Below are 55717 nucleotides of genomic sequence, written 5' to 3'. Positions count from 1 at the left end.
CGGAGCGTGCCGCCGGGCTGCGGCTGCGGCTGGACGGGCCGCAGCGCGATTTCTAGGCTTCCCCGGTTGCAGAAGACCACGCCACTTCGCCCAAAGCGAAGGCATGACCACCTTGCGTTAGTCGTAGCCTAATTCCAGCTTCCGAAGGCGATTATTTACCCGAAGCCCCCTGACGGGTTCTGCTGCGGCAACCCCGCGTCCCATCGACGCCCCTTCCCGCCCCTCTCAAGACGGAGCCCGGAGCCTTGCGCGATCCCCGCTACGACATCCTGTTTCAGCCCATGGCCATTGGCCCGCTGACCGCGAAGAACCGTTTCTATCAGGTGCCGCATTGCAATGGCGGCGGCTACCGCGATCCATCCGCCGCTGCGGCGATGCGTGGCATCAAGGCCGAAGGCGGCTGGGGCGTGATCTTCACCGAACAGACCGAGATGCACCAGACCTCGGAAATCACGCCCTTCATCGAGCTGCGGCTGTGGGAGGACAAGGATATTCCCGGCCTGCGCAAGATGTCGGAGGCGATGAAGACGCATGGCGCGCTGGCGGGTATTCAGCTTGCTTACAGCGGTATCAACGGGCCGAATTTCTACACCAAGGAGGTGCCGCTGGCGCCGACCGCCCTGCCGATCCGCACCTTCACCAATGATCCGGTGCAGGCCCGCGCGATGGATAAAAGCGACATCCGCAATCTGCGCCGCTGGTTCGTGAACGCGGCGAAACGCTCGAAACTGGCGGGGTTCGATCTGATCTGCCTTTACGGCGCGCATGGATTCGGGATCTTCCAGCATTTCCTCAGCCGCGCCACCAACCAGCGGTCCGACGAATATGGCGGCAGTCTGGAAAACCGCTCGCGCTTTGCGCGCGAGGTGGTGGCGGATATGCGCGACGCCGTGGGCGATACGATGGCACTGACGATGCGGGTTAGCCTTGACGAAAACATCGGCGATCTGGGCTTTTCCAATGCCGAGGTGCGAGAGTTCATCGAGATGAACGCCGATCTGCCCGACCTGTGGGATCTGGCGCAGGGGACGTGGGAAGATTGCTCCGGCCCATCGCGCTTCAAGGAGGAAGCGGCGCAAGAGGTGCTGGTGAAGGGCATCCGCGAACTTTCCTCGAAACCCGTGGTCGGCGTGGGCCGCTTCACATCGCCCGATGTGATGGCGCGGATGGTGCGGCAGGGCACGCTGGATTTCATCGGCTGCGCGCGCCCCTCCATCGCCGATCCCTTCCTGCCGAAAAAGGTGGAGGAAGGCCGGATCGAGGATATCCGCGAATGTATCGGCTGCAATATCTGCATCACCGGCGACATGACCATGTCGATCAGCCGCTGCACCCAGAACCCCACCTTCATGGAGGAATGGCGCAAGGGCTGGCACCCCGAAAAGATCGCCGCTCGGGGCGAAAGCGAGAATGTGCTGGTGATCGGTTCCGGCCCCGCCGGGCTGGAGGCGGCACGGGCGCTCAGCTTGCGCGGCTATGACGTGGCGCTGGCCGAGGCGGGCGATGCGTTCGGCGGTCGTGTGGCGCGCGAACGCTTGCTGCCCGGCCTGTCGGCCTGGGGACGGGTGATGGATTACCGGCTCTATCAGATCGGCCAGCGGCCGAATGTGCAAATGTATCCGGGATCGGAACTCGGGGTGGAGGAGGTGCTGGACTTCGGCTTCCAGAACATCTGCGTCGCTACCGGCAGCCAGTGGCGCGCGGATGGTGTGGCGCGGCAGCATGTGGTGCCAATGCCGGGCTTGGGCAGCCTGCCCGCCTTCACGCCCGATGACCTGATGACGGGGCGGATGCCTGCGGGCCGCGTCGTGGTCTATGATGACGATCATTATTACATGGGCGGCGTGCTGGCCGAGCTTTGTGCCAAAGCCGGTTGCGAGGTCACGCTCGTCACCCCCGCCGCCTTCGTCTCGGACTGGACGCGCAACACGCTGGAACAGGGCGCCATTCACCGCCGTCTGGCGGAGGCAGGCGTGAAGATCGTGCTGAATACGGGCGTGACCGCCCTGCGCGCCGACGGGGCGGAGGCCAACTGCGCCTATACCGATGCCCGCCGGGTGATCGAGGCCGATGCGGTGGTGTTGGTCGCCTCGCGCGCCTCGAAAGATGCGCTTTACCACGGGCTGAAGGCGCGGCAGGCCGATTGGGCCGATGCCGGCATCCGCAGTGTGCAGATCATCGGCGACGCCGCCGCCCCCGGCCCAATCGCCTGGGCGACCTATGCCGGGCACCGCTATGCGCGCGAACTCGATACCGGGGTCTGGGGCGAGAACTGGGGCGATACCCTGTCCTTCCGGCGCGAAATCACCGAACTGGCGGTGGATTGAGCCATGGAACGCAAGAAAGCCATCGAGGTTCAGAACGTCGCCAAATCCTTCGGCACCTTTCAGGCGCTGAAAGGGGTCAGCTTCGACATCTATGACAACGAATTTTTCACCATGCTTGGCCCCTCGGGCTGCGGCAAGACCACGCTTTTGCGGATGATCGCGGGCTTTGAGGCGCCGAGTTCGGGTAGCATCCGCCTGCATGGCCGCGACATCCTTGACCAGCCGCCGCACAAGCGCCGGGTCAACACGGTGTTCCAGAGCTACGCCCTGTTCCCGCACATGACGCTGGAGGCAAATATCGCCTTCGCGCTGGAAAATCTGGGCTGGGAAAAGACGCGCATCCGCGACCGCGTGGCGCAGATGCTGGACCTCGTGCACATGACGCAATTCGCACGCCGCCGCCCGGCGCAGCTTTCGGGCGGGCAGCGGCAGCGCATCGCACTGGCCCGGGCGCTCGCCTCGGAACCCGAAGTGCTGCTGCTGGATGAGCCGCTTTCGGCGCTGGACCTGAAACTCCGACAGGCGATGCGGGATGAATTGCGTGCGTTGCAGCGCGCGACCGGCATCACCTTCATCTTCGTGACCCATGATCAGGAAGAGGCGCTGGACATGTCGGACCGCATCTGCGTGCTGGGCGCGGGCGAGGTGCAGCAGATCGGTGCCCCGAACGAGATCTACGAAGACCCCGAAAACCGCTTTGTCGCGGATTTCATCGGCGAGACGAATTTCCTGCCCGCCGAGGTGGTCTCGGTCGAGGGCGACCGGGCCACGGTGAAAACCCCGCTGGGGCCGGTCACCACCTGGCACAAGGGCGCGGTGGCGGGGGCACCGGCGATGCTGTCCCTGCGCCCCGAAAAGATCGGGATGGAGGATCAGGCCCCGGGCGAGGCGCTGCATGGCACGATCACCGGGCGCAATTACATGGGCGGCTATACCCATTACACGGTCACGGTGAACGGCACAGAATTGCGGGTGTCGAAGCGCAACGCGGTGTCGCATGGTGCGAGCCTTGCCGTCGGCGCCCCGGTGCGACTGGCATTCCGCCCCGACAGCGCCCGGGTGCTCGCACGATGAGCTGGCGTGATTTCCGCATCTGGGGCCTTGCCCCCGCCTGGGTCATCATGGCGCTGACGCTGGTCTTGCCCATCGCCATCGTGGTGCTGGTGAGCCTTTCCACCCGCGGCGCCTATGGCGGGTTTGACTGGGGCCTGTCCTTCGACAGCTACGCGAAGATCCTGTTCGAGGAGGATTGGGACGGCAACCTTGCCTTTACCCCGCAATACCTGGCCATCATCGGGCGCACGCTGTGGCTTGCCGGGCTGACGACGCTGATCTGCGCGGTGCTTGCCCTGCCCGCCGCCTATGTCATCGCGCAGGCCCCGGCGCGCTGGAAGGCGGTGCTGGTCTATCTGGTCACCCTGCCCTTCTGGGTGTCGATGATCGTGCGGGTCTATGCCTGGATCATCATCCTGGGCAATGACGGGGTGATCGAGAAAACGCTGCGCGGACTTGGCCTTGTCACCGATATGGACAGCCTTCTGTTCACCAATGGCGCCATGCTCACGGGGTTGGTCTACAGCTATATCCCGCTGATGATCCTGCCGGTTTTCGCCAGTATCGAAAAGCTGGACCCCGCACTGATCGAGGCAAGCCACGATCTTTACGGCTCGCGCTGGGTCACCGCGCGGCGGGTGATCCTGCCCCTGACCCTGCCGGGGCTGATGGCTGGCGCGGTGCTGGTCTTCGTGCCCTGCCTTGGCGCGGTGCTGGAGCCGATCCTTCTGGGCGGCGGCAAGACCATGATGATGGGCAATCTGATCCAGACCCAGTTCGGCGGCGGGCGCAACTGGCCCTTCGGCGCGGCGATTGCCGTCACACTCATGGTGCTGGTGATGGTGTTCCTGATGCTGAACGCGCTGCGTGCGCAGCGGGAGGTGGGCCATGCGTGACGTGCGGCGCTATCCCGGCGCGCGGATCTTCACCGCGCTGTTCTTCGTCTGGCTTTATCTGCCGATCCTTGTGGTCATCGCCTACAGCTTCAACGAAAACCGCCTCGCCTCGGTCTGGACCGGGTTTTCCTGGCGGTGGTATGAAAGTGCGCTGCAAAACCGGGCGCTGCTGGATGCGGTGAAAATCTCGCTGACCGTGGCCGGCATCGCCACCGCCATCGCCACTACGGTCGCCCTGATGGCGGCGCTGGTGCTGGTGCGGGGGCGCGACGTGAAACTGCGGCGACTGTCGGAGACCGTGGTGAACCTGCCGCTTCTCCTGCCGGAAATCGTGCTGGCGGTGGCGGTGCTGATCCTGTTCTCGCAGATCGGGTTGCAGAACGGCCTTCTGAAACTGGTGATCGCGCATTCCGCCTTCTGCATCCCCTTCGCCTTCCTCCCGATCCGCGCCCGCCTGCAAGGAATGGAGGCCGACTTCGAGGAAGCCGCACAAGATCTTTACGCCTCGCCCTGGGTCACCTTCCGCCGTGTCACCCTGCCGCTGATCGCACCGGGGGTCTTTGCCGGGGCGATGCTGGCCTTCGTGATCTCGATGGATGATTTCATCACCTCGAACCTGCTCAATTCCGGCGGTTCGACCACGCTGCCGGTTTATATCTTCGGCCTGATCAAACAGGGCACCACGCCCGAGCTGAACGCGATTTCCACGCTGATCGTGCTGGGTTCGCTGATCCTTGCCACCACAGCCCTCGTGCTGACCTTCCGCAACCCCGACCGGGCATGAAGACCCGACCATCCTGACAGGAGAGACAGATGACCAGAACCACCCGCCTTCTTGGCCTGACCGCCGCCCTTGCCACCCTGCCGCTGGCCGCCATGGCCGAGGGAGAGCTGCATATCTACGCATGGTCCGACAGCATCGCCCCCGATCTGGTGGCAAAGTTCGAGGCCGAGACCGGCATCAAGGTCACCATGGACGGCTTCAACGCCAATGAGGACCTGCTGACCAAGTTGCAGGCCGGGGCCTCGGGCTATGATCTGGTCACGCCCTCGCAGCATTTCGTGCGGATCATGATTGATCAGGGGTTGCTGGAAGATATCGACGCCCATGACCTCGCCGCCTATCAGGCCGTCGATGAAAAATGGCGCGGCCAGTGGTGGGATGAAACCAACGAATATTCCATTCCGCTGGCCTATGGCACCGCTGGCTTCACAGTGAACCGCGACCAGTACAAGGGGCCGGTGGATAGCTGGTCTGTGTTCTTTGAGCCGACGGAAGACCTGAAGGGCAAGATCGCACAGCTTTCCTATCCCGACGAAATCGTGGGCGCGGCGCAGCTTTACCTTGGCATTCCCTTCTGCACCGAGGACTCGGCCGAAATGAAGCGCGTCTACGACCTGCTGGCCGCGCAGAAGCCCTTCGTCGCCGCCTATACCAGCGACAATATCGAAAACCGGATCGGCGGCGGTGAAGTGGCGATGCATTTCTGGTGGGACGGCAATTCGATGAAGACCCGCGCCAATGATGGCGCGCCCATCGAATATGCCATGCCGAAAGAGGGGCTGGTGGGCTGGCTGGACAGCTTCGTGGTGCCGAAGGGCGCGTCGAATGTCGAAAACGCCAAGAAGTTCATCGACTTCATGTCGACGCCTGAAAATGCGACGGCGCAGTACAATTACTACGGCCATTCCGCTCCGGTGAAGATCGACACCGCCACCGCGAAATACACGCCGGAGAACGCGCCCGAGCTGTTCCCGACGGTGAAGGTGGAATTCTCGCGCGCCTGCTCGCCCGCCGCGCAGGATCTCGTGACCAAAGTCTGGACCCAGCTTCTGCAATGATCCCCTCGCCCGGCGGCGCCTGTCGCCGGGCCTTTTTTCACCGGAGACAGCCATGGACCTCGTGATCCGCAATGCCCGCAGCTTCCCCGAAGGTGCCGCCGTGGCGCTGGCGGTACAGGACGGTCTGATCGCATGGGTCGGGCCAGACGCAGAGGCTCCGGCCGCCGCGCGTGTCATCGACGCGGGCGGTGACACGCTGCTGCCCGCCTTCACCGAAAGCCATGTGCATCTGTTTCTGGGCGGCACCGCGCTTGGCCAGCTGAACCTCGCAGCGGTCAGTGACACGGCAAGCTTCCATTCGGCGTTGCGCCGTTTCGCAGAAACACTGGCCCCCGGAGAATTCCTGTGCGGCTACGCCGCGAATTACGAGATGCTCGGCCCCGGCACCCGGCCCGACCGGCATGCGCTGGATACGGCAGTGGCGGATCGGCCCGTGTTCATCACCTCGACAGATTACCACGCGGCCTGGGCCAATACGGCGGCGCTGCAACTGGCCGGCATCCTGTCGGGCGCTGAAACACCGCCGGGCTCTGAAGTGGTGATGGGGCCGGACGGCCTCGCCACTGGCGAACTGCGCGAAGGCGCAGCGATGGAACTGGTCCGCCGTCTGACGCCGACCGGCGGGCGTGACAGCACGGCCATGATCGGGCAGGAACCGCCCGGCACACCCGATGCCGCGATGCGCGCCCGCGACAAGGCCACCATCCTGCGTGCCTGCTATGAACTCGCCCGCCACGGCATCACCAGCGCGGTGAACATGGATGGCAACCTTTATCAGGCCGGGCTGTTCACAGAACTGGCCGAGGAATTGCCGATCCGGGTCAAGCTGCCGATGAACCTGACCGAGGATCAGGACAAGGCCCGTGTCGCCGCCCTGATCGCACAGGCGCAGGCCGCGCCGGTCGGGCGGCTGGAATTCGGCATGATCAAGATGTTCATGGACGGGGTTTATGACACCTGGACCGCGCATGTGGTCGGCGGCTACCCGGACGATCCGGCCCATGATGGCCCGCGCCTGATTTCCGCCCCCGCCTTCGCGCGGCTTTGCACCATGGCCGATGCGGCGGGGTTGCAGATCGCGGTTCATGCCGTGGGCGATGGCGCGGTGCGCGCGGTGCTGGACGGCTATGAAGCCGCCCGCACCGCCAACGGCCCGCGCGACAGCCGCCACCGGATCGAACATATTGACACGATCACCGAAGCCGACCTGCCACGCCTGCGCGATCTTGGCGTTATGGCCTCGATGCAGCCGGTGCATCCACCGGGCAGCGCGGGCCTGCCGCTGGAGCCGACCATCAGCATCATGGGACGCGCCCGTTGGCCCACCGCCTTCCCCTGGGCGCGGATCGCGGCACAAGGCACCCCCCTGGCCTTCGGCACGGATTGGCCGGTCTCGCCGCTTGATCCGCTGCACTGCCTGCATTGCGCGATGGCCCGCCGCCCCTGGGCGCCCGGCATGCCCGACCAGCGGCTGCACCTTGCCGATGCCCTTGCCGCCTATTCCGCAGGCGGCGCCTACCTAGGCTTTGCAGAAAACCGTCGTGGCCAGTTGCGCGTCGGGATGCAGGCCGATGTGATTCTCGTCACCGGCAGCCTGACTGCGCTGGCGGAACGGGCCGATGCCGCCCGCGTCACCCTGACCCTGCGCGAGGGCGAGGTGATCTGGCAAGCCTGACCCGCGCCCTGGCCTCCGGGGCGCGCGGCATCGTCAGGGCTGCGGGCTGACCCCGATCACCGGCTCATGCAGGTGCCACAAAACCGCCCAGACCACGATGGCCATCCCGATCCGCCACCATTCAGGCCGCCAGCCGCGCCAATCCCCTGCGAAAGGCAGGTTGGAGGTTCCGCGTGACAGTTCCGCCCAGGCCTCTGCCCCCCAAAGCCGACGGTTGCGGGCATCAATGGCCAGCATGCCGAGGGCCGAAAAGCCAGCGAACAGCCCAAAGAGAATCACATGGGCCAGATCACCGTTCACCACCAGATGCACGCCTGACCAGATCAACAGCGCCCAAAGCAGCGGATGCCGGACCAGCCCGGCCACACCGGGTCGCGCCGGATCGAAGCCCGAGGCCCTGCCCCCAAAGCTCAGCGGATTGGCTGCTCCCAGCGCGAGCGCGACCAGCAGCAACGCCACCGGCATCGCAAGGTTGGCAAGCCAGCGTATCCAGATCGCCTGATCCCAAAGCGGCACAAAGGGCGCCCGCCCGGCCGCCGCGATGACCCAGATCAGCAAAACCAGTGACAGCAGACCATAGGCCGCACCATAGCCCGCCCGACCCAGCCGCGCCACCAGCGCCCGGCGCAAACCGGGACGCGACGGCACCATATGGCTCCCCAGAAATGCCGCCATCGCCAGGATGAATTCTGTCCAGCCCATGACTTACCTCCCCGTCAAGCCTTACGCCCTTCGCCAGCGCTGGACAATCGCCGCGCCGCCCCTATCTTCGGCGCCATGCCCGACGCCCTTCTCATCGCCCATGGCTCACCCGCCGATCCCGAACCGCAGGAACGCGCGCTTCAGGCGCTGGCAGCGCGTGTGCGTCTCTGGTGCCCCGGCTGGCGCGTCCGTGGCACCACGCTGGCGCTGCCCGGCGCGCTGGAACGCGCGGTTGCGGCCCTGCCCGATGCGGTGATCTTCCCCTTTTTCATGGCCGAGGGCTGGTTCACGCGCAAACAATTGCCCAAACGGCTGGCCGAGGCCGGAATGACCGCACCGCGTCAGCTTGCGGCCTTCGGCCATAGTGCCGGACTGACCGCCCTCGCCCGCGAGATCGCCCTGCAAGCCGCCCGCCAGCATGGCCTGCCCGAGACCGCGACCCTGCTTCTGGCCGCTCATGGCAGCCAGGTCTCCCGCGCCTCCGCCAACCGGACCGAGGAAATCGCCGCGACCCTGCGCACAACCACCACCTTCCGCGTCGTGACCGGCTATGTCGAGGAAACCCCGCTGCTGCACGATGCCGCCCGGATTGACGGCCCTGCCCTGTGCCTGCCACTTTTTGCCACGCGCGCAGGCCATGTCGCGCAGGATGTGCCCGAGGCGCTCGCCGCCGCCGGTTTTTCCGGCCCGTTGCTCCCCGCCATCGGCGAATCCCCGGAAGCCGCCCGGCTCATCGCCGACGCGCTTCAGAGTTTTCTGTCCGAAAATATCCCTGCCGGAGGCACACGAGCCGATCCGGCACAGCCGGTCGGCGAGACATAGGCTTGCACGGCCCGCAAGGGACGTGCTCCGCCTGAAAGGCGCCGGTCACTTCGCGGGGCGGAACGCCTTGCAGACCTCGGGATCGGTCTCGATCCAGCCCGCCTCCATCAGGTCAAGGCAATAGGGCACCGCCGGAAATACCGCGTTCAGACAGGTGTCAATGGCCGAGGGCTTGCCCGGCAGCGTGATGATCAGCGTCTTGCCCCGTGTGCCCGCTCCCTGACGCGACAGAATGGCGGTCGGCACCTCGCGCAGCGACACTGCGCGCATCAGCTCGCCAAAGCCCGGAAACACCCGTTCTACCACATCTTCCATCGCCTCGGGCGTCAGGTCGCGCGGGCTGGGACCAGTGCCGCCTGTGGCAAGGATCAGGTCTGCGCCGCCTTCATCAGCCCAGCGACGGAACGCGCCAGCGACAACCTCGCGCCCGTCGGGCACGATCTCGCGGATGATCTCCACCTCCGAGGTCACCGCCCGGCGCAGCCAGGCCTCGATGGCCGGGCCGCCCCGATCCTCATACTCACCGCGCGAGGCGCGGTCGGAAACCGTCAGAACCGCAATCCGGGCCGCTGTCATTGTCCGCCCTCCACCAGCACCTGCGACAGCCAGCGCGCCACCGCCTCTGGCGGCACCGGCTCTGCCAGATCGCCCGCAAAGGCGCGGAAGGCACCCAGATTGGTCGCATTGACCCCGATCAGCACCGGCAGGCCGTCTGCCACGGCATCGGCGACCATCTGGCGAAAGCCCCGCCCCTCGGATTCATGCTTGCCGAACTTGTTGATGATCAGCAAACGCGCGCCCTGCATCCGGCCCGCGACCTCGGCCACAGCCGTCTCCAGCGCCCCCGCGTCCAGACGGCAGCCGCTGGACCCGGCGCCAAGCTTCTGACTGATGCGGATGACCGGCCCGTCGGGCAGCACCTGCACATCCATTTCGCAGTCCACGCCGCAATCGACATTGTTCTGCACCGCCCCGGCCACGGCAACGCCCTCGGCCAGCAGACCGCGCGCCAGATCGGCCAGCAGCCGGTCGGTCGCCCCGCGTTCTTCCAGCGTCACATATCCGATGCGCATGCCGTTACCCTTCCGTTGCTTCGCAAGGAATGCCTGCGCCGCAGATCAAGCGCAAGCCGCCTTTCGCGACGAAACGCTCAGCCGCCCAGAACGATCAGATCGCGCGACGACAGGCTCAGCTCGACCGCCGCGCCCGGTGCGGGCGGGGGTTGGTCGGCCCGGTTGAACGTGTCCAGCGCCACGGGCATGCCCGCGACATCGGCCCCAATGCGGATGACCGATCCAAGGAAATGCACATCGCGCACCGTGGCAGGCAGGATCACATCGTTGCCCTCGCGGCGGCCCAGATACAGCGCCTCGGGCCGTGCCGCCAGATCGACGCTTCCCCCCGAGACCGGCGTGGGCAGCGTGATAGGCACACCGCCCAGACGGACCCGCCCCGCGGCACCATCCTCCACCGTGGCGGTGAAGGCATTAAGCTGGCCGACAAAGTTCGCCACGAACCGTGTGGTCGGCCGGTTGTAGATCTCGAACGGGGGGCCAACCTGATCAGCGATGCCGCCGTTCATCACCACGATGCGGTCAGAGATCGACAGCGCCTCTTCCTGATCATGGGTCACGAAAATCGTGGTGATCCCCAGCTCGCGCTGAATCTCGCGGATTTCATTGCGCAGCGAAACCCGCACCTTGGCATCCAGCGCCGAGAGCGGTTCATCCAGCAACAGCACCTGCGGTTTGGGCGCCAGCGCGCGGGCCAGCGCCACGCGCTGCTGCTGGCCGCCCGACAACTGGAACGGATAGCGCGCGCCCAGATCGGGCAGGCCGATCAGGCGCAGCATCTCGGTCACGCGCGCAGAAATCTCGTCACGGCCCGCGCCCTTGATCTTCAGCCCGAAGCCCACATTTTCCGCCACGGTCATGTTGGGAAACAGCGCATAGGCCTGAAACACCATGCCGATATTGCGCTGGTTCGGCCGCTTGCCCACCACATCGGTGCCTCCGATGCGGATCGCGCCCGACGACGGGGTTTCAAACCCCGCCACCATGCGCAGCACGGTGGTCTTGCCACAGCCGGAGGGGCCCAGAAGCGAGATGAACTCCCCCTGCCCGACATCGAGGTTGAAATCCTTCACCACACGGTTGGAGCCGAAGGATTTTTCCAGATGCGAAAGTTCGAGGAAGGCCATCAGCGCGCTACCTTGCTGTGCTTTGAAAAACGGGTGACAAGCTGGATCAGGCCCATGCAGGCCCAGGTGATGCCAAAGGCGATCACCGCCAGCGCGAAGGGCTCGTAAGGCTTGTTGGCGCCGATCCGTTGCAGATACGGGCCAAAGGCCGGACGATCCAGCAGCGCCGCGAGGGTGAATTCGCCGATCACGATGGCGAAGGTCAGGAAGGCCCCCGACAGCACAGCCGGAATGACATTGGGCAGGATCACCCGGCCAAGGATGGTGACCCAGCCGGCGCCAAGGCTTTGCGCCGCCTCGGTCAGCGTCGCCACGTCAATCGTACGCAGGCCGGTGTCGACGGCGCGATACATATAGGGCAGCGCCAGGATGGTATAGCCGAAGGCGAGCAGCAGGTTGGTGCCCATGATGCTGCCGGTCAGCGGCAGCCAGCTGGAGGTATTGTACAGCCGGATATAACCGAAGACGATCACGATGGCCGGAATGACCAGTGGCATCAGCGTGATGAATTCCACATAAGGTCGCGCCCAGGGCATCTTCAGCCGCACCCAGAAGGCCGTGGGCACCACGATCAGGATACCCAGCGCGATGGTGACCAGCGCCATCATCACCGAATAGCCGAAGGTCGCCTGAAACTCCGGGTCGGCGATGACCTTGGCATAGGCATCAAGGCTGTATACCCCGCGCCGGGCCTTGAGGCTGAATTCGGTCAGGCCCAGCAGCGGCAGGGCGAAATAGGTCAGGCCGAAGATCAGGACGATCCAGCCGGTGAGGCGGCCCCAGAGGCTCATTTCATCCACCTTTCGGCCCGAATGCGCAGCCAGATGTAAACGATATTGGCGATGGCAGTGACCACGATCATGCCAAAGGCCATGGCATAGCCAAGGTTCGGATTGCCCAGCACATCGCCCCGGATCTGCGCGAAAAGCTGGATCGGCACGATGTTCAGCGCCGAGCCGGTCAGTGCGATGGCGGTCGCCACGGCGCCGAAGGCATTGGCGAACAGAAGCGCGAAAGTGCCCAGCAGCGAGGGGAACAGGATCGGAAAGGCCACCATGCGCCAGTATTGCGCGGTGGTGGCGCCCAGAACCTCGGCCGCCTCTTTCCATTCGCGCCGCAGCCCCTCCAGCGCCGGGGTGATGATGAGGATCATCAGGGGGATCTGGAAGAACAGATATGTGACCGTCAGCCCCCAGAAGCTGAGGATCGAGAAACCGAGATCACGTTGCAGCACGATGCCGAAATTGTTGCGCAAAAACAGCGTGACAAGGCCGACCGGCCCGAAAGTCGCCAGAAAGGCGAAGGCCAGCGGCACGCCCGCAAAGTTCGAGGCGACGCCTGAAAAGGTCATCAGTGGCGCCTTGATCGCCTTTGGCACCGCGCCAAAGACCACCGCCGCCGCCATGCCAAAGCCGATCAGGCATCCCAGAGCCGAGGAGGCGACAGAAATCTTGATGGAAATCCAATAGCTTGACGGGATGGTCCCGGTGTTCAGGTCGCGCAGATTCTGAAGTGTGAACCCACCACTACGGTCCTGAAAGGCACCGATGACGATATACATGGTCGGCAGGATCAGGAACAGCGTGACGAAGATGACAAAGGGCAGAAGCCCCAGCCATGTCAGCGGCAGGCGCCGCCGGGGCGCGGTGGATGCGGTGCTCATGCGGCGCGGGTCTCCGGCTGTGCGGGCGCTGGGTTCCGGGGCGAAGGAACGGGAAACCCGGCCCGCGCAACGCGGGCCGGGCCGGATACATCAGACCTTACTGGACGTTGGCGCCGACGACGGCATCCCAGCCGCCGGTCACGGCCGCCTTGTTGGCGTTCACCTCGTCCAGCGTCGGGAAGTAGGCGGCTTCATAGGCCGCGGCCGGGGGCAGCTTGGCCATGGCATCGGCATCCAGCTTGCCCGCCGCCGACATCGCGTTGAAGCGCGCCGGGTGGCAGTAGCCCTTCAGCCAGAGGTTCTGGCCTTCATCCGAATACAGGTATTCCATCCACAGCTTCGCGGCATTCGGATGCGGCGCATAGGCCGAGATGCCCTGAACGTAGACACCCGCCAGAACGCCCGACTTCGGCACGACCACCTCGACCGGCGGGTTGCCGGCAAGCTCGTCCGACCAGGCAAGGGCGTTGTAGTCCCATGCCACGACGATCGGCGTGGCGCCCTGCGCGATGGTGCCCGCCTTGCCGATGACCGGGACGAAGTTGCCCGCCTTGTTCATCTCTGCAAAATAGTCGAGCCCGGCCTTGCCCGCAGCTTCGCCCGAGGCGGCACCCGTCGAGAGGCCAGCAGCCAGAACGCCGAGAATCGCCTGGTTCGAGGCCCGCGGATCGCCCGCCAGTGCCACCTGACCGGCATATTCCGGCTTCAGCAGATCCGACCAGTCGCCCGGAGCATTGGCCACCAGGTCCTTGTTCACGATGAAGGACATGACGCCGTAATAGTCGCCATACCAGTGGCCTTCCGGATCCTTGATGCTGTCCGGGATGTCATCCCAGGTCGACACCTTGTAGGGCATCAGCAGCCCTTCGTCCTTCATCGAGGGACCATAGGCCAGACCCACGTCGACAACATCCGGGGCCTGCGGGCCCTTGTTGTCCTTGTTGGCCTTCACGGCCTCCACCTCGTCAGCCGAACCCGCATCGGGGTTCAGTTCGTTCACCTGGATTTCCGGGTATTTGGCCTTGAAGCCGGCGATCACGTCGCCATAGCCACACCAGCTGTGCGGCAGGGCGATGGTGGTCAGCATCCCTTCGGCCTTGGCCGCGGCCTCCAGATCGGCCATCGCATCGGCCGAGACCAGACCCGTGGATGCCATCAGCATCCCCACGGTCACGGCGGCGGTGAGTTTCATCTGCATTCCGGTCAACTCCCTTGGGGCCACATCGGCCCATTTCGTCTCAGTCGGGTCTTATTCTTGGCATGTGACAGTTTTGTTTCACCGCCCTGCCAGATGATCTAAGCGCGGAAGAAAGTCTCGCGCAATGAATCTGTTACGTAGCTGTTACTTTTTCTTCACGCGCCGCGCGCATGAATGATCGTTTTCACGCCGAAATGCGCAAAAAAGCGAAACGGGCACCTTTGGGGTGCCCGTCTGCATCTTCGTTTCGCAGCGTTCGGGGCCGAATCGGCCTCAGGCTTCGGTGAACAGCCCCTCGGCCTTGACCTCGGCATAGGCTGCATCCAGCGACCTGGTGGCGCGGTCGATCAGCACGTCGATCTCTTCAGTCGTGATGACCAGCGGCGGCGAGATGATCATGCGGTCATAAACATGGCGCATGATCAGATTGTTGCGGAAGCAATGTTCGCGGGTGCGGAAACCGATGGTGCCGGGCTTGGCCGCGAACTTTGCCCGCGTTGCCTTGTTCGGCGTCAGCTGGATCGAGCCCATGAGGCCAACAAGGCTGGTCTGCCCCACCATCGGGTGTTCACCCAGCTTGTGCCATTTCTCGGCCAGATAGGGGTGCGCCACGTTGCGGACGTGGTCGATGATGCCATCTTCCTCGATGATGCGCAGGTTTTCCAGCGCGACGGCCGAGGCGACGGGATGCCCGGAATAGGTATAGCCGTGGTTGAAATCATCATCGGCATTGCCGATGACATGCGCCACCTCGTCACAGACGATCGAACCGCCGATGGGCTGATAGCCCGAGGACAGGCCCTTGGCGATGGTAATGATATGCGGCCTGATCCCGAAGGTTTCGCAGGCGAACCAGTTGCCGGTGCGGCCAAAGCCGGTGATGACCTCGTCCACGATCAGCAGGATGCCGTATTTATCGCAGATGCGCTGGATTTCCGGCCAGTAGGTCGAGGGGGGTACGATCACGCCGCCGGCACCCTGGATCGGCTCGCCGATGAAGGCGGCCACCTTGTCGGCGCCGACTTCAAGGATCTTCTCCTCCAGTTCGCGGGCGCGCAGCAGGCCGAAATCTTCCGGCGTCATCTCGCCGCCCTCGGCCCACCAATGCGGCTGGCCGATATGTTCGATCCCGTCGATCTTGCCGCCCGCCGCATGGATGTAGGGCATACCCCCAAGGCTGCCGCCACCCATGGTGGAGCCGTGATAGCCGTTCTTGCGCGCGATGATCACCCGACGCTCGGGCTGACCCTTGATATCCCAGTAGCGGCGCACGAGGCGGATATTGGTGTCATTGGCCTCGGACCCCGAAGAGGCGAAGAACACATGGTTCAGGTCACCCGGCGCCAGTTCTGCCAGCTTCGCGGCCAGCGCGATGGCTGGCACATGGGTCGTCATGAAGAAGGTGTTGTAATAGCTCAGCTCACGCATCTGGCGCGCGGCGGCATCGGCCAGTTCACCCCGGCCGTAGCCCACGTTCACGCACCACAGACCGGCCATGCCGTCAATGATGCGGCTGCCCTCGCTGTCGGTCAGCCAGACGCCCTGCCCCGAGGTGATGACGCGCACGCCCTTCTTCGCCAGCGCCCCGTCCGAGGTGAAAGGGTGCATGTGATGCGCCGCGTCCAGCGCCTGAAGCTCTGCCGTCGGCAGGTGGTTGGTGATCTTGTTCATTCTCGGCCTCGTCGTCAGAAGTGCGGAACCCGGATGCGGATTCGACGGATTGCCCCCACCTTACGGGCTTCGTGTGACAGGCGCAAGAATTTGATCAAATTAAACCTGCCGTCAGTGCAGCCGGAATTCGCCGACCATGTTGCGCCACTCCCCCGGCCCGATCAGCTTGCGATGGGTGAAGCGGACGGAATGCAGCGGCCCCTCGATCTGTTCCTGCCAGAATTCGACAAAGCGGAACAGACGCGGGTAATCCGGCGCCAGATCGTAGTCCTGCCAGATGAAGCTGTTCAGCACATGACGGAAATCCGGCATTCGGTAATAGAATTCCGCGGTCGTCAGGCCATAGCCCTTCAGCATCAGTTCCGTCTCTTGGTGGTCCATATCATGCCTCCACGTTTCTTCTTGTGGAATCATCCTGCCAAATCCGGGTTATTTTTCAATGAAAACAGTTTGTTGTCAGACTGCCTCCCCGGCTGCCAGATCGCGGCCAGATGCGCGGTTGCACCCCATATCTGCGATGGTCTATAGTGCCGCCAACTAGATCCGGGGCCTTGAAACCCCAAGTCAGAAGAAGGCGCCCCGCGTGTCCGATCAGCCGGAAGATATTGAAAACATGGAAGAACCGCCGCGTGGCACCTATGATGGCCCGCAGGTTTCCATCGAGAAAGAGATGAAGACGGCCTATCTCGATTACGCGATGAGCGTGATCGTGAGCCGTGCCATCCCCGATCTGCGCGACGGCCTGAAACCTGTGCATCGGCGCATTCTTTACGCGATGCATGAAACCGGCAACACGCATGACAAGCCCTATCGCAAGTCGGCGCGTCCGGTGGGCGACGTGATGGGGAAATACCACCCGCATGGCGATGGCGCGATCTATGACGCGCTGGTGCGGATGGCGCAGCCCTTCAGCATGTCGCTGAAACTGCTGGACGGTCAGGGCAACTTCGGCTCGATGGACGGCGATAACGCCGCCGCCATGCGTTATACCGAAGTGCGGATGGACAAGCCTGCCGCCTTCCTGCTGGCCGATATCGACAAGGATACCGTCGATTTCCAGGACAATTACGACGGTAAGGACAAGGAACCGACCGTCCTTCCCGCCCGCTTCCCCAATATGCTGGTCAATGGCGCGGGCGGCATCGCTGTCGGCATGGCGACCAATATCCCGCCGCACAACCTTGGCGAGGTGATCGACGGATGCCTTGCCATGATCGAGAACCCCGACCTTTCGACCGAGCGGCTGATGGAGCTGATCCCCGGCCCCGATTTCCCGACCGGCGGCCAGATCCTTGGCCGGGGCGGCATCCGCAAGGCTTACCTTGAAGGGCGTGGCTCGGTCATCCTGCGGGCCAAGACGCGCGTGGAGGAGATCCGCAAGGACCGCTGGGCCATCGTCGTCGATGAGATCCCCTATCAGGTGAACAAGGCCACGATGATCGAAAAGATCGCCGAACTTGTGCGCGAGAAACGGGTGGAAGGCATCGCCAATATCGCCGACGAATCCGACCGGATCGGCGTGCGTGTGGTGATCGAGCTGAAACGCGACGCGACGCCGGATGTGGTGCTGAACCAGCTTTTCCGCTTCTCGCCGCTGCAAGGCTCGTTCGGCTGCAACATGCTGGCGCTGAACGGCGGGCGTCCCGAAACGCTGGCGCTGCGGGATTTCATCAGCCATTTCCTGACCTTCCGTGAGGAAGTTGTTGCGCGCCGCACCGCTTACGAACTCCGCAAGGCGCGCGAGCGCAGCCATATCCTCTGCGGTCTGGCGGTCGCTGTGTCGAACGTGGACGAGGTGGTCGCCACCATCCGGTCCTCGGCCGATCCGGCAGAAGCGCGCGAGCGGCTGATGACGCGCCGCTGGCCCGCGCATGATATCGCGGCCTATATCCGGCTGATCGACGATCCGACCCACAAGATGAACGACGATGGCACCTATAACCTGTCGGAAACGCAGGCCCGCGCCATCCTCGACCTGCGCCTGCAACGCCTGACGGCGATGGGCGTCAAGGAAATCACCGACGAGCTGGAAGAGCTGGCCGCCAAGATCAAGGACTACCTTGATATCCTGTCGTCGCGCGACCGCATCATGGGCATCATCTCGGCCGAACTGACCGAGGTGAAAGACCTGTTCGCCATCCCCCGCCGCACCGAGATCATCGACTGGGCCGGCGACATGGATGACGAGGATCTGATCGAGCGCGAGGATATGGTCGTCACCATCACCTCGGGCGGCTATATCAAGCGCACCCCGCTGGCAGAATTCCGCAGCCAGAACCGGGGCGGCAAGGGTCTGGCCTCGATGCAGACCAAGGAAGATGATGTGGTGACCACGCTGTTCGTGGCCAACACCCATACGCATCTTCTGTTCTTCACGACCGACGGCATGGTCTACAAGCTGAAATGCTGGCGCCTGCCGTCGGCCGGGCGCACCGCGCGCGGCAAGGCCATCGTCAACATCCTGCCGATCGAGACCGGCATTTCCATCGCCGCGCTGATGCCGGTGGATGTGCCCGAGGCCGAATGGGACAGCCTGCAAATCGTCTTCGCCACCTCGGATGGGGATGTGCGGCAGAATGACCTCAGCGATTTCACCAATGTAAAGCGCAATGGCAAGATCGCCATGAACCTGCCCGAAGGCGTGTCGCTGGTGAATGCCGCGATTGCCGACGAGAATGACGATGTGATGCTGGTCACTTCGGGCGGGCGGGCGATCCGCTTCTCGACGACCGACATCCGGGTGTTCAAGTCGCGCGGCTCGACCGGCGTGCGCGGCATCCGTCTGGCCGAGGGCGACCGCGTGGTGTCGATGTCGATCATCCGCCATTTCGAGGCCGAACCGGCCGAACGCGCCGCCTATCTGAAACAGCGCCGCCTGATGGCGGGCACGGTGGAGGACGAGGTCGAGGCAGATGATGAAGAGGCCGTGGCCGAAGGGCAGCTTTCGCCCGAACGCTATGCCGAAATGTCGGCGGCAGAGGATCTGATTCTGACCGTGACGGCCAAGGGACTGGGCAAGCTGTCCTCCAGCCACGATTACCCGGTGCGCGGGCGCGGCGGCATGGGTGTGACCGCTTTTGAAAAGACCATGCGTGGCGGGCAACTGGTGGCCTCTTTCCCGGTCGACCCGTCGGATCAGATCATGCTCGCGACCTCCACCGGGCAGTCGATCCGGGTGCCGGTGGACCAGATCAGCTTCCGCTCGCGTTCTGCCGGGGGGGTGAAGGTGTTCAACACCGGCGGCGACGAAGAGGTGGTTTCGGTCGCCCGCGTGGCCGAAACCGGCGAGGAAGAGTGACAAAGGCCGGGGCAACGCCCCGGCCTTAACCGTTTCGCAAGGCGACTCGGGGTCTGATGCGTCGAAAGGGAGACGCGGATGAACCTCTATCACTGCATGATCGAACTGAAGTCGGAGGCGCGGGCGCTGGCCTTCGCCTCGGCGGTGGATGGCTGGATGGCCTATCTGAAATCGGCGGGGCTGGTGCTGGACTGGCGGTTGATGCGTCGGAAACTGGGGCTTGCCTCGGGGCGGCACACCGATTTCCTGCTGGAAATCTCCCTCCCCGACATGGCCGCGCTGGATGCGGCCTTTGCCCTGCTGGCCAATGCCGATGAACAGGCGGCCCGGCGCTATGACCAGATGCATCAGATGATTGCCGGGGTGGAGGTCGGGCTGTACCGCCCCTATCCCGACCCCGCGCAGAGGGAGCGCATTGCCTTGATCTGAGCCGCGCATGGGTCTATCTGCGGGTCCATGCACGAGACAATTCATATCATCGGCGGCGGAATGGCCGGATCGGAAGCGGCGTGGCAGGCGGCTCAGGCCGGTGTGCCGGTGGTGCTGCATGAAATGCGGCCCGAGGTCGGCACCTTCGCTCATCGCACCGGCAGCTTTGCCGAAATGGTCTGTTCGAACTCCTTCCGCTCGGATGATGACGAGCGGAATGCCGTGGGCCTGCTGCATTGGGAAATGGGGGCGGCGAACGGGCTGATCATGGAAACCGCGCGCGCGCATCGCCTGCCTGCGGGTGGCGCGCTGGCGGTGGACCGCGATCCCTTTGCGGAAGCGGTGACTGCGCGGCTGAAGGCGCATCCGCTGATTTCGGTGGAGTATGGCGAGATCACCGAACTTCCACGCGAGGGCCACTGGATCGTGGCGACCGGGCCGCTGACATCCGGCGCGCTGGCGCAAAGCATCCGGGCGGAAACCGGGGCCGAAAGCCTCGCCTTCTTCGACGCCATCGCCCCCATCGTCTATGCCGAAAGCATCGACATGTCGGTGGCCTGGCGGCAAAGCCGCTATGACAAGGGCGAGACCGAGGAAGAGCGCACCGCCTATATCAATTGCCCGATGACCAAGCCGCAATATGAAGCGTTCATCGACGCGCTGCTGGCCGCCGACAAGACCGAGTTCCACGAAGGCGAGACGGCGGGTTACTTCGACGGCTGTCTGCCGATCGAGGTGATGGCGGAACGCGGGCGCGAAACCCTGCGTCACGGGCCGATGAAGCCGGTCGGCCTGACCAATGCGCACAGGCCCGAGGAAAAGGCCTATGCGGTGGTGCAACTGCGCCGCGACAACCAGCTTGGCACGCTCTATAATATCGTGGGCTTCCAGACCAAGATGAAGTACGGCGCGCAAACCGCTGTTTTCAAGATGATTCCGGGGCTGGAGAATGCCAGCTTCGCCCGCTTGGGCGGTATCCACCGCAACACCTTCATCAACTCGCCCCGGTTGCTGGACAATCAGATGCGCCTGCGCTCGCGCCCCAATATCCGCTTCGCCGGTCAGGTGACGGGGGTGGAGGGCTATGTGGAAAGCGCCGCCATGGGCCTGCTGGCGGGGCGCATGGCCGCGGCGGAAATCAGGGGCGAGACACTGCTGCAGCCACCGCCCGAAACCGCGATGGGCGCGCTGATCACCCATATCACCGGCGGAGCGGAGGCAAAGACCTTCCAGCCGATGAACGTGAATTTCGGGCTGTTCCCCCCGATTGACGCCAAGGGCGGGCGCAAGGGACGGAAGGACCGCTACAAGGCCTATACCGACCGCGCCAAGGATGCCTTCGCGCAATGGCTGGCGGCGCAGTAACCCGTTTCGCCCCCTCGCCCACCGGGCCGCTGCATCTCGGCCATGCCTATGCGGCGATCGTCGCGCATGACATGGCGCGCGATCTGGGCGGGCGCTTCCTCCTCCGGATCGAGGACATCGACCGCGCCCGCTGCCGCCCGGAATGGGAGGTGCAGATTTACGATGATCTGCACTGGCTGGGCCTGACCTGGGAACAGCCTGTGTTGCGACAATCCGACCGCCTGCCGGTCTATGCCGCCGCGCTAAACACCCTTGCGGCGCGCGGGTTGACCTATGCCTGCACCTGCACGCGTGGCGATATCCGTGCCGCGCTTTCCGCACCGCAGGAAGGCGCGCCGTTGATCGGGCCGGACGGGCCCATTTATCCCGGCACCTGCCGCCACGCCGGACATGACCGCCGGGAGGCCGCGATCCGGCTGGACATGGCGCGTGCCATGGCTGCGGCCGGACCACTGGCGTTTACCGAAACCGGCCCCGCCCATTCCGGCCATCACCGGATCGACGCGGCGCAGATGATTGCCGGCGTTGGTGACATCGTGCTGGCGCGGCGCGATATGGGCACCTCTTACCATCTGTCGGTGGTGCTGGATGACGCGGCGCAGGGCGTGACGCATGTGACGCGGGGCGAGGATCTGTTCGAGGCGACCGCCATTCATGTTCTGTTGCAACGCCTGCTGGACCTGCCGACGCCGGTCTATCACCACCACCGCCTGATCCGCGATGCAGCGGGCAAGCGGCTGGCCAAGCGCGACGATGCGCGCGCGTTGTCGAAATACCGGGCAGAAGGCGCCACCCCGCAAGATATTCGCGCCCTGATCGGATTGTGACGACGGAAAATGCCGCGCCATGCGTATCATCCGCCGGAACCGCGTGCAGCCGGTTGCCGGAGGATGTGGCCTGACCTAGCTTCTGCGGGCGCCCCACCGCCTGCGACCCAAAAAGAACAGGACCTACAGATGATTGCATCCCGCACAGCCAGCCTGATCGTGCTGGCCGTCACATTGGCCTCGGCGACAGCCTGGGCGCAGACCCCGCCTTCGGAGGCCGCGCGCGGACCTGCCAAGGTGGGCGTGATCGAGATGCGGTTGCAGCCGGTGCGGCGCAGTTCCACAGTGCCCGGACGCGCGGTGGCGTTTGAGCAGGCCAATATCCGCCCCCGCGTCGGTGGCATCGTGACCGAAATCCTTTACACGCCGGGCGCCGAACTGGCCCCCGGCACACCGATGTTCCGGCTGGACCGCACGCAATACGAGGCGGCGATGGAAACCGCACGGGCGGCGCTGGCGCGGGCACAGGCGGCGTTGCCGGTGGCGCTGGCGACGCTGGAACGGGCACGGGCGCTGGAAGGCTCGGGCAGCACACGCGCGACGGTCGAAAGCGCCGAGGCTGCTGCTGCCTCTGCCCGCGCAGATGTGCAAAGCGCCGAAGCCGCGCTGAACGTGGCGGAAACCGAACTGTCCTGGACCGTCGTCACCAGCCCCATCGAAGGGATTGCCGGGGTGCCCGAAGTTTCGGTCGGCGATCTGGTCACGGCGGGGCAAGGCGATGCACTGGCGACGGTAACCCGTCTGGACCCGATTTATGTCGATATGTTCGAGCCTTCGGCGCGTATTCTGTCGATTCAGGATCAGATCGCGCGGGGAGAGCTGAAGCCTGACGAAACGCTGGAGGTGAAGCTGACGCTGGAAAACGGCCAGACCCATGCCAGCGGCGGCACGCTGGTCGCGCCCTCGGTCACGGTCTCGCCCACCACCGGAACGCAGGACATCCGGTTTCGCTTCGACAACCCCGATCACCGTATCCTGCCCGGCATGTTCCTGCGCGGCGAAGTGGTTCTGGGCACCGTGCAGGCCTATCTGGTGCCGCAGCGCGCCACCACGCTGGGCCGTGACGGCACGCTGTCAGCCTGGGTTGCCACCGCCGACGGCAAGGCCGAACAGCGCCGGTTCGAGGCGCGCGGAACACATGAAAATGCCTGGATCGTGACGGCGGGGCTGTCCGAGGGCGACCGGCTGATCATCGACGGGCTGAACGGGCTGCGCGACGGCGCGGCGGTGGAGCCGGTGCCGGTCACCATCGACGCCATGGGCGTGGTGCAGGATGTGAAGGCGAACTGAGATGGCGGGTTTCTTCATCGACCGGCCGGTCTTTGCCTGGGTTCTGGCCATCATCACCATGCTGGCGGGCGCCTGGGGGCTGACGACCCTGCCCGTCTCGCAATACCCCGACATCGCGCCGACCACGATCCGCATTTCCGCAAGCTATCCCGGCGCCTCGGCGGAAACCATTGAGAACTCGGTCACTTCGGTAATGGAGGACGGGCTGACCGGCCTTGACGGCCTGCTTTACATGACCTCGTCCTCTTACGCATCGGGGCGCGCCACGGTCACGCTGACCTTCGGGGATTCGACAGACCCCGACATGGCGCAGATCCAGGTGCAGAACAAGTTGCAGCTGATCCAGAACGGCCTGCCGGAAACCGTGCGCCAGCGCGGCATCAGCGTCACGCGGTCGTCCTCGTCCATCCTGATGGTGGGGGCGCTGGTGTCGCGTGACGGGCGCTTCACCTCGTTGCAACTGGGCGATCTGATGGGCCAGATCGTCGAGGATGCGGTCTTGCGGACCGAAGGTGTTGGCTCGATCAACTCTTTCGGATCAGGCTATGCCATGCGCATCTGGCTCGATCCCCTGAAGATGGCGCAGTATCGGGTGACGACCGCAGATGTGACCTCGGCCGTATCGGAACAGAACAGCACCGTCACCGTGGGCAGCCTTGGCAGCCAGCCGGTCGTGCCGGGGCAGCAGTTGAGCGTGGCACTGAACGCGCAGGCGCAGCTTGCCACGGTGGAGGAGTTTGAACGCATCATCCTGCGCACCACCGCCGACGGCTCGACTGTCTTTCTGGGCGATGTCGCGCGGGTGGAGATCGGGCAGGAAAGCTATGGTGCGAGTTCGCGTTACAACGGCATGCCTGCCGCCGGTTTCGGTATCAACCTGGCCACCGGCGCCAATGCGGTGGACACTGCCGAGCGGGTGCGCGACACCCTGACCCGTGTCAGCGCCGCTCTGCCCGAAGGGGTCGAGGTGGTCTATCCCTATGACACCTCGCCCTTTGTGGAGGCCTCGATCGAGAAGGTCTATCACACGCTGGGCGAGGCGGTGGTGCTGGTGTTCCTCGTCATCCTCGTGTTCCTGCAAAGCTGGCGCGCGACGATCATCCCGACCATCGCTGTGCCGGTCGTGCTGCTGGGCACCTTCGGGATTCTGGCCGCGGCAGGTCTGACGATCAACACGCTGACCATGTTCGCGCTGGTGCTGGCTATTGGCCTCCTGGTCGATGACGCCATCGTGGTGGTGGAAAACGTTGAACGGGTGATGGAGGAAGAAGGGCTGGAGGCGCGCGAGGCCACGCGCAAATCCATGCACCAGATCACCCCCGCGCTGGTCGGCATTGCGCTGGTGCTGTCGGCGGTGTTCCTGCCGATGGCCTTCATGTCCGGCTCTACCGGCGTGATTTACCGGCAGTTCAGCGTCACCATCATCTCGGCCATGATGCTGTCGCTGGCTGTCGCATTGATCCTGACCCCGGCGATGTGTGCGAGCCTCCTGCGCCCGCGCCGCCATGGTGACGGCATTGCCCCGGCGCGCTGGTTCAACCGGGGGCTGGACGCCTCGACCAACGGCTATGTGCGGGTGGTGAAACACACCGTGTTGCGGCCATTCCGCATGGTGATCCTGCTGGGTGCCATCGGCGGTGGCGCGTTCTGGCTGTATCAACACCTGCCCGGCTCGTTCCTGCCGCAAGAGGATCAGGGCGTGTTGATGGCCCAGGTCCGGCTGTCGGAGGGATCGACCACCGCGCAGACGCAGGCGGTGCTGGAAGAGGTGGAAAACTGGCTGCTGACGGAACAGGATGGGGTCGTCGCCTCTGCCTATGGCGCGCTTGGCTTTTCGTTCGGCGGTGGCGGGCAGAACTCTGCCATGCTGTTCGTGCGGCTGAAGGACTATAACGAACGCGCGGGCGGCGTGACGGCGGCGCAGTTTGCCCAGACCGCGAACCAGCGGTTTGGCGGGCATCGCGCCGGACGCATCGTCTTTACCCAGCCGCCCGCCATTCAGGGTCTTGGCAATTCCTCGGGCTTCACGATGTATCTGCTGGATCAGGCCGGGAACGGACAGGCCGCGCTGCAGGATGCTGCCACCGATCTGGTGGACCGCGCGACCGAGGACGGGCGCACCGGCTCGTTCCGGGGCTATGAGCAGACCTTCCGCCCGGCCCTGCGGCTGGACATCGACCAGCAGAAGGCCCGCGCCATGGGGCTGAGCCTCAGCGAGGTGAACAGCATGCTGGCGGTGATCTTCTCGGGGCGCGAGGTCAATGATTTCCCGCTTGGGACCGAGCTGAAGCCGGTGATCGTGCAGGGCGAGCCGGAATGGCGCATGCAGCCAGAGGATATCGACGGCTGGTTCGCCCGCAATTCCAGCGGTGAGATGGTGCCTTTTGCCGCCTTCATGTCACAGCGCTGGGATGAAACCTCACCCTCGCTGGATCGCTACGGCGGCGCGCGCGCCATCGAACTGTCGGGCGCGCCAACCGAGGGCACCAGCTCCGGTCAGGCGATGGAGGTGGTGGAGCAACTGGTCGCCGACCTGCCGGGCGGCTATGGCCTTGCCTGGACGGGGCTGTCCTATCAGGAACGGCTGTCGGGCAATCAGGCCCCCCTGCTGTTCGCCATGTCGGCGCTGGTGGTCTTCCTGTGCCTTGCCGCGCTTTACGAAAGCTGGACGGTGCCTTTCGCCGTCATGCTGTCGGTGCCGGTCGGCATTCTGGGGGCGCTGGGGTTTGCGCTGCTGTTCGGCCAGTCGAATGACGTCTATTTCAAGGTGGGGTTGCTCACCACCATCGGCCTTGCGGCGCGCAACGCGATCCTGATCGTTGAGTTCGCGCAAAGCCTGACCGAACGTGGCTATTCACTGGCCGAGGCCGCCGCCATGGCCGCGAAACAACGGTTGCGACCGATCCTGATGACCACATTCGCCTTCATGCTGGGGGTGTTGCCGCTTGCCATTGCGACCGGCGCCGGGGCCATGGCACAGCGCGCCATCGGCATCGGGGTGCTGGGCGGCATGACCTCTTCTGCGGTCATCGGCATCTTCATGGTGCCCGCCTTCTTTGTGATTGTGCGGCGGATGTTCCCGTCGAAGAAGCCGGTGACGGCTTAAAGAAAAACCGCCGCAGGGCATTCCCCTGCGGCGGTTTTACCCTGACGCGTGGTGCTGTGTCAGCCCGGCAGCGTCACCACTATCGGCCCGCGATCCGTGGCGACGACGGTATGTTCATATTGCACCACCGGGGCCGAGGGTTCGGCATAGAGCGTCCAGCCATCCTCGCCCTCCTCTGCCCAAAGCCCGCCGGTGGACAGGAATGGCTCTACCGTCAGCACAAGCCCTTTGGAAATGCGCCGCCGGTCGCCGCGCGTGGGCCAGGTGGCGATTTCCTCGGGCGCTTCGTGAAGGGCGCGACCGATGCCGTGACTGGCCAGATTGCGGATCAAGGTGTAACCCCGCGCCGAGGCAAAGCGCCCCACCGCCGCCCCGATCCCCGCCAGCGGTTTGCCGCTGCCAACCTGCGCCACACCGATCTCGGTCGCGCGCTTGCCGTCGCGGCAGAGCCGGTCCAGCACGGGCGAGACCTTGCCCAGCCGGAAGGTTGCGCCGGTATCGGCGAAGAAACCATCGCGCGAAGCGGAGACGTCGATATTCACCAGATCCCCCAGCGCCAGTTCGCGCGCGCCGGGAATGCCGTGGGCGATTTCCTCGTTCACACTGATGCAGGTTGCGCCGGGAAAGCCGTAGGTCGACTCAGGCGCCGAAATCGCCCCCTCCCGCTCCAGATGCGCGCGGCCGATTGCATCGAGCTCCAGCGTAGTCATGCCGGGCTGCATGGCACGGGCCATGACCTGAACGGTATCGGCGACAATACGACCGATACGGCGCAGCGCCTCCAGCTCGTCTTCCTGGGTGATCGTCATTCCGCGCCGCCGACCGGCAGCACCGCGATGGCGATGCGGCGGCCTTCGCTCAACAGCACGTTGTAGGTGCGGCAGGCAGCGGGCGAGGACATGACCTCGACGCCAAGCCCCGCGGCCTCAAGTTCCGCGCGCAGGGTCGCCGGGGCATGGGCGATGTCGGCCCCCATGCCGACGAAGATCACATCCACCTGGCCCGCCAGCGCCAGCAGCGCGGCTGTATCCTCCAGCCCGCCCCAGGGGCCGGCGTCCCAGGGCGTGATGATGGCCGCGCCTTGCAGGGCGCGGCCCCCGATGCGGAAGAATCCGGGGCCATAGCCCTCGACCGGCTGCGCCTCGCCATAGCTGATCTCGGTCAGGCGCATCCGGTCCTCCTCAGGCGTCGATATTGGCGAATTCGTGATCGCCTTTCGACCGCTCTTTCTTCTGCTTCTCGCTGCGGTCCACCCCGAGCATCAGAACGATGTTTTTCGCCACATAAAGTGTCGAATAGGTGCCGATGATGACGCCGAAGAACATGGCGAAGACGAAGCCGCGGATCACGTCGCCACCGAAGATGATCAGCGCGGCCAGCGCCAGAAGCGTGGTCGTCGCGGTCATCACGGTGCGCGACAGGGTTTCGTTGGTGGTCAGGTTCATCATGTCGCGCAGCGGCATGGCCTTGTATTTCGCAAGGTTTTCCCGAAGCCGGTCGAAGATCACGACGGTATCGTTCACCGAATATCCAAGGATCGTCAGCAGCGCCGCCACGATGGTCAGGTCGAACTTGAGCTGGAAGATCGCGAAGATGCCGACGGTGACCAGCACGTCATGTACAAGCGCGGCGACGGTTCCAACCGCGAACTGCCATTCGAAGCGCAGCCAGACGTAGAAGGCAATCCCCGCAGAAGCGGCAACCACGGCGATGACAGCCTTCCAGATCAGCTCTTGCGAGACTTTGGGGCCGACGGATTCGACCGAAGGAAAGGTGATCGCCTCGTCAACCTTCTTCAGCGCCTGTTCCACCGCGTCGATGGACTCGGGCGTCACGGCCTCGTCCCCTTCCTGTGGCGCGATGCGCAGCATGGCGACATGCTGATCCTCGCGGAAGGACGGGTCGAACACCTGCGTGATCGACACATCGCCCAGCCCCAGATCGGAAACAGCGGCGCGGTAGACCCCGACATCCACCGCATTGGTGCTTTCGGTACGGATCGTGGTGCCGCCCTTGAAGTCGATGCCGAAGTTCAGCCCCATGATGACGACCGCAAGGATCGACACGATGGAGGCGACGATGGACCCCCCGAAGGTGATCCACTGCCAGCGGAAGAAGTCGATGTTCGTCCTGGTCGGAACAAGTTTCAGACGGAAAGCCATGGCTGCCCCCTCCTCAGACGGTGATCGTCTTGGGGTGGCGCCACCCCAGATACAGATTGATGATCGCCCGCGTCACATAAACGGCGGTGAACATCGAGGTCATGATGCCGATGCCGGTGGTGACGGCGAAGCCGCGCACCGGGCCCGAGCCCACGACAAACATGATAACAGCGGTAATGATGCTGGTCAGGTTCGAGTCGACGATGGCCGACAGCGCCTTTCCAAAACCAATCTCGATGGCCGCGCCGGGCGATTTGCCCTCGCGCAACTCCTCGCGCACGCGTTCATAGATCAGTACGTTGGCATCGACCGCGACCCCCATGGTCAGAACGATCCCCGCAATCCCCGGCAGCGTCAGCGTGGCCCCGATGACCGAAAGCACGGCAAAGATCATGGCGATGTTGAAGGCCAGCGCGATCACGGCGAAGGTGCCGAAGATCCCATAGCTCGCGATCATGTAAAGCGCGACGAGACCCGCCCCGACCAGCGCCGCCTTCTGGCCCGCGTCGATACTGTCCTGCCCAAGTTCCGGGCCGATGGTCCGCTCTTCAAGGAAGGTCATTTCGGCCGGAAGCGCACCTGCGCGCAGCAGCACGGCCAGTTCGGTGCTTTGCTCGACGGTGAACTTGCCGGTGATGATGCCGCGTCCGCCGGGGATGTGGCTCTGGATCACCGGGGCAGAAATCACCTCGTTGTCCAGCACAATGGCGAAGGGCTTGCCGATGTTGTTGGCGGTATAGTCACCGAACTTGCGGGCGCCGCCCGCGTTGAACTGGAACTCCACCGCCGGGCGACCGTTCTGGTCGAAGGCGGGCTGGGCGTTCGTCAGTTCCTCGCCGGTCACAACCGGGGTCTGCTCGACAATATAGTAGACGCCCTTCTCATCCATCGACGGAAGAAGCTCATTGCGCGGCCCCGGATTGGCGCCTGCATCCTGCGTCACACTGACAACCGGATGGAACGTTAGCTTCGCGGTGGTGCCGATCAGCGATTTCAGTTCGGCCGCCGATCCGATGCCAGGCACCTGGATCAGGATGCGGTCTTCGCCCTGACGCTGGATCGTCGGTTCGCGGGTGCCAACCTCGTCGACCCGGCGACGAATGATTTCAAGGCTTTGCTGGATCGTGCGCTGATCGGTGGCCTGCCGTTCGGCCTCTGAAAGCTGCACCACGATATCGGTGCCCTCAGAGGTGACCTCGATGTCGTTCGAGCCGATGCCCGTCAGGCTGACCACCGGGGTCGCCAGCGCGCGCACCTTCTCCAGCGCGACGGCCATGCCATCGGGATTGGATATGGCGACGCGCAGCACCCCGTCGACGGAGGGCTGGCGGCGCACATTGCCGACCTGATCGCGCACACCGCGCAGGGCGTCGCGCACATCTGGCCACATGGCGTCAATGCGGGCGGCATAGACATCCGCCACCTTGACCTCGGCCAGAAGATGCGCCCCGCCCCGCAGGTCAAGCCCCAGCGGCACCACATAAGAGGGCAGCCAGTCGGGCCAGAGGCTGCGATCCGCCTCCTGCTCGGGCGTGGCCGTTCCGCCCGCTGTGGTGATCGCCGCTACGGCGTCGTTATGCTTTTCCACCCTGTCATAGAACAGGTTCGGTACGGAAAACGCGACACCGAGGAGCACAATGCTCCAGATCAGCAGGTTTTTCCACAGCGGGGTATGGGTCATGGCGGCCTTCCGTCCTCAGATGCCGGGCCTCAGGCGGCCGCGGCAGGCTCGGTCTTGTTCATAACCTGGGCGATGGTCTGGCGCGGGGTCTTGACGACGACACCTTGCGCGATCTCGACATCCAGCATGCCGTCGTCATGCACCTTCACCACCTTGGCGACGATCCCGCCCTGGGTCAGCACCTGATCACCGCGGCGCAGCTGTTCCACCATGGCCTTGTGGTCTTTCATCTTCTTCTGCTGCGGGCGGATCAGCAGGAAATACATGATGCCGAAAATCAGGATCAGCGGCACGAAGCTGGTAAAGGCCGAGGCGGCGCCTGCTCCGGCGGCCTGCGCATAGGCGGGGGTTACGAACATGGGCGGTCGTCCTCTCGTTAGGCATGGGCCGGCGGGCCGGCTCTTTCGGTGGCGCAACCTATCCGCGCCCCGGGTTCAAGGCAAGGCACGCAGGTGCCTGCCCGCGCTGCACATAGGTGTGAGCGAGCGGGCAGCCAAGGGGCGCACTGCCTTTCCGCTTCACCACGGCGCGCCGATGTTGCATATGAAGGGCATTCGTGACTTGGAGATCAGAGAAATGCACGACATCCGCGCCATCCGCGAAAATCCCGCCGCTTTCGATGCCGCCCTGGCACGCCGGGGTCTTTCGCCGCTGTCGTCGGAGGTGCTGGCGCTGGACGAGGCACGGCGCGCGCTGATCCATGCGGCCGAAACCGCACAGGCGGCGCAGAACGCGGCCTCCAAACAGGTGGGCGCGGCCAAGGCTAAGGGCGACGACGCGGAATTCGAGCGTCTGCGCGCGCTGGTGGCCCAGAAGAAGGCCGAGATCGCGGCGATGACCGCCGAGGCCGATCAGAAGGATGCCGCGCTGCGTGACATGCTGATGCGCATACCGAACAGCCCCCTGCCCGAAGTGCCCGAAGGCGCCGATGAGGCGGGGAATGTGGAACTGCGCCGCTGGGGCACACCCCGCACCTTTGATTTCGCGCCGAAAGAGCATTTCGACATCGCCGGCGTGAAACCGGGGATGGATTTCGCAACTGCCGCGAAGCTGTCGGGCTCGCGCTTCGTGGTGCTGCGCGGCGCGGTGATCCGCGTGCATCGCGCGCTGGCGCAGCTGATGCTGGACACCCATGTCGGAGACCACGGGCTGACCGAGACCTGGACCCCGGTTCTGGTCAAGGAAGAGGCGATGTATGGCACCAACCAGCTGCCGAAATTCGCCGAAGACAGCTATCAGACCACGAATGGCTGGTGGCTCGTGCCCACATCGGAAGTGACGCTGACCAACACGGTCGCGGGCGACATTCTGGACGAGGCCGCGCTGCCGATCCGCATGACCGCTCATACCCAGTGCTTCCGGTCCGAGGCCGGATCGGCGGGCAAGGACACGACCGGGATGCTGCGCCAGCACCAGTTCGAGAAGGTCGAGATGGTGTCGATCACCACGCCCGAGGCCAGCCTTGCCGAACATGAGCGCATGACCCGCTGTGCCGAGGCGATCCTTGAGAAGCTGGGCCTGCCCTACCGGACCATCGTGCTTTGCACCGGCGACATGGGCTTTGGCGCGACCAAGACCCATGACCTTGAGGTCTGGCTGCCGGGGCAGAACACTTATCGCGAGATCAGCTCGGTCTCGGTCTGCGGCGATTTCCAGGCGCGGCGGATGAATGCGCGCTATCGCCCTGCGGGCGGGAAGCCCGAGTTTGTACATACGCTGAACGGATCGGGTCTGGCGGTCGGACGCTGCCTGATTGCCGTGCTGGAAAATGGCCAGCAGGCCGACGGCTCTGTCGATCTGCCCGAAGCGCTGTGGCCCTATCTGGGCGGCAAGCGGCGCATCGCAGCGAACGGCGATCTGGCCTGACAGAACGAAGGGAGGGGGCTTTCTGCCCCCTCTTGCCTGCGGCAATTCACCCCGAGGATATTTGTGCCAGGATAAAGGCGCAGGGTGCGGGACGGCGGCCGATCAGCTGCCGAGGATCACCTTCACATAGTTCTTGGTTTCGGCATAGGGCGGGATGCCCCCATGCTTTTCCACGGCCAGCGGACCGGCGTTATAGGCCGCGAGCGCATGACGCCAGTTGCCGAATTTGCCATACATCATCGCCAGATAGCGCGCGCCGCCTTCCAGGTTCTGATGCGGGTCATTGATGTCGACGCGCAGCAGTCTTGCGGTATCGGGCATCAGTTGTGCAAGGCCGGTTGCCCCCTTGGGTGAGACGGCATTCGGGTTCCAGCCGCTTTCCTGCTGCACCAGCCGCAGGAACATGTCTTCCGGCACGCCATGCTTGCGCGCCATGGCCTTGGCGACCTCAAGATACTGGCCCTTGTAGCGCCCCGAATAGCGCGGCACCGCCGCGGCGGCCGCGTTCTCGATCTTCGGCTTGTTGGGCTTCAGACGGTCGGAACCTTCATATTGCTTGGCCAGACGGCCATCCAGCAGCGCCGTCTGCGACTTGAACAGCAAACCCCGGTTCTTGGTGGAGCCCGAAAGTTTCAGCCCGTCCGCATGAACCGGCCCGCAGAGCGAGACCCCCGCGACCAGGGCGAGCGAAACCACTTTCCGACGCATGAGCAAACCTTCGGCACCTAATTCCGTTGGGCAGGACTATACGAATTTTCGTCTCGTCTGCCAGAGGATTCGCCGCCCGCCGCCCCGGCCCGGTCAGCCCTGCGCCGGAGCGTTCGGCAGGTTCCCGCCGCCACTGACCAGCGGCGCGCGCAGAAGATCCTCGATCAGGAGCGAGGTCAATTGCCCGCGCCCCGTCACTCCGGCCTTGCGGTAGATGGCGTTCAGATGGGTCTTCACCGTCGCTTCGGCAGAGCCGCGGAAGCCCGCGATCTCGGCGATGGAATAGCCCTTGATGGTGAAGGCCGCGATGTCCTGCTCCGAGGGGGTCAGCTTCCAGTCGCGGAAATAGTTCTCCATGACCTCGTGCAGCGCCCCGGCCGCCACGCTCATCTGCCGTTCCAGCTGCGCCTGGCGGCGCAGAAGCCGCAGAAGGTAGCGCAATTCGAAAGCGACCCCCAGCACAAGGCCGATGGTCGCCCCCAGTTCCGGCATGGTGTGCAGGTCGCGGACGCTTGCCCAGCCCTCGGCCCCGATATCCTCGATCACATCGGCGATGAAAAACAACACGCAGACACTTTGAAACAGGATCAGCGCGGCGAGGCCGATCGGGCGCGCGGGAGTGAAAGGCATGGTCGGGCAGTTCCGTCTGTCGGTCAGTCGCGGGGAAGTCTCTTGTAACCCGTAACCATCGACACGGGAAGGTTGATCCGCAGGCGGCGGCTTTCCAGCGCAACGGCAGCGATATGGGCGACCACCGAAATCTCGGCCCAGGTCACCGCGACCTCGTGCAGTTCCTCAACCCATTCCCGCCCGAAGAACATGAGCGTGGTCTGCATATATCCACTGATACCGACAATAATCAGCGTGATCAGCAGGTTATAGATCATCAGCGCACCCAGCGGCGAATGGCCGTGATGCGGGCGGCGGCGCCATGCAGCCATTTCGGCGGCCTGATCGAAGGCGGCGGAAAGGCTGGGCGGGAAATCGCTGAACCGGGCGTGGCGGCTGCCAATCACCCCCCAGACGATCCGCGCGGCGACAAGGGCCAGCACGAAATACCCGATCCAGTGGTGCAGATCGTGTTCGGGATTGGTGAACAGGGCATTGGCCGCAAAGGCCAGCGCCAGTGACCAGTGAAAGAGACGCACGAAGCCGTCCCATATGTAGGTTTTTTCAGTCATGCTTCGCATCCTGCTTCATCACTGCACACCGTCGACAGCCGGTCCGCCCTCCCGGACGAACCGGCCGGGTGCGGCGGATTATTCGTCGTTCGACTTGACGATGTTCATGGCGTCATCAAGGTACAGTTCGAAAGTCTTGCCGTCTTTCACGGCGTAAACTTCGATCATGCCGTCTTCCATATCGACCTTGCGGACCTCGTAGCCCTGCGCGGTCATGGCGGCGGTGACCTTCTCGCGGGTCGCATCGTCGATCTTGTCGCCCGAAGCGAAGACCGGAGCGGCAACGGCGAGGAAAGCGGCGGCGAGGAGGGGAAGGGTTTTCATCTTGCGTCCTTTCGGGAGCGTTTCGGGTTGCGCCGTGCCGTGGTGGCAGGGCTGGGGCCGATTTGCCCGGTGATCTGCCGGGCCGCCATCCGCAGCGGGTCGCAGGAACCGGCCCTGCAACCCCGGTTGCAGGGGGTTTTCGCAGGCGTTGAAGCCCGCCCCCCGGCCCGTTATAGGAGAGACAACGGAATGTTTACCAAAGCGGGCCAGCCTTGGCCTCGCGGACGAGAATCGAGGGAGTGCGCATGGCGGGTTCGGTCAACAAGGTCATCATCGTGGGGAACCTCGGCCGCGACCCGGAGGTGCGCAGCTTCCAGAACGGCGGCAAGGTCGTGAACCTGCGCATCGCCACCTCTGAAACCTGGCGCGACCGCAACTCGGGCGAGCGCAAGGAGCGCACCGAATGGCATTCGGTCGCCATCTTCAGCGAGCCGCTGGCCAAAATCGCCGAACAATATCTGCGCAAGGGCAGCAAGGTCTATATCGAAGGCCAGCTGGAAACCCGCAAATGGCAGGATCAGAGCGGCCAGGATCGCTACACGACCGAAATCGTGCTGCGTCCCTATCGGGGCGAGCTGACACTGCTGGATGGGCGCGGCGAAGGCGGCGGCTCGGGCGGTGGCGGCTATGACGATCAGGGTGGCGGCTACGGCGGCGGCAATGATTACGAGGGTGGCCGGGGCGGTGGAAGCTATGGCGGCAGTTCGGGTGGTGGTTACGGCGGTGGCCGTTCAGGTGGCGGCGGTGGCCAGCAGGGTGGCTTCGGCGGCGGCGGTGGCCGCAACGATATGGATGACGAAATCCCGTTCTGAGCCCCGGACAAGCTGACCGACCGCCATGCAACGCCGCCGCACGCTTGACCTGTTGAAGCTGGCGCTGGCCGTCATGGTGGTCGGCATCCACGTCAATCCCTTTGGGATCGACAGCCGCGCCGTGGTGCTGATCACCGGTGACGGGCTGTTTCGGGTCGCCGTGCCCGCCTTCTTTGTGATCAATGGCTATTTCTTCCAGCCGCGCGTGGCTGCCGGCACCGTCGGCCTCTATCTGCGGCGGCTGGTCTGGCTGTATCTGGTTTGGATGGCGCTGTACCTGCCGGTCTGGCAAAGTGCCTTCTTCGCCTCGGACTGGCTGACCATCGGACGGGTCTGGGCGGTGGGCTGGTGGCATCTTTGGTATCTGATCGCCGCCGCGCTGGCTGCCGCGCTTGCGACTCTGGTCGCGCACTGGTCAACCCAACGCCTGCTGGCACTGGCCGGTCTGGCCTTTCTGGCCGGAGCGGCGGTGATGTGGGGCTTTGCCTGGCAGATCTGGCCTCCGACGCCCTATTGGGTGGGCAGCCCGGTCTGGCTGCACCGGAACGGGCTGTTCCTCGGTCTGCCCTTCTTCCTGCTCGGCCTGCTGATCCGCCGTCACGACCTGCCTGACCGGCTGGACCGGAACCATGTCGGCATTGTCGCCCTGCTGGCCTGCGCCGCGCTGCCGCTGGAATCGCTGGCGCTGGAGGCCATCGCCCCGCAGGGCGTCAGCCATGACAACCTGCTGGGGCTGGCCGTCGCCGCACCTGCGCTTGTGCTCTGGGCGCTGATGGGCCGCAGCAAGACCACCCGCGATTACGGCACCATGGCCAATGCGATCTACTTTTTACATGTGTTCTTCGTGGCCTGGACGATCCGCCTGACCGACCTGCCCTACCCTCTGGTTTTCCTCTGGGCGCTCGCCGGCTCTGCCCTGCTGGGCTGGGGGATGATCCGCAGCGGGCTGGCGCGCCGGTTGCTGTAACGCCCGCTCTGGACCTTCGCCCGGCAATCCCTATATATTCGGTCAACTAAATCGCGAGAGACCCATGACCGAGGCTCAGGACCAGATCGAGGGCGCCCCCCTCATCAAACCCTCCACCACCGACCATCCGCTTTACGACAATGTGGTGGAGGCCTGCCGCACTGTGTTCGACCCGGAGATTCCGGTGAACATCTTCGACCTTGGCCTTGTCTACACGGTCGAGATCGGCAGCGCGAACGAGGTGGAGATCGTGATGACCCTCACCGCTCCCGGCTGCCCGGTCGCGGGTGAGATGCCGGGTTGGGTGCAGGACGCTGTGGAGGCCGTGCCGGGCGTGCAATCGGTGCGCGTGCTGATGACCTTCGATCCGCCCTGGGGCATGGAAATGATGTCCGATGAGGCGCGGCTGGAACTGGGGTTCATGTAACCCCCGTGCCACCCCTTGAGGTGGCAGGCGCAAAAACCTATGTTTGTGCCATAGCATAAGGACCAACCCGATGTTCGGCATCCCCGGCAAGCAAGCCGTCACACTGACCCCCGCTGCGACCAGGCAGATCCTCCGTCTGATGGAAAAACAGGCGGCGCAGGGTCTGCGCATCGGCGTCAAGAAGGGTGGCTGCGCCGGGATGGAATACACCATGGATTACGTCTCCGAGGTGAATCCGCTGGACGAGGTGATCGAACAGGACGGCGCGCGGGTGCTGATTGCCCCCATGGCGCAGATGTTCCTCTTCGGAACCGAGATTGATTATCAGGTTTCGGCGCTGGAAGCAGGCTTCCGCTTCAACAATCCGAATGTGGTGGAGGCCTGCGGTTGCGGCGAATCCATCAAGTTCCGCGACGCCCCCGCAAGCTGAACCCTTCCCACCGGCGGACAGGTTTGGCATAACCCCTTCCGAACTTTTGGAAAGGGATGGATATGCGCAGACTGGCCGCCGGAAACTGGAAGATGAACGGCACCGCCGCCGATCTGGCCGAAGTGGTGGCGCTGACCGCCGCGCATCCGGCCCCCGGTTGTGACATGCTGCTCTGCCCGCCCGCCACGCTGATCGACCGCATGGCCCGCGCCGCCCATGGCACTGCGCTGCGCATTGGCGGGCAGGATTGCCACGCCAGGGCCACTGGCGCCCATACCGGCGATGTTTCCGCACCGATGCTGGCCGAGGCAGGGGCGTCTTACGTCATCCTTGGCCATTCCGAACGTCGCGCCGATCATGGCGAAACCGATGCGCAGGTCCGCGCGAAGGCCGAAGCCGCCTGGACAAGCGGTCTGGTCGCCGTGATCTGCGTCGGCGAGACCGAGACGGAACGCGATGCCGGTCAGGCGCTGGCCGTGGTCGGGCGGCAGGTCGAAGGCTCGGTGCCCGATGGCGCCACGCCGGAAAATATCGTGATCGCCTATGAGCCGGTCTGGGCCATCGGCACGGGCCGCACCCCCACTCTGCATGAAATCGCCGAGGTCCACCGCTTCCTGCGCGCCGAACTGGTCAGCCGCTTCGGTGCGGCGGCCAAGGGTATCCGCCTGCTCTACGGTGGCTCGGTGAAACCCTCGAATGCGGCCGAAATCTTTGCCACGGCCGAGGTCAATGGCGCGCTGGTGGGCGGGGCGAGCCTCAAAGCCGCCGATTTCGGCGCCATCGTCGCGGCGCTGTCGGCAGCTTGATCCTCAGCGACATGGCCGGTCGCATTTGGCCGCGCGGCTGCGCGCGGCCCGCGCCAGTCTGGCGTCATGCGCATCCCGATGACTCCGCTTCTGGCAAACCTTCTCTGCCTCGGCTCCATGCTGGTCTGGGCCATGGGCCTGCCCGCCGCCGAATATCTGATCGGGCCGATCCCTGCCCTTCCCCTGACTGCGATGCGCATGTCGATCGCGGCGGCGGTGCTGTTGCCGGTCTGGCTGCTGATCGAAGGCCCCGCCCGACTCCGTGCCGCACCATGGCGCCGGGGCCTTGTGCTGGGCGGGCTGAGCTTCGGGCTCAGCGGCGTGCTGCTGGTCATGGCACAGGCGGCAACCGATCCGGTGACAGTGGCGGTGATTTCTTCCGCCATGCCGGTCATCGGCATCGCCATCGAATGCACGGCTGACGGGCGGCGGCTGACCCTGCCGCTGACCCTTGGCCTTGCCCTCTCGGTCGCGGGCGGTATCGTCAGTCTTGGTGGCACCCTCGGCGCGGTGGATCTGGGCTTCGGCGCGTTTTGCGCCGCCGCCTCGATCCTCGCCTATACGCTCGGCTCGCGGTTCAGCGTCACCGCCCTGCCAGGGCTGAGCGCATGGGGCCGAACCACCGTCACCCTGGCGGGCGCGGGGCTTGCCACCGGCATTGGCGCCGGGATTTCCGCCCTGACAGGCGGGCCAGCGGTGCAATGGGCCGCCATCGGCCCGACCGAAGTCGCGGCACTCGCGGTATTTTCGATCTGCGGCATGGCATTGTGCCAGATCCTGTGGATCGCCTCGGTCTCGCATCTTGGCATCGGCTTCGCGGCACTGCATATGAACGCGGCGCCCTTCTATGTGATGCTGTTTCTCAGCCTGCTGGGACAGCCATGGAACTGGGTTCAGGCTCTGGGCGCGGCCATCGTGGGCACAGGCGTGCTGATCGCACAGCACCGGCCCGCACTGGCCCGATCCCCCTCCTGACGGAACCAGAATGCAAAGCTTCAGCCAGTCGCCTACCGATCCCGATTTTGTGCAGAACCCCTACCCGTTCTATGAACGCGCCCGCGCCGCGGGGCCGTTCTTCCTGTGGCAGGATTACGGGCTGATCTCGACAGGCAATTACGCCGCCGCCAATGCGATCTACCGCGACCGTCGCTTCGGCCGTGAAATCCCGCCCGGGGCGCGACAGCCAATCCCCGACCGGCTCGCCCCGTTCTACGCGGTCGAGGCGCATTCCATGCTGGAACTGGAGCCGCCGCGCCACACCCGCCTGCGCAGTCTCGTGCTGCGCGCCTTCACCTCGCGCCGTATCGCCGCGCTGGCGCCGGAAATCACCGCGCTCTGCCACGATCTGATCGACGGGCTTCCGCAAGGTGAATTCGATCTGCTGGCGGAGTTCGGCCAGCGCCTGCCGGTCATCGTCATCGCCCGCCTGCTGGGCGTGCCCGAAGAAATGGCACCGGACCTGCTGCGCTGGTCCAATGCCATGGTCGGCATGTATCAGGCCGGACGCGACCGCGCGCGCGAGGATGCGGCGGTGGCCGCGACCCAGGATTTCGTCGCGTTCATGCGCCGCTATGCCGAAGACCGCCGCAAGACCCCGCGCGACGACCTGATCACCGCGCTGATCGCAGCCGAGGAAGCGGGCGAGAAACTGTCGACCGACGAGCTGATCACCACCTGCATCCTGCTGCTGAACGCCGGGCACGAGGCAACGGTGCACAGTATCGGCAATGGGGTGAAGCTGCTTCTTGAACACGAAACCCCGCGCAGCACCCTCTCCACAGAGGCCATCACGGGCACGGTGGAGGAAATCCTGCGCCTTGATCCGCCGCTGCACGCCTTCACCCGCTGGGCCTATGAAGAGGTTGAGGTCATGGGCACCCGCATCCCGAAAGGCGCCGAGGTGCAGATCCTGCTCGCTGCCGCCAACCGCGATCCGGCCGCCTTCGATACGCCCGCCCGTTTCGATCCTGCCCGCCCGGTGAAACCAAACCTCAGCTTTGGTGCGGGCATCCATTTCTGCGTCGGCGCCCCTCTGGCCCGGCTGGAATTGCAGATTGCGCTGCCGATCCTGTTCGAGCGCCTGCCCGGCCTGCGCCTCGCCGCACCGCCACGTTACGGCGATGTCTACCATTTCCACGGGCTCGAAGCCCTCCGCGTCACCGCGACCTGAGCCTCTTGCTTCTTGCAAAAATACTCAAAATCCCCGGCGCGGCACCCGCGCCGGGCCAGGGTTAATGCGCCGCCGGCTTGCGCCCGGTCAGCGCCGCCACCACCGGCCCGATAACCCGCGTCACCACCGGGACCAGCAGCAATCCATAAAGCAGCCCCAGCACCCCGTCACAGAAAGCCGTTACCGCCCAGGCCACCAGCCCGGTCGCCACCGGCACGGCCCCGGCGGCGAGTTCGGCAAGATGATGGATGCTGGCATAGGGTTCGTGGAGGCCAAGCTCATGCAGCCCGTGAATTACGATATTGCCACCGACCCACAGCATCGCCAGCGTCCCGACCGAGGACAGCACCGCCAGAAGCTTCGGCATCCCCCGCACAAGCCCGCGCCCGAGGCCCCGGACCGCAGATCCGCGCGCGGTGCGGGCCAGGTGCAGGCCTACATCATCCATTTTCACGATCAGCGCGACAGCACCATAAACCGCCGCCGTGATCATCACCCCCACCACGGCGAGGGTGATGGCCTCCATCCACGGGCCGCTGTCGGGAATGGCGGCCAGCGAGATGGTCATGATCTCGGCCGACAGGATGAAATCGGTCTTGATGGCACCCGCGACCTTTTCTTCCTCCAGATGCGCCGGATCACGGGTATCGAAATCCTGCTCCACCGCCGCATCGGCATGGGGCGCGAACAGGTGCAGCACCTTTTCCGCCCCTTCGAAACACAAATAGCTGCCGCCCAGCATCAAAAGCGGGGTGATGAAGCCCGGTGCGAAATAATTCAGCGCCAGCAGCGCGGGTAACAGGATCAGCAGCTTGTTGCGCACCGAACCCAGCGCGATGCGTCCGATGATCGGCAATTCCCGATCCGCAGAGAAACCATGCACATAGGCAGGCGTCACCGCGGTATCGTCGATCACGACGCCAGCCGCCTTGGCCCCCGCCTTGGCCGCCGCGGCCGCCACATCATCGACCGAAGCCGCCGCGACCTTGGCAATGGCCGCCACATCATCCAGCAGTGCCAGCAAACCGCTCATTACATTCTCCACATCGCACGCCCCGTCAGACTAGCGAAGCTGCGGCGCGGCGAAAAGGTGCCAAAGGGCAATATTTGTTAGCGAAAACACCGGAAGTTTGCGCTAACATTTTGAAAATGTGTCGTTTTCCAGCTTCCCTGACTCCCCCGCATCAGTTTATAGCCTGCCGCAGTTGCGGGGCTGGAACCACGGAGACGCGAGACATGACCATCACCATCGGCATCAATGGCTTTGGCCGCATCGGGCGCTGCACCCTGGCGCATATCGCGGAATCTGCCCGCAACGATGTGCAGGTCGTGGCGATCAACGCCACCGGCCCCATTGAAACCAATGCCCATCTGCTGAAATATGACAGCGTGCATGGCCGCTTCCCCGGCAAGGTCTCGGTCGAGGGCGATACGCTGGATCTGGGCCGCGGCCCGATCCGGGTGATGTCGACCTACAACCCTGACGAGCTGGACTGGGAAGGCATCGACGTCGTGCTGGAATGCACCGGCAAGTTCAATGACCGCGACAAGGCCGCCGTCCACCTTGGTCGTGGCGCCAAGCGCGTGCTGGTGTCGGCCCCCGCCAAGAATGCCGACAAGACCATCGTTTACGGCGTGAACCACCGTTCGCTGCTGTCGGAACATCTGGTCGTCTCCAACGGTTCCTGCACCACCAACTGCCTCGCGCCGCTGGCCAAGGTACTGAACGATGCCATCGGGATCGAAAGCGGCATCATGACCACGATCCATTCCTACACCGGCGACCAGCCGACGCTGGACCGCCGCCACAAGGATCTGTATCGCGCCCGCGCCGCCGCCATGGCGATGATCCCTACCTCCACCGGCGCCGCCAAGGCCATCGGCGAGGTGCTGCCGGAACTGAAGGGCAAGCTGGACGGTTCCGCCATCCGTGTGCCGACGCCGAACGTCTCGGCGGTCGACCTGACCTTCGTAGCAGGCAAGGATGTGACCGTCGCCGATGTGAACGAGATCGTGCGCGAAGCCGCTGCCGGCCATATGGGTGCGGTTCTGGCCTATGACCCGGAGCCCAAGGTCTCGATCGACTTCAATCACACCAGCCATTCGTCTATCTTCGCCCCTGACCAGACCAAGGTCGTCGGCGGCCGGACCGTCCGCGTTCTGGCATGGTATGACAATGAATGGGGCTTCTCCTGCCGGATGGCCGATGTGGCCGGTGCGATGGGGCGGCTCCTCCAGTAACGGAGGGGTCGTGACCGACCGCATCGCTCTTGTTCTTGGCCTGCTGATTGTGGGTCTTGTCGGCCTCGACGTTTTCCTGAACGACGGGGCCAGTCTTATTTTTCTGGCCCGCAAGTTGCTGAGCCTGATGGATTACCTGCGCTTCTGGAAGTGACGCAGCCCCTGGGTCGCGGAGTTTTCGGTTGATCTTTGATCTGTTTTCGCCATGTTAGCGCTACCAGAGCTGGCCGATTCGTCGGCCGGGCCGTGCATGGACAAGGAGGCAGCCATGACCGTCAAAGTTGCTATCAACGGATTCGGACGTATCGGGCGCAACGTTCTGCGCGCCATCATCGAATCGGGCCGCACCGATATCGAGGTCGTGGCGATCAACGATCTGGGTCCGGTGGAAACCAACGCACACCTTCTGCGCTTCGATTCCGTCCATGGCCGCTTCCCGGTCAAGGTCACCACCGGAGACGACTGGATTGACGTCGGTCGTGGCCCGATGCGGGTGACAGCCCTGCGGAACCCGGCGGACCTGCCGTGGTCGGATGTCGATGTGGTGATGGAATGCACCGGCATCTTCACCAGCAAGGAAAAATGCCTCGCGCATCTGGAAAATGGCTCGAAACGCGTGCTGATCTCGGCCCCCGGCGAGGGTGCCGACAAAACCATCGTCTACGGGGTGAACCACGACACTTTGACGGCGGATGACCTGATCGTCTCCAACGCCTCCTGCACCACCAACTGCCTCAGCCCCGTCGCCAAGGTGCTGAATGATGCCATCGGCATCGAAAAAGGCATGATGACCACGATCCACAGCTATACCGGCGACCAGCCGACGCTGGATACGATGCACAAGGATCTGTATCGCGCCCGCGCCGCCGCCCTGTCGATGATCCCCACCTCCACTGGCGCGGCCAAGGCGGTGGGTCTGGTGCTGCCCGATCTGAAGGGAAAGCTCGACGGATTCGCAATCCGGGTGCCGACGCCCAATGTCTCGGTCGTGGATCTGAAGTTCCTCGCGAAGCGCGACACTACGGTGGAAGAGGTGAATGCCGCGATCAAGGCGGCTGCCGATGGCCCGCTGAAGGGCATTCTGGGCTACACGCTGTTCAAGAATGTCTCGTCCGACTTCAACCATGACCCGCATTCCAGCATCTTCCACATGGACCAGACCAAGGTGATGGACGGCCGCTTCGTGTCGATCCTCAGCTGGTATGACAATGAATGGGGTTTCTCGAACCGCATGGCGGACACCGCCGTGGCCATGGGCAAGCTGATCTGAGCCCCGCCAGGGATTTTTCTGAAAATCCTTGCAAATTTCCTGCAAGAGATCTGGGGCGCTTTCGGGCGCCCTTTGTCTTTTCCTCCAGCCATGCGGATGCTGCATTGCGGCATTGCCCGGGCTCACCTTGTTAGCGCTACCTTTCGAGCGCATCTAGGCAGTGTGACAGGCATCCGGCCTGACACATTGACGCCACGAGATGTGGAAGGAAAAGATATGACGAACCTCATCGCCCGCCTGAAATCCGCCGCGGAAAAACGCGCGCGCTATATCGAAACCCGCAACGAGATCGCGCGGCTGCCGCAGGATGTGGCACTGGATCTGGGGCTGTTCCCCGGCGACGCGCATCGCATCGCGCATCAGGCGGTTTATGGCCGGGGCTGAAAAGCCCCTGCCCCTCAGCCGTATTTGCGGCGCAAGGCCGCCTGAACATCGGGCGTGACAAATTTAGACACGTCCCCGCCAAGCCGGGCGATTTCCTTCACCAGCTTTGAGGCAATGGCCTGACGCCGGGCATCGGCCATCAGGAAAACCGTCTCGATGCTGTTATCCAGCGCCCGGTTCATCCCGACCATCTGAAACTCGTATTCGAAATCGGCAACGGCACGCAGGCCGCGCACGATGACCTGCGCGCCGACATCGCGGGCGCAGTCGATCAGCAGATTCTCGAACGGATGCACCACGATCTCGCCGCCACAGGCTTTGGCGATTCCGGCGCATTCCGCCTCGACCATGGCGACCCGTTCCTCAAGCGAGAACAGCGGCCCCTTGTCACGGTTGATGGCCACGCCGATGACCAGCCGGTCCACCAGTTGCATGGCGCGCTGGATGATATCGACATGGCCGAGCGTGATCGGGTCGAACGTGCCGGGATACAGGCCGATGCGCATGGGCTCCCCCCTCATTTGCTGGCGCCACGCAACAATATTGCGCGGCGCTTTGCAAGTGCGAATTTGCCGCGATGCGGCAAGAGGCTCAGAAGCCCTTGATCATCCCTTCCAGCGCGTCCTTCTCGGCGGCCAGTTCCATCAGCCGCGATTGCACCACGTCACCGATGGAGATGAGGCCGATCATCTCGTCCCCTTCCATCACCGGCATGTGGCGGAAGCGGCCCGCACTCATCTTCTGCAACACGTCATGAGTCGTTTCATCCCGCGAACAGGTGACGAGCTTCGTGGTCATCAGCCCATCCACCGCCTCGGCCAGACAGGTCGGCCCGCGCCTGCCCAGTTCGCGCACGATATCGCGTTCCGAAACGATGCCAGCCGGGTGCTTGCCGTCGGAAGACACGATCACCGCCCCGATGCGACGCATCGAAAGAACATGCGCAACCTCGGCGACGCTGGTGCCGGGGGCGACGGTGACAACCCCATCATCCGACTTGGTCTTGAGAATCTGCGCGACATGCATGGCAACCTCCTTGGCTCATGTACAAAGCCTTGCGCCTGCGCAATTTTATGTCAAGAGACAGCTTCCAGGCGTAATACTTCTTTACGAATGCCGTCTCCAAGGAGATCGGCAAAGCGGTTGAGTCGCTCTACACGCTGATCGTCGGCGTGACGGATCAGCCAGAACGCTCGGGTCAAACGCATATCCGGCAGGATGCGTTCCAGTTCCGGCGCCGCGGGGCGGGCAAAGTCATGCACCACACCGATTCCGGCGCCGTGCCGCAGCCAGTTGAGTTGCACCGAAACCGAATTGGACGCCAGCGGCACCGCATCGAGACCAAGCTGGCTGAGGTAATCCAGTTCCTTGTCGAAGATCATGTCGGGGATATAGCCGACGATCCTGTGGCCGTGCAGCGAATCGGGGCCGGTGATCGGTGGATGCTTCGCAAGGTAATCGCGCGAGGCGGCAAGGCTCAGGCGATAATCGGTCAGCTTCTGCACCGTCAGTCGCCCGGTTTCAGGCCGCGACACCGCGATAGCCATGTCTGCCTCACGTTTCGACAGGTTGAAGACGCGCGGCAGGGCGACGATCTGCACCTCCAGCCCTGGATTGGCGTCGCAGATCGCGGCCAGAACCTGCGGCAGCAGATAATTGGCGCAGCCATCCGGCGCGCCGATCCGGATCTGTCCGGTCAGACCTTGCGTCCCGCGCAATTCCTCGGTCACGCCGGTCACCGCCTGCTCGGCGCGTTCGGCATGGGCGAGGATGCGCGCGCCTTCGTCCGTCAGCGCATATCCCTGCGGGCTTTTCACAAAGAGCCGCGCGCCAAGCGCCTCTTCCAGCCGCGCCACACGGCGGCCGACTGTCGCCGGATCAAGCCGCAGCGCCCGCCCTGCCCCCGACAGGCTTTCACTGCGCGCCACCGCCAGAAACAGTTTCAGATCGTCCCAGTCCATCGCCCACCTTTGCAGAATTGCAAAACTGATTTGGAAACTTGCCGCTTTTGCCGTGAAATTTGCAAGCCTATTGTAGCGCCAGCAGATCGGGAGGATTCCAATGCAAGAGATCGGACACTGGATCAACGGCAAGATGGTGGCGGGCAAGTCGGGCCGCTTTGCCGATGTCTTCAACCCCGCCACCGGCGAATTGCAGGCGCGCGTCGCGCTGGCCAGCGCCGATGAGCTGGCCCATGCCATCGCCGAGGCAGAAAAGGCGCAGCCCGCATGGGCCGCCACCAACCCGCAGCGCCGCGCGCGGGTGATGATGAAATTCGGCGACCTCATCAATCAGCACATGGATGAACTGGCTGAACTGGTCGCCCGCGAACATGGCAAGACCATCCCCGACGCCAAGGGCGATGTGCAGCGCGGGCTTGAAGTGATCGAGGTCTGCATGGGCACCCCCGCCCTGCTGAAAGGCGAATATACCGACAGCGCCGGTCCGGGCATCGACCTTTATTCGATGCGGCAGCCGCTGGGCGTGGTGGCCGCCATCACCCCCTTCAACTTCCCCGCCATGATCCCGCTGTGGAAGATGGGCCCCGCCCTGTCCTGCGGCAATGCGGTGATCCTGAAGCCGTCGGAGCGCGTGCCCTCCACCTCGCTGCGCCTGGCAGAACTGGCGAAAGAGGCTGGTATCCCTGACGGCGTGCTTCAGGTGGTGAACGGTGACAAGGAAGCCGTGGACGGGCTGATCGACAACCCGACGGTGCAGGCCATCGGCTTTGTCGGATCGACCCCGATCGCGCAATATATCTATGGTCGCGCCACCACCAACGGCAAGCGCGCCCAGTGCTTCGGCGGCGCCAAGAACCATATGCTCATCATGCCCGACGCCGATCTGGACAAGGCGGCGGATGCGCTGGTCGGCGCGGGCTTCGGCGCGGCGGGCGAACGCTGCATGGCGATCTCGGTCGCAGTGCCGGTGGGTGATGAAACCGCCGACCGGCTGATCGAAAAGCTGGTGCCGCGCATCGAAAAGCTGAAAGTCGGCCCCTATACCGCCGGCAATGACGTGGATTTCGGGCCGGTCATCACGAAACAGGCGCAAGAGCGCATCCTTGGCCTGATCGGTTCAGGCGTGGATCAGGGCGCGAAGATCGTGGTCGATGGTCGTGGCCTGAAAATCCAGGGCTACGAGAACGGCTTCTACGTCGGACCGACCCTGTTCGATAACGTGACCCGCGACATGGACATCTACAAGCAGGAGATCTTCGGCCCGGTCCTGTCCACCGTGCGCGCCAAGACCTATGAGGATGCTCTGCAACTGGTGATCGACAACGATTACGGCAATGGCACCGCGATCTTTACCGCCGATGGCGACACCGCGCGCGATTTTGCGAGCCGGGTGAATGTCGGCATGGTCGGCATCAACTTCCCGATCCCGGTGCCGCTGTCCTACTACACCTTCGGCGGCTGGAAGAAATCCGCCTTCGGCGACCTGAACCAGTATGGCCCGGATGCCTTCCGCTTCTACACCAAGACCAAGACGGTGACGGCGCGCTGGTTCTCGGGGATCAAGGAAGGCGCGGCGCTGAACTTCAAGGCGCTGGACTGAGTTCGACGTTGCGAGGGGGGCTGTCTGCCCCCCTCTGCGCCTGACGGCGCATTCACCACCCGAGGATATTTTCGGACAGAAAATGGGGGCGGGTCGCGTGAGGCCCGGCAAGATCGACCCTTGCAAAACTCTCGCAACAATCCAGAAATAAACATGTGTTCAATTCCAGCGGAGGAGGCTCGGGATGGATTTTGCATTGTCCGAGGAACAACAGGCCATTTTCGAAATGGCACAGGCGTTCGGGCAGGAACAGATTGCCCCCTTCGCGCGGGAATGGGAGGCGGCGGGCACCATCCCGCGTGACTTGTGGACCAGGGTGGCCGAACTGGGTCTGGGCGGGCTTTACGTCAGCGAGGAGTTTGGCGGCACCGGCCTGGGCCGTCTGGATGCGACGCTGGTGTTCGAGGCGCTGGCCATGGCCTGCCCGGCGGTTTCGGCCTTCCTGTCGATCCACAACATGTGCGGCGGCATGATCGACAAATTCGGCGGTGCCGAGATGAAGGCCCGCTACCTGCCCGGCCTGTGCAGCATGGAAAAGGTGTTTTCCTACTGTCTGACCGAGCCCGGCTCAGGGTCCGATGCCGCTGCACTGCGCACAAAGGCGGTGCGTGACGATCAGGGCTGGCGGCTGACCGGCACAAAGGCCTTCATCTCGGGCGGCGGCTATTCCGATGCCTATATCGTGATGGCGCGCAGTGGCGCCGAGGGGCCAAAGGGGATTTCGGCGCTGGTGATCGAAGATGGCGCGGCGGGGCTGAGCTTTGGCGGGCTGGAAGACAAGATGGGCTGGCGCGCGCAACCAACCCGTCAGGTGCAGATGGATGATTGCGCGGTGCCTGCCGCGAACCTGCTGGGCGAGGAAGGCAAAGGCTTTGCCTATGCCATGGCCGGGCTGGATGGCGGGCGGCTGAACATCGCTGCTTCCGCCTTGGGTGGCGCGCAGGCGGCCTTTGACGCGACGCTGGCCTATATGGCAGAGCGGCGGGCCTTCGGAAAGACGCTCGATCAGTTCCAGGCGCTGCAATTCCGTCTGGCCGAGTTGGAAGTGAAGCTGCAATCGGCGCGCATCTTCCTTCGACAGGCGGCATGGAAGCTGGATACCGGCGCGCCGGATGCCACAAAGTTCTGCGCCATGGCCAAGCTTTATGTCACCGATGCGGCTTTCGATGTGGCGAACCAGTGCCTGCAACTGCATGGCGGCTATGGCTACCTCGCCGATTACGGGGTGGAAAAGATCGTGCGCGACCTGCGGGTGCATCAGATTCTGGAAGGCACCAACGAGATCATGCGTCTGATCATCTCGCGCGCGCTGGTTTCGGCATGAGCGATATTTTCCTCCGCAAGGTCGGGCGTGCGGGCCGCGTGACCCTGACACGCCAGAAGGCGCTGAACGCGCTGAGCTACGAGATGTGCAAGGCGCTGGATGCGGCGCTGGTGGCCTGGGCCGATGACCCGGAAGTCGCTTTGGTCGTGATCGACGCCGAAGGCGACCGTGCCTTCTGTGCCGGGGGGGATATTGCCGAGCTTTATGCCGAAGGCACGGCGGGTAATGTCGCATATGGGCAAGAGTTCTGGCGTGACGAATACCGGATGAACGCCCGGATCGGCGCCTATCCCAAGCCAGTGGTCACGCTGGTGCAGGGCTTCTGCATGGGCGGCGGTGTGGGTGTAGCCTGCCACGCCAGCCACCGCATCGCCGGCGAAAGCGCACAGATCGCCATGCCGGAATGCGCCATCGGGTTGGTGCCGGATGTCGGTGGCTCGGCGCTGTTGCGGCACGGGCCGGGGCGGCTCGGTTGCTATCTGGGGGCCACCGGGACACGCATGGGACCGGCGGATGCGATCTATGCCGGTTTTGCCGATCATTTCGTGCCCGAAGCGGACTGGCCCGCGCTCATCGCGGCGCTGGAACGCTCCGGCGAGATTGCCGTGCTGCCACCCTTCCTGAAAGCGCCCGAGCCGGGCACCCTGCCCGGCCAGCAAGCCGACATCGACCGGCATTTTGCCAGCGCCGATCTGGCGGTGATCGAGGCGAGCCTTGCTGCCAAGGATTGCGCCTTTGCCCGCGACACGCTGAAGGCGCTGCACCGGGGGGCGCCGCTCGCCGTGGCGACGACGCTTGCGATGCAACATCGCCTGCCCGCCGATGTGGCCCTGCCTGTGGCGCTGGAGATGGAATATCGTGTCACCCATCGCGCGCAGGAAATGACCGACTTTCTGGAAGGCATTCGCGCCATGGTGATCGACAAGGATCGCAAGCCGCGCTGGCGCCATGGCTCGGGCGCCGAGGTGACGGCGGCCGAGGTCGATGCCCTGCTGGCGCCGCTGGGCGCCGAAACCCTGACCTTTACGGAGTAACAGCATGAAGATCGGATTCATCGGCCTTGGCAACATGGGTGGCCCGATGGCGGCCAATCTGGTGAAGGCGGGCCATGCGGTCACGGGCTTCGACCTGACCGCCCCGATGCCGGACGGCGTGACCAGGGCCACAACGGCGGCCGAGGCGGCGACAGACGCCGAAGTCGTCATCACCATGCTGCCGAATGGCGCCATCCTGCGCAGCGTGGCGGCGGAGGTGATCCCTGCGATGACGGCGGGCGCGGTGTTGTGCGATTGCTCCACCGTGGATGTCAACAGCGCGCGCTCCGTGGCGGATCAGGCGCAGGCGGCAGGGGTGGGCGCTCTGGATGCGCCGGTATCGGGCGGGGTTGGCGGCGCCACCAATGGCACGCTGACCTTCATGGCGGGCGGCGCGGATGCGGCTTTTGCCACGGTGAAGCCGCTCTTTGACATCATGGGGCAGAAGGCGGTGCATTGTGGCGCCTCAGGCGCCGGACAGGCCGCGAAGATCTGCAACAACATGATCCTCGGCGTGACCATGATCGCCACTTGCGAGGCCTTTGCACTGGCTGACAAACTGGGCCTCGACCGGCAGAAGATGTTCGACGTGGTTTCCACCTCGTCAGGCTATAGCTGGACCATGAACGCCTATTGCCCGGCGCCGGGTGTTGGTCCCGCCTCGCCCGCCGACAATGGCTACAAGCCAGGTTTTGCGGCGGAACTGATGCTGAAAGACCTGAACCTCAGCCAGCAGGCAGCGGTTTCGGCCGATGCCGATACCCCTATGGGTCAGCTTGCAGCCGAGCTTTACCGCCGCTTTGTCGAAGACGAGGCCGGGCGAGGGATGGATTTCTCGGCCATGCTGCCGCGTTTTGAAAAGCGGGGCCGCGCCTGAGGCGATTGCGCGGCGCCCGCGTCAAGGCGCCGCGTGACTTTTGCCCCGTTTCATTCCATATTATGAATATGGAAATGTTCCCGCTGCGGAACGAAACGGAGGTTCCCATGCCCACCAATGTCGGCGGTATCGACCGCATCCTGCGCATCGTCATCGGGGCGGCTCTGCTGGTCTGGTTCTTCGTGGATCAGGGCGGCGGTTTCTGGCACTGGGCCAAGCTTATCGGCATCGTGCCGCTGCTGACCGGGCTTCTGTCGACCTGCCCGCTGTATTCGGTCCTTGGGGTAAATACCTGCCCGCTGAAACGCGGCTGAACCGGCAAAGAGCCGCCAAGCGGAAAAATGCTTGTGGAACCCTGAATGCAGGTCGGGGATTTCCTCCCCGACAGCGAGAGGAGGTTCCGATGCTGATGAAACAGATTTCCGTCGCGCTGGTCGCCGCAATTGCGATGGCTGGCCCTGCCCTTGCCGATGGCAAGGCCCATGGCAAGAAACACCACAAAGAGCGGCATGGTGTGATCTACACACAGTCGCATTGCCCGCCAGGCCTCGCGAAAAAATCGCCCGCCTGCGTGCCGCCCGGTCTGGCGAAGGACCGGGTGCATCGTGAGGTGGTGCGCGACGACCGGGTGGTTATCTATCGTCAGGGTGATGTGATCCGCCGCGACTACATCCTGATCGAAGATCCGCTGCGGTATGGGCTTATGGACGGCACCTATTATCGGGCCGGTGATTATGTCTACCGCGTCGACCGCAACACCCATGAAATTCTGGCGCTGATGGGCGCGGTCAATGCAATCCTGAACTGACCGATGGGCGGCGGATCACTCCGCCGCCACCTTTTTCGGCATCAACATCGGGCCGAGGTAACGGCCTGTATGGCTTTCGGCAACCTGCGCCACCTGCTCCGGGGTTCCGGTCGCCACTATCCGCCCACCGCCATCACCGCCTTCCGGGCCGATGTCGATGAGCCAGTCGGCGGTCTTGATGACGTCGAGGTTATGTTCGATCACCACCACTGTATTGCCCTGCTCCACCAGTTCGTGCAGCACCTCCAGCAGCTTGCGCACATCCTCGAAATGAAGACCCGTCGTGGGTTCGTCGAGGATGTAGAGCGTGCGGCCCGTCGCCCGGCGGCTCAGTTCTTTTGACAGCTTCACCCGCTGGGCCTCGCCGCCGGACAGCGTCGTGGCCTGCTGCCCGACCTTGATATAGCCAAGGCCCACCTGACACAGCGCCTCCATCTTGTCCCGGATGGCCGGAACGGCGCTGAAGAACTCGCGCGCATCCTCACATGTCATATTAAGAACATCGGCGATGCTCTTGCCTTTAAAGCGAATCTCCAAAGTCTCGCGGTTATATCGGTGGCCCTTGCAGGTCTCGCAGGTGACATAGACATCGGGGAGGAAGTGCATCTCGATCTTGATGACGCCATCGCCCTGACAGGCCTCGCAGCGCCCGCCCTTCACGTTGAAGCTGAACCGTCCCGGCTGATAGCCGCGCGCCTTGGATTCCGGCAGACCGGCGAACCAGTCGCGGATCGGCGTGAAGGCGCCGGTATAGGTGGCGGGGTTCGACCGCGGTGTCCGGCCGATGGGCCGCTGGTCAATGTCGATCACCTTATCCAGATGTTCGAACCCCTTGATCGTCTCGCAGGGCGCGGGCGTCTCATGCGCACCGTTGAGCCGCGTTGCGGCGGTCTTGAACAAAGTTTCGATGGTCAGGGTCGATTTACCGCCGCCCGACACGCCGGTCACGCAGACGAATTTCCCCAGCGGGAAATCCACCGTCACATCTTTCAGGTTATTGCCCGAAGCCTTTACAACAGTAAGCTTTTTGCCGTTCCCTTCGCGCCGGACCTTTGGCACCGCGATCTCACGCTGGCCTGCCAGATACTGCCCGGTCAGGCTGGCGGGATCGGCAGCGATGGCCTCGGGTGTGCCATGCGCAACCACGCGACCGCCATGCACCCCGGCACCGGGGCCAATGTCGAACACATAATCCGCCTCGCGGATCGCATCCTCGTCATGCTCGACCACCAGCACGGTATTGCCCTGATCGCGCAGCCCCTTCAGCGTGCCCAGAAGCCGGTCGTTATCGCGCTGGTGCAGCCCGATGGAGGGTTCGTCCAGCACATAAAGCACGCCGGTCAAACCCGAGCCGATCTGGCTCGCCAGCCGGATACGCTGGCTTTCACCGCCCGACAACGTGCCCGCATTGCGCGAAAGCGTCAGGTAATCCAAACCGACATTCACAAGGAAACCAAGGCGTTCCCGGATTTCCTTCAGAATGGCACGGGCGATTTCGTTATTCTGGTTGGTCAGGTGCTCCGGCACCGTGCCGATCCAGGCATGCGCCTCGCGGATCGACATCTGCACCACCTCGCCGACATGCAGGCCGGCGATCTTCACCGCCAGTGCCTCGGGCTTCAGACGATAGCCGTGACAGGTGCCGCAGGGGCGGTTGTTCTGGTAGCGCTCCATCTCCTCGCGCGACCAGGAACTGTCGGTCTCGCGGTAGCGGCGTTCCATATTGGGGATGACGCCCTCGAAGGTGCGCGTCACCTGATAGATGCGGCCACCCTCGTCATAGCGGAACTCGATCTCCTCGCCGCCCGAGCCGTAAAGGAACACCTGACGCACCTTCTCGGGCAGGTCTTTCCACTTCTTCTTGCGGTCGAAGTTGTAATGCTTGGCAAGCGATTCAATGGTTTGCAGGAAATACGGGCTTTTGGATTTCGACCAGGGCGCAATCGCCCCCTGCGCCAGCGTCAGGTTCTGGTCGGGCACGACCAGCCGTTCGTCGAAGAACAGCTCCACCCCCAGCCCGTCGCAGGCCGGGCAGGCCCCGAAGGGCGCGTTGAAGGAAAACAGCCGCGGCTCGATTTCCGGGATGGTGAAGCCCGAAACCGGACAGGCGAAGTTTTCCGAGAACGTCTTGCGTTCCGGCGTGTCTGTCGCGGTTTCCAGCACGGCGATGCCATCCGCCAGATCCAGTGCGGTGCGGAAACTGTCAGCCAGCCGCGTCGCCAGATCGGGGCGCACCACGATGCGATCCACCACCACGTCGATGTCATGGCGGAACTTCTTGTCCAGCGTCGGCGGCTCATCCAGCTCGTAGAACTGCCCGTCCACCTTCACCCGCTGAAAGCCCTGCTTGCGCAGCTCCAGAAATTCCTTGCGGTATTCGCCCTTGCGGTCGCGCACGATGGGCGCCAGCAGATAGGCGCGCGTGCCCTCCTCCATCGCCAGCACGGCGTCGACCATATCCTGCACCTGCATCGCCTCGATCGGCAGGCCGGTGGCGGGGCTGTAGGGGGTGCCGACGCGGGCGAACAGCAGCCGCAGGTAATCGTAGATCTCGGTCACCGTGCCGACGGTCGAGCGCGGGTTCTTCGAGGTGGTCTTCTGTTCGATGGAAATGGCCGGCGACAGACCCGAGATATGGTCCACGTCCGGCTTGCCCATCATATCAAGGAACTGCCGCGCATAGGCCGACAGGCTTTCGACATAGCGGCGCTGGCCTTCGGCATAGATCGTGTCGAAGGCGAGGCTGGATTTGCCAGACCCCGACAGGCCGGTGATGACGACAAGCTGGTCGCGCGGGATGTCCAGATCCACGCCCTTCAGATTGTGCTCGCGCGCGCCGCGCACCTCGATGAACTTCTGTTCCGCCATGACCGACCTCACTGAGACGGCCAAGATTTAAGGCATCACCGGGGAATCGCCAACCGGAAAACGTGAACAATTGGTGAACTTTTGTGATTTTCCGCAAAAGTCACGATTTTGTGGGCAGAGGATGATTTGATCCTCTTGCAAAGCAATCACATTCATTTATTTGAATACAAATTCCTCAAGCCGGAGTCGGAGCCGCGCATGTTTTCCTTCCTCAAACCTTCTGCCCATCGTTGCAAACCCATCGCCCCCGCCGATGCCGTGGCGCGCGCTGCCAGGGGCGATCTCGTGCTGATCGACGTGCGCGACATTTCCGAGCTGAAATCCAGCGGCAAGGCCAGGGGCGCAGTGCATGTGCCGCTGATGGCGCTGCAAAGCCGTATGGCGCCGGGCGCGGCTGATCTGCCCAAGGGCGTGGCGCTGGACACCCCGATCTGCCTTTACTGCGCCTCGGGCGGCCGGTCGGGCATGGCCGCCGATACGCTTTTGGGCATGGGTTACACCGAAGTCTATAACCTCGGGGGCCTCGGTCACTGGCAGGCGGGTGGCGGCGCGATTGAACGGGTCTGACGCCCGCGCCGCCAGCCCTGCACAAGATGCAGGGCAATCCCGGTCGCAGAACACAGCGCCACGAAGGCGGGCACTGCCATGACTCCATGCGCAAGGATCAGCGCCGACAGAAGCGGCGTGCCCAGCGTGGTGCCGACATTCCCCAGTTGCGCAATGGCCCCCGCCGCCAGCGTACGGTCACCTGCACTGGCATTGAGCGCGGGCACGGCGGCAAAGCTCGCCCCCTGCACCAGCCCCAGCGCAGCCCCGATCCAGAGGCTCGCGCCCAGCCCCAGCGCCTCGGACGGCCAGCCGAGCCAGAGCGCTGTGGCACCGATCACGGCCAGTGCAAAGCCCAGCATGACCACCCGCACAGCGCCAAGGCGCCCCATCAGCCAGACCCCCAGCGTCAATGACCCCGCGATGGAAACCAGAGGCAAAAGGCTTGCCATCACCGCATGCAGCCCCTCACCCGCGAACGGCGGCAGCAGGGTCAGAAGTGCAACGTAAGTAGCTGTATAGCAGACAAAACCCGTGGCAGGCGCGGCGATGAACGGCGAGGCATAGATCGCCAGATGCGCCCGCAGCACCCCGCCGGGAAAGAGCGGTGTGCGGGGGCGTGGCGGATCGGCGGGCAGCATCCGCCAGAGCAGCGCCGCGAAAGCCGCCATCCAGCCCGCATGGGCCAGCAACAGGGCGCCCGGCCCCGCCGCATCGGCGAGCGGCCGCCCCAGCAGTGCCAGCGCGGTGAAGGTGAAGGCAAAGAAGGTGGACCACAGCGCCATGGCCAGACCCAGCCGGGCGGGCGGCGCGGTCTGCGCGATCATCACCGGTGCGGCGATGACGATGGCCAGATGGCTCAGCCCCTCCAGCACGCGCAGGGCAAGCATGACGGCCAGTGGCGGG

Annotated in this window: 57 protein-coding genes (1 of these 57 only partly in view); 33 read left to right on the top strand and 24 right to left on the bottom strand. The window is 64.3% G+C overall.

The window, feature by feature from the left end; all coding sequences use genetic code 11:
• The 7 genes from AO684_RS14370 to AO684_RS14340 all read left to right on the top strand — a co-directional run.
• Nucleotides 1-56 carry the 3' end of a LysR family transcriptional regulator gene (locus AO684_RS14370; RefSeq protein ID WP_054303428.1) on the top strand. It extends 898 nt beyond the left edge of the window, so the window shows 56 of its 954 coding nt (coding positions 899-954); its start codon lies beyond the left edge, outside the window; its stop codon occupies nucleotides 54-56.
• A 189-nt stretch (nucleotides 57-245) separates the two neighbouring features.
• Nucleotides 246-2327, top strand: coding sequence for an NAD(P)-binding protein (locus tag AO684_RS14365; protein WP_054303427.1), 2082 nt, complete (start codon nucleotides 246-248; stop codon nucleotides 2325-2327).
• A gap of 3 nt (nucleotides 2328-2330) precedes the next feature.
• Nucleotides 2331-3401 carry an ABC transporter ATP-binding protein gene (locus AO684_RS14360; RefSeq protein WP_054303426.1) on the top strand — a complete coding sequence of 357 codons (1071 nt, stop codon included), beginning with the start codon at nucleotides 2331-2333 and terminating at the stop codon, nucleotides 3399-3401.
• Nucleotides 3398-4276 carry an ABC transporter permease gene (locus tag AO684_RS14355; protein WP_054303425.1) on the top strand — a complete coding sequence of 293 codons (879 nt, stop codon included), beginning with the start codon at nucleotides 3398-3400 and terminating at the stop codon, nucleotides 4274-4276. Before AO684_RS14360 ends, AO684_RS14355 begins: the two co-directional genes overlap by 4 nt.
• Complete coding sequence (locus AO684_RS14350) at nucleotides 4269-5060, top strand: ABC transporter permease (RefSeq protein WP_054303424.1); 792 nt, start codon at nucleotides 4269-4271, stop codon at nucleotides 5058-5060. Before AO684_RS14355 ends, AO684_RS14350 begins: the two co-directional genes overlap by 8 nt.
• Nucleotides 5061-5089: 29 nt before the next feature.
• Nucleotides 5090-6118 (top strand): extracellular solute-binding protein, encoded by a 1029-nt coding sequence (locus tag AO684_RS14345; RefSeq protein WP_054303423.1) that lies wholly within the window; start codon nucleotides 5090-5092, stop codon nucleotides 6116-6118.
• 52 nt (nucleotides 6119-6170) lie between these two features.
• Complete coding sequence (locus tag AO684_RS14340; protein WP_054303422.1) at nucleotides 6171-7793, top strand: amidohydrolase; 1623 nt, start codon at nucleotides 6171-6173, stop codon at nucleotides 7791-7793.
• A 33-nt stretch (nucleotides 7794-7826) separates the two neighbouring features.
• Here AO684_RS14340 and AO684_RS14335 read toward each other — a convergent pair whose 3' ends face one another.
• The gene (locus AO684_RS14335) at nucleotides 7827-8495 is read right to left on the bottom strand and encodes an NnrU family protein (protein WP_054303421.1); all 669 of its coding nucleotides are present in this window, start codon (nucleotides 8493-8495) and stop codon (nucleotides 7827-7829) included.
• A 75-nt stretch (nucleotides 8496-8570) separates the two neighbouring features.
• Between AO684_RS14335 and AO684_RS14330 the strand changes: the two genes are divergently transcribed.
• Nucleotides 8571-9317 (top strand): sirohydrochlorin chelatase, encoded by a 747-nt coding sequence (locus AO684_RS14330; protein WP_054303420.1) that lies wholly within the window; start codon nucleotides 8571-8573, stop codon nucleotides 9315-9317.
• 45 nt (nucleotides 9318-9362) lie between these two features.
• Here the strand turns inward: AO684_RS14330 and mog are convergent, their stop codons facing one another.
• The 8 genes from mog to AO684_RS14290 form a co-directional block, all read right to left on the bottom strand.
• A complete protein-coding gene (gene mog, locus AO684_RS14325; RefSeq protein ID WP_054303419.1) occupies nucleotides 9363-9893 on the bottom strand; it encodes a molybdopterin adenylyltransferase in 531 nt (176 codons plus the stop codon).
• The gene (locus AO684_RS14320; RefSeq protein WP_054303418.1) at nucleotides 9890-10390 is read right to left on the bottom strand and encodes a DUF2478 domain-containing protein; all 501 of its coding nucleotides are present in this window, start codon (nucleotides 10388-10390) and stop codon (nucleotides 9890-9892) included. Before AO684_RS14320 ends, mog begins: the two co-directional genes overlap by 4 nt.
• A gap of 77 nt (nucleotides 10391-10467) precedes the next feature.
• Entirely contained in the window at nucleotides 10468-11517 is a 1050-nt protein-coding gene (locus AO684_RS14315; RefSeq protein WP_054303417.1) for an ABC transporter ATP-binding protein, read from the bottom strand.
• On the bottom strand, nucleotides 11517-12308 hold the full coding sequence (locus tag AO684_RS14310) for an ABC transporter permease (RefSeq protein WP_054303416.1): 792 nt from the start codon (nucleotides 12306-12308) through the stop codon (nucleotides 11517-11519). Before AO684_RS14310 ends, AO684_RS14315 begins: the two co-directional genes overlap by 1 nt.
• Complete coding sequence (locus tag AO684_RS14305) at nucleotides 12305-13180, bottom strand: ABC transporter permease subunit (RefSeq protein WP_054303415.1); 876 nt, start codon at nucleotides 13178-13180, stop codon at nucleotides 12305-12307. The genes AO684_RS14310 and AO684_RS14305 overlap by 4 nt, the downstream gene beginning before the upstream one ends.
• Before the next feature lie 97 nt (nucleotides 13181-13277).
• On the bottom strand, nucleotides 13278-14378 hold the full coding sequence (locus tag AO684_RS14300; protein WP_054303414.1) for an ABC transporter substrate-binding protein: 1101 nt from the start codon (nucleotides 14376-14378) through the stop codon (nucleotides 13278-13280).
• A gap of 273 nt (nucleotides 14379-14651) precedes the next feature.
• Nucleotides 14652-16049: an aspartate aminotransferase family protein gene (locus tag AO684_RS14295; protein WP_054303413.1), complete on the bottom strand. Its 1398-nt coding sequence runs from the start codon at nucleotides 16047-16049 to the stop codon at nucleotides 14652-14654.
• A gap of 111 nt (nucleotides 16050-16160) precedes the next feature.
• A complete protein-coding gene (locus tag AO684_RS14290; protein ID WP_054303412.1) occupies nucleotides 16161-16430 on the bottom strand; it encodes an usg protein in 270 nt (89 codons plus the stop codon).
• A gap of 232 nt (nucleotides 16431-16662) precedes the next feature.
• On the opposite strand from AO684_RS14290, the gene gyrA reads away from it, so the two are divergent.
• The 6 genes from gyrA (at nucleotide 16663) to AO684_RS14260 (ending at nucleotide 26364) form a co-directional block, all read left to right on the top strand.
• Entirely contained in the window at nucleotides 16663-19347 is a 2685-nt protein-coding gene (gene gyrA / locus AO684_RS14285) for a DNA gyrase subunit A (protein ID WP_152968442.1), read from the top strand.
• 78 nt (nucleotides 19348-19425) lie between these two features.
• Nucleotides 19426-19776 (top strand): DUF6614 family protein, encoded by a 351-nt coding sequence (locus tag AO684_RS14280; protein ID WP_054303410.1) that lies wholly within the window; start codon nucleotides 19426-19428, stop codon nucleotides 19774-19776.
• 27 nt (nucleotides 19777-19803) lie between these two features.
• Nucleotides 19804-21141, top strand: coding sequence for a methylenetetrahydrofolate--tRNA-(uracil(54)-C(5))-methyltransferase (FADH(2)-oxidizing) TrmFO (gene trmFO / locus AO684_RS14275; RefSeq protein ID WP_054303409.1), 1338 nt, complete (start codon nucleotides 19804-19806; stop codon nucleotides 21139-21141).
• Nucleotides 21123-21968, top strand: coding sequence for a tRNA glutamyl-Q(34) synthetase GluQRS (gene gluQRS, locus AO684_RS14270; protein ID WP_054303408.1), 846 nt, complete (start codon nucleotides 21123-21125; stop codon nucleotides 21966-21968). Before trmFO ends, gluQRS begins: the two co-directional genes overlap by 19 nt.
• A gap of 129 nt (nucleotides 21969-22097) precedes the next feature.
• Nucleotides 22098-23258 (top strand): efflux RND transporter periplasmic adaptor subunit, encoded by a 1161-nt coding sequence (locus AO684_RS14265; RefSeq protein WP_054303407.1) that lies wholly within the window; start codon nucleotides 22098-22100, stop codon nucleotides 23256-23258.
• Between the two features lies 1 nt (nucleotide 23259).
• Nucleotides 23260-26364 carry an efflux RND transporter permease subunit gene (locus AO684_RS14260; RefSeq protein ID WP_054303406.1) on the top strand — a complete coding sequence of 1035 codons (3105 nt, stop codon included), beginning with the start codon at nucleotides 23260-23262 and terminating at the stop codon, nucleotides 26362-26364.
• Nucleotides 26365-26423: 59 nt separating this feature from the next.
• Here AO684_RS14260 and map read toward each other — a convergent pair whose 3' ends face one another.
• The 5 genes from map to yajC are packed head-to-tail and all read right to left on the bottom strand — an operon-like array spanning nucleotide 26424 to nucleotide 30566.
• Entirely contained in the window at nucleotides 26424-27173 is a 750-nt protein-coding gene (gene map / locus AO684_RS14255) for a type I methionyl aminopeptidase (RefSeq protein ID WP_054303405.1), read from the bottom strand.
• The gene (locus AO684_RS14250; RefSeq protein WP_054303404.1) at nucleotides 27170-27535 is read right to left on the bottom strand and encodes an Mth938-like domain-containing protein; all 366 of its coding nucleotides are present in this window, start codon (nucleotides 27533-27535) and stop codon (nucleotides 27170-27172) included. The genes map and AO684_RS14250 overlap by 4 nt, the downstream gene beginning before the upstream one ends.
• 10 nt (nucleotides 27536-27545) lie before the next feature.
• Entirely contained in the window at nucleotides 27546-28526 is a 981-nt protein-coding gene (gene secF, locus AO684_RS14245) for a protein translocase subunit SecF (RefSeq protein ID WP_054303403.1), read from the bottom strand.
• 13 nt (nucleotides 28527-28539) lie between these two features.
• Entirely contained in the window at nucleotides 28540-30207 is a 1668-nt protein-coding gene (gene secD, locus AO684_RS14240) for a protein translocase subunit SecD (protein ID WP_054303402.1), read from the bottom strand.
• Nucleotides 30208-30236: 29 nt separating this feature from the next.
• On the bottom strand, nucleotides 30237-30566 hold the full coding sequence (gene yajC / locus AO684_RS14235; protein WP_054303401.1) for a preprotein translocase subunit YajC: 330 nt from the start codon (nucleotides 30564-30566) through the stop codon (nucleotides 30237-30239).
• A gap of 217 nt (nucleotides 30567-30783) precedes the next feature.
• On the opposite strand from yajC, the gene serS reads away from it, so the two are divergent.
• Entirely contained in the window at nucleotides 30784-32073 is a 1290-nt protein-coding gene (gene serS / locus AO684_RS14230) for a serine--tRNA ligase (RefSeq protein ID WP_054303400.1), read from the top strand.
• A gap of 102 nt (nucleotides 32074-32175) precedes the next feature.
• Here the strand turns inward: serS and AO684_RS14225 are convergent, their stop codons facing one another.
• The 4 genes from AO684_RS14225 to AO684_RS14210 form a co-directional block, all read right to left on the bottom strand.
• Nucleotides 32176-32781 carry a lytic transglycosylase domain-containing protein gene (locus AO684_RS14225; protein WP_054303399.1) on the bottom strand — a complete coding sequence of 202 codons (606 nt, stop codon included), beginning with the start codon at nucleotides 32779-32781 and terminating at the stop codon, nucleotides 32176-32178.
• Nucleotides 32782-32874: 93 nt separating this feature from the next.
• On the bottom strand, nucleotides 32875-33411 hold the full coding sequence (locus AO684_RS14220) for a helix-turn-helix transcriptional regulator (RefSeq protein ID WP_054303398.1): 537 nt from the start codon (nucleotides 33409-33411) through the stop codon (nucleotides 32875-32877).
• Between the two features lie 23 nt (nucleotides 33412-33434).
• Complete coding sequence (locus AO684_RS14215) at nucleotides 33435-33962, bottom strand: cytochrome b/b6 domain-containing protein (protein WP_054303397.1); 528 nt, start codon at nucleotides 33960-33962, stop codon at nucleotides 33435-33437.
• Nucleotides 33963-34040: 78 nt separating this feature from the next.
• On the bottom strand, nucleotides 34041-34286 hold the full coding sequence (locus tag AO684_RS14210; protein WP_054303396.1) for a PepSY domain-containing protein: 246 nt from the start codon (nucleotides 34284-34286) through the stop codon (nucleotides 34041-34043).
• A 245-nt stretch (nucleotides 34287-34531) separates the two neighbouring features.
• Between AO684_RS14210 and ssb the strand changes: the two genes are divergently transcribed.
• From ssb to AO684_RS14175, 7 genes are all read left to right on the top strand, one after another.
• The gene (gene ssb / locus AO684_RS14205; protein ID WP_054303395.1) at nucleotides 34532-35098 is read left to right on the top strand and encodes a single-stranded DNA-binding protein; all 567 of its coding nucleotides are present in this window, start codon (nucleotides 34532-34534) and stop codon (nucleotides 35096-35098) included.
• A 25-nt stretch (nucleotides 35099-35123) separates the two neighbouring features.
• A complete protein-coding gene (locus AO684_RS14200) occupies nucleotides 35124-36065 on the top strand; it encodes an acyltransferase family protein (RefSeq protein WP_054303394.1) in 942 nt (313 codons plus the stop codon).
• Between the two features lie 64 nt (nucleotides 36066-36129).
• A complete protein-coding gene (locus tag AO684_RS14195; RefSeq protein WP_054303393.1) occupies nucleotides 36130-36492 on the top strand; it encodes an SUF system Fe-S cluster assembly protein in 363 nt (120 codons plus the stop codon).
• Nucleotides 36493-36562: 70 nt separating this feature from the next.
• On the top strand, nucleotides 36563-36922 hold the full coding sequence (locus AO684_RS14190; protein WP_054303392.1) for an iron-sulfur cluster assembly accessory protein: 360 nt from the start codon (nucleotides 36563-36565) through the stop codon (nucleotides 36920-36922).
• Between the two features lie 62 nt (nucleotides 36923-36984).
• Nucleotides 36985-37728 carry a triose-phosphate isomerase gene (gene tpiA, locus AO684_RS14185; protein WP_152968437.1) on the top strand — a complete coding sequence of 248 codons (744 nt, stop codon included), beginning with the start codon at nucleotides 36985-36987 and terminating at the stop codon, nucleotides 37726-37728.
• Nucleotides 37729-37806: 78 nt separating this feature from the next.
• On the top strand, nucleotides 37807-38703 hold the full coding sequence (locus AO684_RS14180) for a DMT family transporter (RefSeq protein WP_158640438.1): 897 nt from the start codon (nucleotides 37807-37809) through the stop codon (nucleotides 38701-38703).
• Between the two features lie 10 nt (nucleotides 38704-38713).
• Entirely contained in the window at nucleotides 38714-39898 is a 1185-nt protein-coding gene (locus tag AO684_RS14175) for a cytochrome P450 (protein ID WP_054303389.1), read from the top strand.
• A gap of 61 nt (nucleotides 39899-39959) precedes the next feature.
• Here the strand turns inward: AO684_RS14175 and AO684_RS14170 are convergent, their stop codons facing one another.
• Nucleotides 39960-40931: a DUF808 domain-containing protein gene (locus AO684_RS14170; protein ID WP_054303388.1), complete on the bottom strand. Its 972-nt coding sequence runs from the start codon at nucleotides 40929-40931 to the stop codon at nucleotides 39960-39962.
• A gap of 203 nt (nucleotides 40932-41134) precedes the next feature.
• On the opposite strand from AO684_RS14170, the gene gap (AO684_RS14165) reads away from it, so the two are divergent.
• From gap (AO684_RS14165) to AO684_RS22040, 4 genes are all read left to right on the top strand, one after another.
• Nucleotides 41135-42139: a type I glyceraldehyde-3-phosphate dehydrogenase gene (gene gap / locus AO684_RS14165; protein ID WP_054303387.1), complete on the top strand. Its 1005-nt coding sequence runs from the start codon at nucleotides 41135-41137 to the stop codon at nucleotides 42137-42139.
• A gap of 10 nt (nucleotides 42140-42149) precedes the next feature.
• Nucleotides 42150-42293, top strand: coding sequence for a hypothetical protein (locus AO684_RS22045; RefSeq protein ID WP_054303386.1), 144 nt, complete (start codon nucleotides 42150-42152; stop codon nucleotides 42291-42293).
• A gap of 114 nt (nucleotides 42294-42407) precedes the next feature.
• Complete coding sequence (gene gap, locus AO684_RS14155) at nucleotides 42408-43409, top strand: type I glyceraldehyde-3-phosphate dehydrogenase (RefSeq protein ID WP_054303699.1); 1002 nt, start codon at nucleotides 42408-42410, stop codon at nucleotides 43407-43409.
• Between the two features lie 216 nt (nucleotides 43410-43625).
• Nucleotides 43626-43793, top strand: coding sequence for a hypothetical protein (locus AO684_RS22040; RefSeq protein WP_170120519.1), 168 nt, complete (start codon nucleotides 43626-43628; stop codon nucleotides 43791-43793).
• A gap of 14 nt (nucleotides 43794-43807) precedes the next feature.
• On the opposite strand, the gene coaD is transcribed toward AO684_RS22040, so the two are convergent.
• The 3 genes from coaD to AO684_RS14140 all read right to left on the bottom strand — a co-directional run bounded on the left by coaD (nucleotide 43808) and on the right by AO684_RS14140 (nucleotide 45754).
• Nucleotides 43808-44299, bottom strand: coding sequence for a pantetheine-phosphate adenylyltransferase (coaD, locus tag AO684_RS14150; protein WP_054303385.1), 492 nt, complete (start codon nucleotides 44297-44299; stop codon nucleotides 43808-43810).
• An 85-nt stretch (nucleotides 44300-44384) separates the two neighbouring features.
• Nucleotides 44385-44819 carry a CBS domain-containing protein gene (locus tag AO684_RS14145; protein WP_054303384.1) on the bottom strand — a complete coding sequence of 145 codons (435 nt, stop codon included), beginning with the start codon at nucleotides 44817-44819 and terminating at the stop codon, nucleotides 44385-44387.
• A gap of 50 nt (nucleotides 44820-44869) precedes the next feature.
• Complete coding sequence (locus AO684_RS14140; protein WP_054303383.1) at nucleotides 44870-45754, bottom strand: LysR family transcriptional regulator; 885 nt, start codon at nucleotides 45752-45754, stop codon at nucleotides 44870-44872.
• 100 nt (nucleotides 45755-45854) lie between these two features.
• Here AO684_RS14140 and AO684_RS14135 point away from each other — a divergent pair, with 100 nt between their 5' ends.
• From AO684_RS14135 to AO684_RS14110, 6 genes are all read left to right on the top strand, one after another.
• Nucleotides 45855-47354, top strand: coding sequence for a CoA-acylating methylmalonate-semialdehyde dehydrogenase (locus AO684_RS14135; protein WP_054303382.1), 1500 nt, complete (start codon nucleotides 45855-45857; stop codon nucleotides 47352-47354).
• A gap of 184 nt (nucleotides 47355-47538) precedes the next feature.
• Nucleotides 47539-48678 (top strand): acyl-CoA dehydrogenase family protein, encoded by a 1140-nt coding sequence (locus tag AO684_RS14130; protein WP_054303381.1) that lies wholly within the window; start codon nucleotides 47539-47541, stop codon nucleotides 48676-48678.
• Nucleotides 48675-49712, top strand: coding sequence for an enoyl-CoA hydratase/isomerase family protein (locus tag AO684_RS14125; protein WP_054303380.1), 1038 nt, complete (start codon nucleotides 48675-48677; stop codon nucleotides 49710-49712). The genes AO684_RS14130 and AO684_RS14125 overlap by 4 nt, the downstream gene beginning before the upstream one ends.
• 4 nt (nucleotides 49713-49716) lie before the next feature.
• Entirely contained in the window at nucleotides 49717-50589 is an 873-nt protein-coding gene (gene mmsB / locus AO684_RS14120) for a 3-hydroxyisobutyrate dehydrogenase (protein ID WP_054303379.1), read from the top strand.
• A 107-nt stretch (nucleotides 50590-50696) separates the two neighbouring features.
• Nucleotides 50697-50903 (top strand): DUF2892 domain-containing protein, encoded by a 207-nt coding sequence (locus AO684_RS14115; RefSeq protein ID WP_054303698.1) that lies wholly within the window; start codon nucleotides 50697-50699, stop codon nucleotides 50901-50903.
• An 89-nt stretch (nucleotides 50904-50992) separates the two neighbouring features.
• Complete coding sequence (locus tag AO684_RS14110; protein WP_235451294.1) at nucleotides 50993-51397, top strand: hypothetical protein; 405 nt, start codon at nucleotides 50993-50995, stop codon at nucleotides 51395-51397.
• Between the two features lie 15 nt (nucleotides 51398-51412).
• On the opposite strand, the gene uvrA is transcribed toward AO684_RS14110, so the two are convergent.
• Nucleotides 51413-54265, bottom strand: a complete 2853-nt coding sequence (uvrA, locus tag AO684_RS14105) for an excinuclease ABC subunit UvrA (RefSeq protein WP_054303378.1) — start codon at nucleotides 54263-54265, stop codon at nucleotides 51413-51415.
• 198 nt (nucleotides 54266-54463) lie between these two features.
• On the opposite strand from uvrA, the gene AO684_RS14100 reads away from it, so the two are divergent.
• Complete coding sequence (locus tag AO684_RS14100; RefSeq protein WP_054303696.1) at nucleotides 54464-54832, top strand: rhodanese-like domain-containing protein; 369 nt, start codon at nucleotides 54464-54466, stop codon at nucleotides 54830-54832.
• Here the strand turns inward: AO684_RS14100 and AO684_RS14095 are convergent.
• A partial coding sequence (locus AO684_RS14095) for an MFS transporter (RefSeq protein ID WP_161806020.1) occupies nucleotides 54793-55717 on the bottom strand: 925 nt, incomplete at its 5' end. The two genes, AO684_RS14100 and AO684_RS14095, sit on opposite strands and share 40 nt — an antisense overlap.

Origin of the sequence: Gemmobacter sp. LW-1, assembly GCF_001303875.1 — a bacterium.
Classification (GTDB): Bacteria; Pseudomonadota; Alphaproteobacteria; order Rhodobacterales; family Rhodobacteraceae; genus Gemmobacter; species Gemmobacter caeni.
This window is presented reverse-complemented; position numbering and strand designations above follow the sequence as displayed.

Excerpts from the sequence above, each read along its gene's own strand:
- AO684_RS14360 (WP_054303426.1), top strand. The coding sequence starts at position 2,331 with ATGGAACGCAAGAAAGCCATCGAGGTTCAGAACGTCGCCAAATCCTTC.
- AO684_RS14355 (WP_054303425.1), top strand. The coding sequence starts at position 3,398 with ATGAGCTGGCGTGATTTCCGCATCTGGGGCCTTGCCCCCGCCTGGGTC.
- AO684_RS14350 (WP_054303424.1), top strand. The coding sequence starts at position 4,269 with ATGCGTGACGTGCGGCGCTATCCCGGCGCGCGGATCTTCACCGCGCTG.
- AO684_RS14345 (WP_054303423.1), top strand. The coding sequence starts at position 5,090 with ATGACCAGAACCACCCGCCTTCTTGGCCTGACCGCCGCCCTTGCCACC.
- AO684_RS14340 (WP_054303422.1), top strand. The coding sequence starts at position 6,171 with ATGGACCTCGTGATCCGCAATGCCCGCAGCTTCCCCGAAGGTGCCGCC.
- AO684_RS14335 (WP_054303421.1), bottom strand. The coding sequence starts at position 8,495 with ATGGGCTGGACAGAATTCATCCTGGCGATGGCGGCATTTCTGGGGAGC.
- AO684_RS14330 (WP_054303420.1), top strand. The coding sequence starts at position 8,571 with ATGCCCGACGCCCTTCTCATCGCCCATGGCTCACCCGCCGATCCCGAA.
- mog (WP_054303419.1), bottom strand. The coding sequence starts at position 9,893 with ATGACAGCGGCCCGGATTGCGGTTCTGACGGTTTCCGACCGCGCCTCG.
- AO684_RS14320 (WP_054303418.1), bottom strand. The coding sequence starts at position 10,390 with ATGCGCATCGGATATGTGACGCTGGAAGAACGCGGGGCGACCGACCGG.
- AO684_RS14315 (WP_054303417.1), bottom strand. The coding sequence starts at position 11,517 with ATGGCCTTCCTCGAACTTTCGCATCTGGAAAAATCCTTCGGCTCCAAC.
- AO684_RS14310 (WP_054303416.1), bottom strand. The coding sequence starts at position 12,308 with ATGAGCCTCTGGGGCCGCCTCACCGGCTGGATCGTCCTGATCTTCGGC.
- AO684_RS14305 (WP_054303415.1), bottom strand. The coding sequence starts at position 13,180 with ATGAGCACCGCATCCACCGCGCCCCGGCGGCGCCTGCCGCTGACATGG.
- AO684_RS14300 (WP_054303414.1), bottom strand. The coding sequence starts at position 14,378 with ATGCAGATGAAACTCACCGCCGCCGTGACCGTGGGGATGCTGATGGCA.
- AO684_RS14295 (WP_054303413.1), bottom strand. The coding sequence starts at position 16,049 with ATGAACAAGATCACCAACCACCTGCCGACGGCAGAGCTTCAGGCGCTG.
- AO684_RS14290 (WP_054303412.1), bottom strand. The coding sequence starts at position 16,430 with ATGGACCACCAAGAGACGGAACTGATGCTGAAGGGCTATGGCCTGACG.
- gyrA (WP_152968442.1), top strand. The coding sequence starts at position 16,663 with ATGGAAGAACCGCCGCGTGGCACCTATGATGGCCCGCAGGTTTCCATC.
- AO684_RS14280 (WP_054303410.1), top strand. The coding sequence starts at position 19,426 with ATGAACCTCTATCACTGCATGATCGAACTGAAGTCGGAGGCGCGGGCG.
- trmFO (WP_054303409.1), top strand. The coding sequence starts at position 19,804 with ATGCACGAGACAATTCATATCATCGGCGGCGGAATGGCCGGATCGGAA.
- gluQRS (WP_054303408.1), top strand. The coding sequence starts at position 21,123 with ATGGCTGGCGGCGCAGTAACCCGTTTCGCCCCCTCGCCCACCGGGCCG.
- AO684_RS14265 (WP_054303407.1), top strand. The coding sequence starts at position 22,098 with ATGATTGCATCCCGCACAGCCAGCCTGATCGTGCTGGCCGTCACATTG.
- AO684_RS14260 (WP_054303406.1), top strand. The coding sequence starts at position 23,260 with ATGGCGGGTTTCTTCATCGACCGGCCGGTCTTTGCCTGGGTTCTGGCC.
- map (WP_054303405.1), bottom strand. The coding sequence starts at position 27,173 with ATGACGATCACCCAGGAAGACGAGCTGGAGGCGCTGCGCCGTATCGGT.
- AO684_RS14250 (WP_054303404.1), bottom strand. The coding sequence starts at position 27,535 with ATGCGCCTGACCGAGATCAGCTATGGCGAGGCGCAGCCGGTCGAGGGC.
- secF (WP_054303403.1), bottom strand. The coding sequence starts at position 28,526 with ATGGCTTTCCGTCTGAAACTTGTTCCGACCAGGACGAACATCGACTTC.
- secD (WP_054303402.1), bottom strand. The coding sequence starts at position 30,207 with ATGACCCATACCCCGCTGTGGAAAAACCTGCTGATCTGGAGCATTGTG.
- yajC (WP_054303401.1), bottom strand. The coding sequence starts at position 30,566 with ATGTTCGTAACCCCCGCCTATGCGCAGGCCGCCGGAGCAGGCGCCGCC.
- serS (WP_054303400.1), top strand. The coding sequence starts at position 30,784 with ATGCACGACATCCGCGCCATCCGCGAAAATCCCGCCGCTTTCGATGCC.
- AO684_RS14225 (WP_054303399.1), bottom strand. The coding sequence starts at position 32,781 with ATGCGTCGGAAAGTGGTTTCGCTCGCCCTGGTCGCGGGGGTCTCGCTC.
- AO684_RS14220 (WP_054303398.1), bottom strand. The coding sequence starts at position 33,411 with ATGCCTTTCACTCCCGCGCGCCCGATCGGCCTCGCCGCGCTGATCCTG.
- AO684_RS14215 (WP_054303397.1), bottom strand. The coding sequence starts at position 33,962 with ATGACTGAAAAAACCTACATATGGGACGGCTTCGTGCGTCTCTTTCAC.
- AO684_RS14210 (WP_054303396.1), bottom strand. The coding sequence starts at position 34,286 with ATGAAAACCCTTCCCCTCCTCGCCGCCGCTTTCCTCGCCGTTGCCGCT.
- ssb (WP_054303395.1), top strand. The coding sequence starts at position 34,532 with ATGGCGGGTTCGGTCAACAAGGTCATCATCGTGGGGAACCTCGGCCGC.
- AO684_RS14200 (WP_054303394.1), top strand. The coding sequence starts at position 35,124 with ATGCAACGCCGCCGCACGCTTGACCTGTTGAAGCTGGCGCTGGCCGTC.
- AO684_RS14195 (WP_054303393.1), top strand. The coding sequence starts at position 36,130 with ATGACCGAGGCTCAGGACCAGATCGAGGGCGCCCCCCTCATCAAACCC.
- AO684_RS14190 (WP_054303392.1), top strand. The coding sequence starts at position 36,563 with ATGTTCGGCATCCCCGGCAAGCAAGCCGTCACACTGACCCCCGCTGCG.
- tpiA (WP_152968437.1), top strand. The coding sequence starts at position 36,985 with ATGCGCAGACTGGCCGCCGGAAACTGGAAGATGAACGGCACCGCCGCC.
- AO684_RS14180 (WP_158640438.1), top strand. The coding sequence starts at position 37,807 with ATGACTCCGCTTCTGGCAAACCTTCTCTGCCTCGGCTCCATGCTGGTC.
- AO684_RS14175 (WP_054303389.1), top strand. The coding sequence starts at position 38,714 with ATGCAAAGCTTCAGCCAGTCGCCTACCGATCCCGATTTTGTGCAGAAC.
- AO684_RS14170 (WP_054303388.1), bottom strand. The coding sequence starts at position 40,931 with ATGAGCGGTTTGCTGGCACTGCTGGATGATGTGGCGGCCATTGCCAAG.
- gap (WP_054303387.1), top strand. The coding sequence starts at position 41,135 with ATGACCATCACCATCGGCATCAATGGCTTTGGCCGCATCGGGCGCTGC.
- gap (WP_054303699.1), top strand. The coding sequence starts at position 42,408 with ATGACCGTCAAAGTTGCTATCAACGGATTCGGACGTATCGGGCGCAAC.
- AO684_RS22040 (WP_170120519.1), top strand. The coding sequence starts at position 43,626 with ATGACGAACCTCATCGCCCGCCTGAAATCCGCCGCGGAAAAACGCGCG.
- coaD (WP_054303385.1), bottom strand. The coding sequence starts at position 44,299 with ATGCGCATCGGCCTGTATCCCGGCACGTTCGACCCGATCACGCTCGGC.
- AO684_RS14145 (WP_054303384.1), bottom strand. The coding sequence starts at position 44,819 with ATGCATGTCGCGCAGATTCTCAAGACCAAGTCGGATGATGGGGTTGTC.
- AO684_RS14140 (WP_054303383.1), bottom strand. The coding sequence starts at position 45,754 with ATGGACTGGGACGATCTGAAACTGTTTCTGGCGGTGGCGCGCAGTGAA.
- AO684_RS14135 (WP_054303382.1), top strand. The coding sequence starts at position 45,855 with ATGCAAGAGATCGGACACTGGATCAACGGCAAGATGGTGGCGGGCAAG.
- AO684_RS14130 (WP_054303381.1), top strand. The coding sequence starts at position 47,539 with ATGGATTTTGCATTGTCCGAGGAACAACAGGCCATTTTCGAAATGGCA.
- AO684_RS14125 (WP_054303380.1), top strand. The coding sequence starts at position 48,675 with ATGAGCGATATTTTCCTCCGCAAGGTCGGGCGTGCGGGCCGCGTGACC.
- mmsB (WP_054303379.1), top strand. The coding sequence starts at position 49,717 with ATGAAGATCGGATTCATCGGCCTTGGCAACATGGGTGGCCCGATGGCG.
- AO684_RS14115 (WP_054303698.1), top strand. The coding sequence starts at position 50,697 with ATGCCCACCAATGTCGGCGGTATCGACCGCATCCTGCGCATCGTCATC.
- AO684_RS14110 (WP_235451294.1), top strand. The coding sequence starts at position 50,993 with ATGCTGATGAAACAGATTTCCGTCGCGCTGGTCGCCGCAATTGCGATG.
- uvrA (WP_054303378.1), bottom strand. The coding sequence starts at position 54,265 with ATGGCGGAACAGAAGTTCATCGAGGTGCGCGGCGCGCGCGAGCACAAT.
- AO684_RS14100 (WP_054303696.1), top strand. The coding sequence starts at position 54,464 with ATGTTTTCCTTCCTCAAACCTTCTGCCCATCGTTGCAAACCCATCGCC.